58 protein-coding genes (2 of these 58 cut by a window edge) are annotated in these 57,671 nt (G+C 27.7%); 23 read left to right on the top strand and 35 right to left on the bottom strand.

The window, feature by feature from the left end; all coding sequences use genetic code 11:
* The 3 genes in view from CS899_RS06505 to CS899_RS06515 are tightly spaced (at most 13 nt apart) and all read left to right on the top strand, a layout consistent with a single transcriptional unit that may run on beyond the window.
* On the top strand, positions 1–927 hold the 3' portion of the coding sequence (locus CS899_RS06505) for an ABC transporter ATP-binding protein (protein WP_100065375.1). It extends 18 nt beyond the left edge of the window; 927 of the gene's 945 nt are visible here — the last part of the coding sequence; the start codon falls outside the window, past its left edge; it ends in the stop codon at positions 925–927.
* Between the two features lie 12 nt (positions 928–939).
* The gene (locus tag CS899_RS06510; RefSeq protein ID WP_100065376.1) at positions 940–2,166 is read left to right on the top strand and encodes a glycosyltransferase family 4 protein; all 1,227 of its coding nucleotides are present in this window, start codon (positions 940–942) and stop codon (positions 2,164–2,166) included.
* A gap of 13 nt (positions 2,167–2,179) precedes the next feature.
* Positions 2,180–2,530 (top strand): VOC family protein, encoded by a 351-nt coding sequence (locus CS899_RS06515; protein WP_100065377.1) that lies wholly within the window; start codon positions 2,180–2,182, stop codon positions 2,528–2,530.
* Between the two features lie 44 nt (positions 2,531–2,574).
* On the opposite strand, the gene CS899_RS06520 is transcribed toward CS899_RS06515, so the two are convergent.
* Genes CS899_RS06520 through CS899_RS06530 form a run of 3 tightly spaced genes read right to left on the bottom strand, consistent with a single transcriptional unit; the run spans position 2,575 to position 5,369 of the window.
* Positions 2,575–3,327, bottom strand: coding sequence for an ABC transporter ATP-binding protein (locus CS899_RS06520; protein WP_100065378.1), 753 nt, complete (start codon positions 3,325–3,327; stop codon positions 2,575–2,577).
* Complete coding sequence (locus CS899_RS06525; protein WP_100065379.1) at positions 3,324–4,280, bottom strand: ABC transporter permease; 957 nt, start codon at positions 4,278–4,280, stop codon at positions 3,324–3,326. The genes CS899_RS06520 and CS899_RS06525 overlap by 4 nt, the downstream gene beginning before the upstream one ends.
* A gap of 9 nt (positions 4,281–4,289) precedes the next feature.
* Positions 4,290–5,369, bottom strand: coding sequence for an ABC transporter substrate-binding protein (locus CS899_RS06530; protein WP_164995877.1), 1,080 nt, complete (start codon positions 5,367–5,369; stop codon positions 4,290–4,292).
* 160 nt (positions 5,370–5,529) lie between these two features.
* On the opposite strand from CS899_RS06530, the gene CS899_RS06535 reads away from it, so the two are divergent.
* Entirely contained in the window at positions 5,530–7,653 is a 2,124-nt protein-coding gene (locus tag CS899_RS06535) for a molybdopterin-containing oxidoreductase family protein (RefSeq protein ID WP_100065381.1), read from the top strand.
* A gap of 10 nt (positions 7,654–7,663) precedes the next feature.
* Here CS899_RS06535 and CS899_RS06540 read toward each other — a convergent pair whose 3' ends face one another.
* From CS899_RS06540 to ybaK, 5 genes are all read right to left on the bottom strand, one after another.
* Complete coding sequence (locus tag CS899_RS06540; protein WP_100065382.1) at positions 7,664–8,224, bottom strand: GNAT family N-acetyltransferase; 561 nt, start codon at positions 8,222–8,224, stop codon at positions 7,664–7,666.
* A 142-nt stretch (positions 8,225–8,366) separates the two neighbouring features.
* The gene (locus CS899_RS06545; protein WP_100065383.1) at positions 8,367–9,290 is read right to left on the bottom strand and encodes an AEC family transporter; all 924 of its coding nucleotides are present in this window, start codon (positions 9,288–9,290) and stop codon (positions 8,367–8,369) included.
* Positions 9,291–9,302: 12 nt separating this feature from the next.
* The gene (locus tag CS899_RS06550; protein ID WP_100065384.1) at positions 9,303–10,631 is read right to left on the bottom strand and encodes a glutathionylspermidine synthase family protein; all 1,329 of its coding nucleotides are present in this window, start codon (positions 10,629–10,631) and stop codon (positions 9,303–9,305) included.
* Positions 10,624–11,928, bottom strand: a complete 1,305-nt coding sequence (locus CS899_RS06555; RefSeq protein WP_100065385.1) for a glutamate-cysteine ligase family protein — start codon at positions 11,926–11,928, stop codon at positions 10,624–10,626. Before CS899_RS06555 ends, CS899_RS06550 begins: the two co-directional genes overlap by 8 nt.
* Before the next feature lie 10 nt (positions 11,929–11,938).
* Positions 11,939–12,412: a Cys-tRNA(Pro) deacylase gene (gene ybaK / locus CS899_RS06560; protein WP_100065386.1), complete on the bottom strand. Its 474-nt coding sequence runs from the start codon at positions 12,410–12,412 to the stop codon at positions 11,939–11,941.
* A 97-nt stretch (positions 12,413–12,509) separates the two neighbouring features.
* On the opposite strand from ybaK, the gene CS899_RS06565 reads away from it, so the two are divergent.
* From CS899_RS06565 to CS899_RS06580, 4 genes are all read left to right on the top strand, one after another.
* Positions 12,510–13,292, top strand: a complete 783-nt coding sequence (locus tag CS899_RS06565; protein WP_100065387.1) for an MBL fold metallo-hydrolase — start codon at positions 12,510–12,512, stop codon at positions 13,290–13,292.
* Positions 13,293–13,349: 57 nt separating this feature from the next.
* Entirely contained in the window at positions 13,350–13,973 is a 624-nt protein-coding gene (locus CS899_RS06570; RefSeq protein ID WP_100065388.1) for a lactate utilization protein, read from the top strand.
* Positions 13,974–14,630: 657 nt separating this feature from the next.
* Complete coding sequence (locus tag CS899_RS06575; RefSeq protein ID WP_100065389.1) at positions 14,631–17,396, top strand: cation-translocating P-type ATPase; 2,766 nt, start codon at positions 14,631–14,633, stop codon at positions 17,394–17,396.
* A gap of 126 nt (positions 17,397–17,522) precedes the next feature.
* Entirely contained in the window at positions 17,523–18,905 is a 1,383-nt protein-coding gene (locus tag CS899_RS06580; RefSeq protein WP_100065390.1) for an aminopeptidase, read from the top strand.
* Positions 18,906–18,926: 21 nt separating this feature from the next.
* On the opposite strand, the gene CS899_RS06585 is transcribed toward CS899_RS06580, so the two are convergent.
* The 6 genes from CS899_RS06585 to CS899_RS06610 all read right to left on the bottom strand — a co-directional run bounded on the left by CS899_RS06585 (position 18,927) and on the right by CS899_RS06610 (position 24,051).
* Positions 18,927–19,157 carry a putative Se/S carrier protein gene (locus CS899_RS06585; RefSeq protein ID WP_164995878.1) on the bottom strand — a complete coding sequence of 77 codons (231 nt, stop codon included), beginning with the start codon at positions 19,155–19,157 and terminating at the stop codon, positions 18,927–18,929.
* Positions 19,157–19,369, bottom strand: coding sequence for a sulfurtransferase TusA family protein (locus CS899_RS06590; protein WP_100065392.1), 213 nt, complete (start codon positions 19,367–19,369; stop codon positions 19,157–19,159). The genes CS899_RS06585 and CS899_RS06590 overlap by 1 nt, the downstream gene beginning before the upstream one ends.
* Before the next feature lies 1 nt (position 19,370).
* A complete protein-coding gene (gene yedE, locus CS899_RS06595; RefSeq protein WP_100065393.1) occupies positions 19,371–20,444 on the bottom strand; it encodes a YedE family putative selenium transporter in 1,074 nt (357 codons plus the stop codon).
* Positions 20,445–20,665: 221 nt separating this feature from the next.
* Positions 20,666–21,757 carry an alanine racemase gene (locus CS899_RS06600; RefSeq protein ID WP_100065394.1) on the bottom strand — a complete coding sequence of 364 codons (1,092 nt, stop codon included), beginning with the start codon at positions 21,755–21,757 and terminating at the stop codon, positions 20,666–20,668.
* Positions 21,758–21,781: 24 nt separating this feature from the next.
* Positions 21,782–22,453, bottom strand: a complete 672-nt coding sequence (locus CS899_RS06605) for a helix-turn-helix transcriptional regulator (protein WP_100065395.1) — start codon at positions 22,451–22,453, stop codon at positions 21,782–21,784.
* An 86-nt stretch (positions 22,454–22,539) separates the two neighbouring features.
* The gene (locus CS899_RS06610) at positions 22,540–24,051 is read right to left on the bottom strand and encodes a sodium:solute symporter family protein (RefSeq protein WP_100065396.1); all 1,512 of its coding nucleotides are present in this window, start codon (positions 24,049–24,051) and stop codon (positions 22,540–22,542) included.
* A gap of 274 nt (positions 24,052–24,325) precedes the next feature.
* On the opposite strand from CS899_RS06610, the gene CS899_RS06615 reads away from it, so the two are divergent.
* The 3 genes from CS899_RS06615 (at position 24,326) to epsC (ending at position 27,347) form a co-directional block, all read left to right on the top strand.
* A complete protein-coding gene (locus CS899_RS06615) occupies positions 24,326–25,924 on the top strand; it encodes an N-acyl-D-amino-acid deacylase family protein (protein ID WP_100065397.1) in 1,599 nt (532 codons plus the stop codon).
* Positions 25,925–26,060: 136 nt separating this feature from the next.
* On the top strand, positions 26,061–26,525 hold the full coding sequence (locus CS899_RS06620) for a RidA family protein (protein ID WP_100065398.1): 465 nt from the start codon (positions 26,061–26,063) through the stop codon (positions 26,523–26,525).
* A gap of 273 nt (positions 26,526–26,798) precedes the next feature.
* On the top strand, positions 26,799–27,347 hold the full coding sequence (gene epsC / locus CS899_RS06625) for a serine O-acetyltransferase EpsC (protein WP_100065399.1): 549 nt from the start codon (positions 26,799–26,801) through the stop codon (positions 27,345–27,347).
* Between the two features lie 58 nt (positions 27,348–27,405).
* Here the strand turns inward: epsC and CS899_RS06630 are convergent, their stop codons facing one another.
* From CS899_RS06630 to dnaA, 9 genes are all read right to left on the bottom strand, one after another.
* A complete protein-coding gene (locus tag CS899_RS06630; RefSeq protein ID WP_100065400.1) occupies positions 27,406–28,176 on the bottom strand; it encodes a SigB/SigF/SigG family RNA polymerase sigma factor in 771 nt (256 codons plus the stop codon).
* Position 28,177: 1 nt separating this feature from the next.
* Positions 28,178–28,537, bottom strand: coding sequence for an ATP-binding protein (locus CS899_RS06635; RefSeq protein WP_100065401.1), 360 nt, complete (start codon positions 28,535–28,537; stop codon positions 28,178–28,180).
* Between the two features lie 3 nt (positions 28,538–28,540).
* A complete protein-coding gene (locus CS899_RS06640; protein ID WP_100065402.1) occupies positions 28,541–28,849 on the bottom strand; it encodes an STAS domain-containing protein in 309 nt (102 codons plus the stop codon).
* 9 nt (positions 28,850–28,858) lie between these two features.
* Positions 28,859–31,309, bottom strand: a complete 2,451-nt coding sequence (gyrA, locus tag CS899_RS06645) for a DNA gyrase subunit A (protein WP_100065403.1) — start codon at positions 31,307–31,309, stop codon at positions 28,859–28,861.
* A gap of 9 nt (positions 31,310–31,318) precedes the next feature.
* Positions 31,319–33,232 carry a DNA topoisomerase (ATP-hydrolyzing) subunit B gene (gene gyrB / locus CS899_RS06650; RefSeq protein ID WP_100065404.1) on the bottom strand — a complete coding sequence of 638 codons (1,914 nt, stop codon included), beginning with the start codon at positions 33,230–33,232 and terminating at the stop codon, positions 31,319–31,321.
* A 21-nt stretch (positions 33,233–33,253) separates the two neighbouring features.
* Positions 33,254–34,360 carry a DNA replication/repair protein RecF gene (gene recF / locus CS899_RS06655; protein ID WP_100065405.1) on the bottom strand — a complete coding sequence of 369 codons (1,107 nt, stop codon included), beginning with the start codon at positions 34,358–34,360 and terminating at the stop codon, positions 33,254–33,256.
* A 9-nt stretch (positions 34,361–34,369) separates the two neighbouring features.
* Complete coding sequence (locus CS899_RS06660; RefSeq protein ID WP_100065406.1) at positions 34,370–34,576, bottom strand: RNA-binding S4 domain-containing protein; 207 nt, start codon at positions 34,574–34,576, stop codon at positions 34,370–34,372.
* A complete protein-coding gene (gene dnaN, locus CS899_RS06665; protein ID WP_100065407.1) occupies positions 34,576–35,676 on the bottom strand; it encodes a DNA polymerase III subunit beta in 1,101 nt (366 codons plus the stop codon). The genes CS899_RS06660 and dnaN overlap by 1 nt, the downstream gene beginning before the upstream one ends.
* Positions 35,677–35,914: 238 nt before the next feature.
* A complete protein-coding gene (dnaA, locus tag CS899_RS06670; protein ID WP_100065408.1) occupies positions 35,915–37,306 on the bottom strand; it encodes a chromosomal replication initiator protein DnaA in 1,392 nt (463 codons plus the stop codon).
* Positions 37,307–37,800: 494 nt separating this feature from the next.
* On the opposite strand from dnaA, the gene rpmH reads away from it, so the two are divergent.
* From rpmH to CS899_RS06730, 12 genes are all read left to right on the top strand, one after another.
* Positions 37,801–37,935, top strand: a complete 135-nt coding sequence (gene rpmH, locus CS899_RS06675; protein ID WP_100065409.1) for a 50S ribosomal protein L34 — start codon at positions 37,801–37,803, stop codon at positions 37,933–37,935.
* Positions 37,936–37,962: 27 nt separating this feature from the next.
* Positions 37,963–38,295: a ribonuclease P protein component gene (gene rnpA / locus CS899_RS06680; protein WP_100065410.1), complete on the top strand. Its 333-nt coding sequence runs from the start codon at positions 37,963–37,965 to the stop codon at positions 38,293–38,295.
* A gap of 4 nt (positions 38,296–38,299) precedes the next feature.
* A complete protein-coding gene (gene yidD, locus CS899_RS06685; protein WP_100065411.1) occupies positions 38,300–38,512 on the top strand; it encodes a membrane protein insertion efficiency factor YidD in 213 nt (70 codons plus the stop codon).
* A gap of 16 nt (positions 38,513–38,528) precedes the next feature.
* Complete coding sequence (locus tag CS899_RS06690) at positions 38,529–39,314, top strand: YidC/Oxa1 family membrane protein insertase (protein ID WP_100065412.1); 786 nt, start codon at positions 38,529–38,531, stop codon at positions 39,312–39,314.
* The gene (gene jag / locus CS899_RS06695) at positions 39,315–40,118 is read left to right on the top strand and encodes an RNA-binding cell elongation regulator Jag/EloR (RefSeq protein WP_100065413.1); all 804 of its coding nucleotides are present in this window, start codon (positions 39,315–39,317) and stop codon (positions 40,116–40,118) included.
* Positions 40,119–40,187: 69 nt separating this feature from the next.
* Complete coding sequence (gene mnmE, locus CS899_RS06700; protein WP_100065414.1) at positions 40,188–41,558, top strand: tRNA uridine-5-carboxymethylaminomethyl(34) synthesis GTPase MnmE; 1,371 nt, start codon at positions 40,188–40,190, stop codon at positions 41,556–41,558.
* A gap of 8 nt (positions 41,559–41,566) precedes the next feature.
* Positions 41,567–43,468 (top strand): tRNA uridine-5-carboxymethylaminomethyl(34) synthesis enzyme MnmG, encoded by a 1,902-nt coding sequence (gene mnmG / locus CS899_RS06705; RefSeq protein WP_100065415.1) that lies wholly within the window; start codon positions 41,567–41,569, stop codon positions 43,466–43,468.
* Positions 43,461–44,168: a 16S rRNA (guanine(527)-N(7))-methyltransferase RsmG gene (gene rsmG, locus CS899_RS06710; protein ID WP_100065416.1), complete on the top strand. Its 708-nt coding sequence runs from the start codon at positions 43,461–43,463 to the stop codon at positions 44,166–44,168. The genes mnmG and rsmG overlap by 8 nt, the downstream gene beginning before the upstream one ends.
* 19 nt (positions 44,169–44,187) lie before the next feature.
* Entirely contained in the window at positions 44,188–44,964 is a 777-nt protein-coding gene (locus tag CS899_RS06715) for a sulfite exporter TauE/SafE family protein (protein WP_100065417.1), read from the top strand.
* A 9-nt stretch (positions 44,965–44,973) separates the two neighbouring features.
* Positions 44,974–45,681: a Crp/Fnr family transcriptional regulator gene (locus tag CS899_RS06720; protein ID WP_100065418.1), complete on the top strand. Its 708-nt coding sequence runs from the start codon at positions 44,974–44,976 to the stop codon at positions 45,679–45,681.
* A gap of 65 nt (positions 45,682–45,746) precedes the next feature.
* Positions 45,747–47,153 carry a Na+/H+ antiporter NhaC gene (gene nhaC, locus CS899_RS06725; RefSeq protein ID WP_100065419.1) on the top strand — a complete coding sequence of 469 codons (1,407 nt, stop codon included), beginning with the start codon at positions 45,747–45,749 and terminating at the stop codon, positions 47,151–47,153.
* A complete protein-coding gene (locus CS899_RS06730; protein WP_100065420.1) occupies positions 47,140–48,012 on the top strand; it encodes an MBL fold metallo-hydrolase in 873 nt (290 codons plus the stop codon). The genes nhaC and CS899_RS06730 overlap by 14 nt, the downstream gene beginning before the upstream one ends.
* Positions 48,013–48,053: 41 nt before the next feature.
* Here CS899_RS06730 and CS899_RS06735 read toward each other — a convergent pair whose 3' ends face one another.
* From CS899_RS06735 to rlmH, 12 genes are all read right to left on the bottom strand, one after another.
* Complete coding sequence (locus tag CS899_RS06735) at positions 48,054–48,446, bottom strand: VOC family protein (protein ID WP_100065421.1); 393 nt, start codon at positions 48,444–48,446, stop codon at positions 48,054–48,056.
* A gap of 60 nt (positions 48,447–48,506) precedes the next feature.
* A complete protein-coding gene (locus CS899_RS06740; protein WP_164995879.1) occupies positions 48,507–49,286 on the bottom strand; it encodes a helix-turn-helix domain-containing protein in 780 nt (259 codons plus the stop codon).
* 141 nt (positions 49,287–49,427) lie between these two features.
* Positions 49,428–50,198, bottom strand: coding sequence for an ABC transporter permease subunit (locus CS899_RS06745; RefSeq protein ID WP_100065423.1), 771 nt, complete (start codon positions 50,196–50,198; stop codon positions 49,428–49,430).
* Positions 50,195–51,097: an ABC transporter ATP-binding protein gene (locus CS899_RS06750; RefSeq protein ID WP_100065424.1), complete on the bottom strand. Its 903-nt coding sequence runs from the start codon at positions 51,095–51,097 to the stop codon at positions 50,195–50,197. The genes CS899_RS06745 and CS899_RS06750 overlap by 4 nt, the downstream gene beginning before the upstream one ends.
* Entirely contained in the window at positions 51,097–51,297 is a 201-nt protein-coding gene (locus CS899_RS06755; protein WP_100065425.1) for a PLDc N-terminal domain-containing protein, read from the bottom strand. The genes CS899_RS06750 and CS899_RS06755 overlap by 1 nt, the downstream gene beginning before the upstream one ends.
* Positions 51,297–52,409, bottom strand: a complete 1,113-nt coding sequence (locus CS899_RS06760) for a helix-turn-helix domain-containing protein (protein ID WP_100065426.1) — start codon at positions 52,407–52,409, stop codon at positions 51,297–51,299. The genes CS899_RS06755 and CS899_RS06760 overlap by 1 nt, the downstream gene beginning before the upstream one ends.
* A 142-nt stretch (positions 52,410–52,551) precedes the next feature.
* On the bottom strand, positions 52,552–53,286 hold the full coding sequence (locus CS899_RS06765; protein WP_100065427.1) for a TIGR03915 family putative DNA repair protein: 735 nt from the start codon (positions 53,284–53,286) through the stop codon (positions 52,552–52,554).
* Complete coding sequence (locus CS899_RS06770) at positions 53,286–54,524, bottom strand: putative DNA modification/repair radical SAM protein (RefSeq protein WP_207204758.1); 1,239 nt, start codon at positions 54,522–54,524, stop codon at positions 53,286–53,288. Before CS899_RS06770 ends, CS899_RS06765 begins: the two co-directional genes overlap by 1 nt.
* Positions 54,525–54,652: 128 nt before the next feature.
* Entirely contained in the window at positions 54,653–55,858 is a 1,206-nt protein-coding gene (locus CS899_RS06775) for an FprA family A-type flavoprotein (RefSeq protein ID WP_100065428.1), read from the bottom strand.
* 23 nt (positions 55,859–55,881) lie between these two features.
* Positions 55,882–56,745 carry a tRNA 2-thiocytidine biosynthesis TtcA family protein gene (locus CS899_RS06780; protein ID WP_100065429.1) on the bottom strand — a complete coding sequence of 288 codons (864 nt, stop codon included), beginning with the start codon at positions 56,743–56,745 and terminating at the stop codon, positions 55,882–55,884.
* Positions 56,746–56,902: 157 nt separating this feature from the next.
* Positions 56,903–57,292 carry a hypothetical protein gene (locus tag CS899_RS06785; RefSeq protein WP_100065430.1) on the bottom strand — a complete coding sequence of 130 codons (390 nt, stop codon included), beginning with the start codon at positions 57,290–57,292 and terminating at the stop codon, positions 56,903–56,905.
* Between the two features lie 361 nt (positions 57,293–57,653).
* Positions 57,654–57,671, bottom strand: the 3' end of a protein-coding gene (gene rlmH, locus CS899_RS06790) for a 23S rRNA (pseudouridine(1915)-N(3))-methyltransferase RlmH (protein ID WP_100065431.1). Its footprint extends 459 nt past the window's final position; only the last 18 of its 477 coding nucleotides appear in the window; the start codon falls outside the window, past its right edge — the gene reads right to left on this strand; the stop codon is at positions 57,654–57,656.

Below are 57,671 nucleotides of genomic sequence, written 5' to 3' on the forward strand. Positions count from 1 at the left end.
AATATAAGTAAAAGTTATGGAAGTAATAAAGTACTAAGCGACTTTAATTTAGAAATAGATAAAAATGAATTAATATGTTTACTTGGTCCTAGTGGTTGTGGGAAAACTACGGTTTTAAATTGTATAGGTGGCTTTATTAAAGTAAATTCCGGAAAAATAATACTTGATAGCCAAGATATTACAAATTATTACCCTGAAGATAGAGAAGTTTCAACGGTTTTTCAATCTTATGGATTATTTCCTCATATGACTGTACTTGAAAATGTAAGGTACGGACTTAAATTTAAAAATATTAAGAAAAAAGAAGCCAATAATATTGCACAAGATATGCTTAATATAGTTAAACTTAAAAATTATGGTAACAAAAAAATAAACGAACTAAGCGGTGGAGAAAAACAAAGAGTTGCTCTTGCAAGAAGTTTAGTAGTTAAACCTAAAATTTTATTATTAGATGAGCCTCTTTCCAATTTAGACGCTCTACTTAGAATTGAACTTAGAGCTGAAATAAAAAGAATTCACAAAGAATTAAATTTAACTACAATTCTAGTAACACATGATCAAGAAGAAGCTTTCTCTATAGCAGATAGAATAGTTTTAATGGACAAAGGAAAAATATCTTCCATGGGAACAGTAAAAGATATATATTATTCTCCAAATAATTTGTTTTCTTTAAAATTTATAGGTTCTTCTAATATTTTAGAAAAAGATAACAGCGTTTATTATATTAGACCAGAAAAAATACAATTGGCTTTTTCTAAAGATAAGTCAAATGCCATTATAATAGACAAATCTTTTCTAGGGGCTCTGGTGTCATATAAAGTTAAAGAAAACAATGGTAATATATTAAAAGTAACAACTTTAAATAACCAAGATTTTAATGTAGGAGACAATGTTTTTGTTTCTTATAACCTTGAAATTTTACGATAATAAGGAGTTTAAATGAAAATTCTTCATATTATAGCTCAGTTACCATCTAAAACTGGTAGTGGAGTTTACTTTTCAAATTTAATAACAGAATTTAATAAAGAACATGAAAACTATGCTATTTATGGTAATCAAGATAGTTGCGAATACCATTTTGACCTTATTTCGAAACAAAATAGCTATCCTGTTGAATTTTTCACAGATGAAATGGATTTTCATATAGTTGGTATGAGTGATGTTATGCCCTACAATAGCACTAAATACTGTGATATGACCGAAGAAATGATATACATTTGGAGAAGTTCTTTTGAAAAACAAATATTAAAAGCTTATGATGAAGTAAAACCTGACATCATTATTTGCCATCACCTTTGGATGTTAACTTCTTTAACAATAAATTTACTAGGAGATAAATGTGATAAAATAATAGGAATTTGTCATGGTACTGACATAAGACAAGCCTTACAAAATCCTATATTAAAAAATAATTATGTCACTAATTTAGACAAGCTATATAAAATATTTGCACTAAGTAAAGATCAAGTATATGAAATATCTGAAGTTTATAATATAGATAGAGATAAAATCCTTGTAACTGGTGGAGGATATAATCAAAATCTTTTTTACATTGACGATGAAATAAAAAATGATGATAACGGATTTTTAAATATTGTTTTTGCAGGCAAAATATCAGATTCTAAAGGTGTTTTTGAACTTATAGAGGCTTTTAAACTCCTAAATTATCCTAATGATATTATTTTAAACATAATAGGCACACCTCAAGGTGAAAATATTGAAAGAATTCATAATGCTATAGGTAATTCAACAAATATTAAATTATTTAACGCGAAAAACCAAGAATCTCTTGCTGCTCTTTTTAGATATTCTAGTATTTTTGTACTTCCTTCATACTATGAAGGTTTAGGACTTGTAGCTATAGAAGCATTAGCAAGTGGAATGTTAGTTGTTTCTTCTAAATTAACAGCATTAATGGAAGTTCTTGGAGAAGAAGTAAACAAATCAAATATAATTGAATATGTTGAACTTCCTAGACTAAAAAATGTAGATACTCCTTATGAAGAAGATGTTCCAAATTATGTAAAACAGCTTTCTGAAGCTATTGATTTACAAGTCCAAAGGGTAAAAAACAACGAAGAAATTCCTACAAAGATTTACGATATAATTAAACAAAACTCTTGGGAAAATATATCTAAAGAAATTTTTAAAGAAATAACAAGTTAGGAAAATATATTCTATGAATTTTTATATAAAATCATTATATCTATGTGTAAAAGATATGAATCGTGCTATTAAATTTTATGAAGATTTTTTTGAACAGCCTGTTACTGAAAAAGATGATATTTATAGTGTATTTGATATTAAGGGATTTAGACTTGGACTTTTTGATTTTAAAAAAGTAAATGAAACACATATATTCGGTAACAATTGTTTGCCAAGCATAGAAGTAGAAAACTTAGATATGTTAAAAAATAAATTATTTGATAAAAAAATAGTTTTTAAAATTACTAAAATAGGAAATAATTGGGTTAGTGAATTTGAAGATAGTGAAGGAAATCACATTGAGCTTACTGCTCCTATAATATAATTATTTTAAATAAAAAAGCCCCTTTTAATTAGGGCTTTTTGTTTTTAGTAATTTAAATGTTTCATAACTTCTTCTTTATACTTAAAAAACTCTAAACTATTTCTATCTCTTGGATATGGTAGTTTTACTACTACCTCACTTCTTATTTGTCCTGGTCTTGGAGACATTACAATAATTCTATTTGAAAAATAAACAGCCTCTTCAATATCGTGAGTAACCATTACAGTTGTAAATTTTCTTTCAAGCCAAATATTTACTATTTCTTCTTGTATCTTAGACCTAGTAAAAGCATCCAACGCTCCTAATGGTTCATCTAATAGCAATATCTCTGGCTCTGTAGAAAGTGCTCTTACTAAAGAAACTCTTTGAGCCATTCCTCCAGATAATTCATGAGGGTAAGAATTTTCAAAAGTTTCCAGGCCAACTTTCTCTATTAAATATTCTATTAACTGTTCTTTTTCTTTAGTTTTTTCATTTTTAAGTTCTACTCCAAAAGATATATTTTTAATTACTGATTTCCAAGGAAGAAGAGTTGGCTCTTGAAACATCATACCTACTTTTGAATTTGAACCATTTACCTTATCTTTTCCTATACTTATGCTTCCTGATGTAGGTGTATCAAGTCCCGCTACTAATCTTAGCAATGTTGATTTTCCTGAACCACTAGAACCTACTATGGAAACAAATTCTCCAGCTTTTATTTCTAAATTAATATCTTTTAATGCACTTAATTCGTTTGAATTTATATCACTAAAAATTTTATTTACATCATTTATATGAATACTTTCTCTTATCATCTTATAAATCCTTCTTGCCAAATTAATACTTTTGACTTTATTATATTTAATAATTTAGTAATACTAAGAAATATTACACAAATAATAAATGTCGCACCAAATACTCCCGAAAAATTACTCCAACCTTTTTGCCATGTTATATACCAACCTAACCCTGATTCAACACCTAACATCTCAGCTATCATTAGAGATGTACAAGCTACGCTCATTCCTTGAGTTAATCCTTGAAATATATTTGGTGAAGCTGCTGGAATAGCTATTTTAAACATCTTTTGCACTTTATTTGCACCCATAATATCTGCAAGTTCAAAATATGTTTTCTTTACATTTCTAATTCCTGTCAATGTTGAAAAAGTAACAGGATACCAAGTTCCTAAAGCTATTAAAAATACACTGCCTTCAAACATCCTCGATCCGAACAATATAAATATTATAGATAACCATACAATAGATGGAATTGGTCCTAATATTCTTAATATAGGTGCCATCCAGTAGTTAACTTTTTCACTATATCCTGCAAAAAGTCCACTTATAAAGCCTACTAACACTCCAAAGAAATATCCTGTTAGTAGTAATAATAATGAGTTGCAAGTAGAAGAAAAAAGTATTTTTCTATCAGTGATTATTGCATTTATAATATTATCTGGCCATGGGAAAAATGGCATTTCTAAAAAACCTGTCTTTAATGTCATTATATCTAATATCATCAAAAGGATTATTACTGCTGTATTAAATGGTCCTTTATAGCTTAATTTTTCTAAAACTGGCTTTTTAAAAAATCCTACTATAAATTTTATTATTGTAATAATAATAAATATACCTATTAAAGCAGGATAAATATTGGTTTTTGTATTACTTCCAAAATCTGGAACTAAGTAATAATTTAATATACTAATTATTCCTGCAATTATTGGCAGAAAACATTTACCGTAAAATTTAAAATTGTTTTTCATAAACTTACCTTAATCTATCTTATTATATGGTTTCCAATAAGTTTGCATAAACTCTTCTGTATCTATGTTTTTTTCTATTATTCCCAAATCTTTATATGAATTTACAGCCTTTATCAACGTTTTTTCTGTTTGCTCTGTTGTAATATTATATTGGTAGTTTTTGTTTAAATTATATAGATACTCTTTATCTCCTGTAATCCAACTTTCATCTAAAGCTATTTGTAAAGCTTCGTCTAAATGTTCTTCCATATAAGCATTAGCTTTTTTTATTGCTTTATTTATCTTATAGCAAGTTACTGGATTTTCTTTTAAATATGTAGCATTTACTCCCCAGATACAACAAACATCATTTTTAAAATCATCATCAAATGTTATTGATCTAATACGCTTAATTTTACCTTCGTTTAACCATTTTTCACCTATTTGTTCAGGTATTAAAGCTCCTTCTATATTACCTGCCTCTAAAGCTTGTAAAAGTTGTGGCGCTTCAAAATCTGCAAATTTATAATCATCTTGATTTAACTTATCAGCTGCTAGCATTGTTAAAACTATATTATGTCCTGGTCCACCTATTCCACCAGATACTCCTATTTTTTTTGATTCTAACTCAGCCAATGAATTATATTTTGAATCCTTTAATACATAAAAGGACTGACAGCCTGTATTACATCCACCCATAAAACTTATATCTAAACCATTTGTAGTAGGTTTAAGTATATGTGCAATATGAGTTCCACCTACTTTTATTTGTCCTGCTGCTAAAGCATCTTGTAAGTAACCGTTAATTCTAACAAGATCTACATTTAGTCCTTCTTCTTCATAATATCCCAGTTTTTCTGCTAAACACATATTTGATAAACAAAATGCTCCTGCTACTTGTACTGGAATTTCTTCCTTTGAGCCATCTTCTTTTTTAAAGGCTTCTTCTCTTTCTTCTTCTGACATTTTTTCTACTTTTGCCATTACTTCTGAAATTTCTGCCTCTTTAGATTTTACATCTCCGCTCTTTTTTGAATCATCTTTGTTACATGAAACAGCAAAAATAGCTATCAACATAATTGATATAGTAATTTTAAAAAATTTTTTCATAACCTTCTCCTTCTCTATGTATTGTATTAAAACTACAGTCATACTATAGAACATAAAAAAGGTATTTTCAAAATTAAAAATATTGTTATGTTTTTAACTATATTTTCTCTTTTATGTTTTTATTTTTCTTTATTATATAGTTATTTTTAAGGAGGTTAATATGTATAAAAAAAATATTACATGTGGACTATGTCCTAGTGGATGCCATGTTGATGGCATTTTTGAAGATCAAAAATTAATTTCTATTGAAAAATCGAAAACACAAAATAACAATATTTGTCTAAGAGGAATTCATTCTCCTGATGTAATTTACTCAAAAGATAGACTAACTAAACCTTTAATTAGAAACGGGAAAAAGGGATCTTTTTCTTTTAGAGAAGCCTCTTGGGAAGAAGCATTAGATTATGCGGCTGAAAGTTTTTTAAAGATAAAGGACAAATATGGAGCTAAGTCCTTAATTAGTCATATTGGAAGAGGAGGATTTGACAATGTTACAGACTTTTTTGCCACAAATACCCTTCCTTTCAAAAAATCTGTTCCCAGTTTTTTTGAACCACTAGGTTCTCCAAATCATGCAACAGTTTCTTCTCTTTGCTATGTTTCTTTTGGAGTTTTTGCTCCCTTTACAACATTTGGAATCTATGGTGCAAATATTTCTCCAGACATAGAAAACTCAAATTTAGTCTTGGTCTGGGGTACTAATCCTTATAATAGTTCTCCTCCTATCAATGTTAAAAGATTGAGAAAAGCCAAAGAAAACGGAGCAAAAATAATAGCTATTGACCATTATTCTACAGAAGTTTTTAATTTAGCAGACAATGGGATTATCATAAGATCTGGTACAGATGGATTATTTATTTTAGGTCTAATAAAATATATTGTTGAAAGAGAGCTTTATAACAAAAATTTTGTAGAAAACTTTACCCATGGATTTGAAGATTTAATTGATTACATAAAAAATATAGACTACTCATACATAGAAAAAACTACAGGTGTTTCTTATGAAACTTTAAAAGGATTAGCTAAACAATTAGCAAATACTACTCCTGCTTCTGTTTTAACTTACACAGGATTAGAATATTCTAATTCTGGAGTTCAAAGCATTAGAGCACTTTATTCACTATTTGCTATTACAGGAAATATAGACATTAAAGGTGGACTTTTAGTAGAAAAAAATAAAAGTGATGTTAATTTATATTATAAAGTTCCGAAATTTGAAGATAAGAGAATAGGGGCTGAAAAATATCCTTTATTTAACGACTTACTTTCACAAAGTCAATTTATGGAATTTCCAAATGCAGTATTAAACTCAAAACCTTATAAAATTGCTGGATTGTTTAACATAGGCTCTGTAATTTCTGTAAATTATCCTAACTCAAAATTATATCAAAAAGCTCTATCAGAGTTAGAGTTTTTTGTAACGGTTGATAGGTTTAAAACTAAAGATTCAGACTATGCAGATGTTATTTTCCCTGCTACAACATATTTTGAAAACTACGGTTTTCAATTGTATAATAATAGGATTGAAGTGAAAAATAGAACTATTGAACCTATTGGAGAGGCTAAATCAAATATATATGTACTACATGAAATTGCCAAAAGATTAGGTTATGGAGAAATGTATCCTAAAAATGATAAAGATATTTTAGTTAAAGCATTCAAAGATAAACCAGAAATTTACAAAGCTTTAACTGAAAAAGGAGTCTATTTTTATCCTAAAGCAGAAAAAATATATAAGAAATTTGAAAAAGGACTTCTTCGTGATGACAATAAGCCTGGTTTTCCTACAAGAACAGGAAAATTTGAATTTAGGTCTTCTTTATTAGAAGAATATGGTTATGAGCCTCTTCCTAAGTATAAAGAAGCTATGGAAGGAAGTATTTATAATACAGCAGACATTGAAAGTTATCCTTTAATTTTAAATACTGGTGCAAGAATAAAAAATACCTTTAGAACTCAACATTTAAATATAGATTCTCTTGTAAAATATCAACCTTATCCTTATGCAATAATAAATCCTAAAGACGCTGAAAAGAGAAATATTTCTACAAATGACAAAGTTTCAATATCTACAAAACGAGGAGTTGTTGAATTCTTTGCCAAAATCTCTGACGATATTTTAGAAGGAGAAGTGGAATTAAATGTAGGTGGCGGTTCTAAATACCAACATAAAAACTGGGCTAATGCTAACGCAAATATACTTACAGACAGTAATAATGTCGACGAAATATCAGGTTTCCCTTGTTTTAAAACATTATTGTGTGAAATAACAAAAATAGATTAAAATAAAAGTACTATTTCTCAATAGTACTTTTATTTTCCATATTATCATTTCTACACCATTCATTTTCTAATATGCTCATATTCCATGAACTCCAATATTCTTCCCCCATTTTATTGCAATCCCTAAAAAATCCTTCCTTCACAAATCCAACTTTTTCATAACATGATATTGCAGCTTTATTAAAATCGTACACTCCTAAGTCTACTCTATGAAATTTGTACTTTTCAAAAGCTAACTTTAAAATTTCTTTTAATATTTCTTTTCCTATACCAGTATTTCTACTGTTTTTATCACCAACTAAAACAGCTCCTATCCTAGCTGAATTATTTTTTCTATCTATGGCAATAAAAGATATATGTCCTACAACTTTTCCTGTTTCTGTATCCACAGCTCTATAAACCATTCTACTTGCATTTTCATAATTCGCTTTTTCTATGTATTTTTCAAGCTGACTTTCTGTAAGAGGATATTCAAATGTATGTGCTGACCATTGCCATAAAAATTCTTCTGATTCAATCCAGTTTATAAGTTGTTTAAAGTCTTCTCTTGTGAAATATTCTAATTTAATCATTAATATAATCACCTCCAAATATATTGGATTTTATTTTATCATTTTGTACATACTCGTCATTTTTTCATTAAATCCTTTTTTTATCCCTACAAATATAAAGTATTAATTTCATAAAAATAGAAATTAATACTTTATATTCAAGTTATATTAACGGAAATAAAATCTTCTCCAATAATGGTATTGTAAAAACTGACAGTAAAGTGCTCATAAATACTACTATAGATGCTGACCTAATACTTTTATTATATTGGGTTGCAAACATTACTACCATTGATGCTGCTGGAAAACCAACATTTAATGTTATCATTTTTATTAGATATGGATCTAACTTTAAACCTTTAGTTATAAAAAACACAACCATTGGTAATACTAATAACTTAATTATTGAAAATACAAGGACTTTGTAATCTTTAAATAAATATTTTAAATCTATTTCTGCTAGAGAAGAACCTATCAATAACATAGATAATGGTATTGTAATTCCTCCAACAGAAGAAAATATTTCACTTAAAATAGTAGGTATTTTTATACCTGTTAAATATATTATTAGGGCTAGTATCGATGATATAAACGCAGGGTTTATAAGTGATTTCAAATTAGCTTTTCCGTCTTCTATTCCTTTTGTAAATAAATACAGACCATAAGAAAATATAAGAATATTAAATGGTAAATTCAATATTGTAGATACAAAAATTGCCGATTGTCCTAATAATGCTGCAAAAACTGGATATCCTAAAAATGCTGCATTACCAAAGACCATACTTACTTCATGTACTGGCTTTTCAAATTCATTTAATGGCATTATTTTAGCATATACTTTTCCTATTATTATTAAAAATATGTACATGATAATACCAATTATCATAACTTGAAATATATTAACTGGTATATCACTTGGTTCGGAACTAGATATAGAGGAAAGTATTAATGCTGGTGCCGTTACATTTAACATTAAATTTGAAAATACACTATTAGCAACTCCATAGATTATTCTTTTTTTAGCCGCTACATATCCTATTATAATTATTGTAAATAGCACTATCATCGTGCTAAGTAAAGCTGACATTAAAACACTTCCTTACTCTTTATTTTGAACAAATATATTTGGTGCTGTATAGTAATCTCTGGCTCCAGATATTAAATTATCCTTACCTATTCTAGTATAAGGTGCTACAAATTTTTCATCATAAATAAACATTCCTAAAACAGCTCCAAATTCATTTACTTCCATTTCACCATTTTTATTAAATTCTATAAAATGAATAGGATCCATATCGTAATATTCTTGGTAAATATAACCTGTACCAAGTATTTTTTTAAGAATTTTATTAAATTCTTCTTGTGTATGATCCCTACCAGTATAAATTCCATGAGATGCATAGTCATCTATTGGCTTTAAAATATAATTATCTTTATTGCTACTTACTACTTCAAAATCTTTTTGTGTTTCAAAATCTTCTGTGTAAGGAATAGATTTTTCCAAAAAGTTATTTTCTTCTTCAGATAACAACCTTTTCGTTTCTTTTAATCTAAATATTTTATATGTTGGTTTATAATGCATTATTTGACTTCTAAAAGATCCCAACATCATAAAAGCATTGTTTTTATATGCTTCTATAAAAGGCATTACTTCGTCAATAATTTTCATTAATTCTACAGTAACTATTCTCCTATAAACCAAATCTATTTCATAAGCACCATAAACGAGTTTTTCGTTTTTGTATTCTAAATCCTTAATATCTACTATTTCACAATTTAGACCTAGTTTTTCATATGCTTTTTTAAATTCTCTAAACTCGTAAGGAGTACCTATTTCTAAAGAGTCTACTATTGCAACATTTGGCTTTTTATTTTCTCCCTTGTATCTTTTATAAATATTATAAGATTTTTCTGCCCAATTATTTATTAACTCAACATTTGTTAATTTATATTTTTCTGACAATTTTTTCATTGCTTTTGTCTCTAAAAGAATCTCCCCCAGTGTGTTGTCTTCATTCATTGCAGAAGAACCATCTGTATTAAATTCAACAAATTTAAACTTTTCTCTTCCATTATAAAAAACATCATATCTACAAATAGGTACTGAAATATCATAACCTGGATCATGAACTATTAATTCTTCCAATTCTTTTGAAAATTTAAATAATTTTCTATAATCTTCATTTTCCACATACTCTTTTGTGATTTTTCTTGTAATAGACATAAGCATATCGGACATGTACTGAAAGTCTTTTTTGCTTTCTTCATCATAAAACAATCCCTGATATGTTACAGGAATTGGTTCACCTTTATAAATTGCATTAGAATGGTTTACTTTGTCTAACATTTCTAAATAATCTTTATAGTACTCTTTTTCATCTTTTTTTATAATGTCTATATATTCATCTACGTATTTATCATTATACATCTGATTTCTCCACCTTTAAAGTTACAGATTCCACTGCTTTTTCTAAACCTTCTTTTTCGTATATTTCCTTGAATTTTTCTCTAGGTGTCTTCCCTTCTTTTAGTAATTCTTTTAATGGTTCTAAATATTTTCTTTCATTTTCATCTAATCCCTTAGAGGCTAATTCTACTAAAAACTTACCATGTTCCAATATAGTGTTTCCAAGATATGTTGCATTTATTCCATCTTTTTGAATATATTCTTTTCCTTTTAAAGCCTCTTCGTAAGTTGTACCCTCACCTATTTTACACATTTCTTTCAGATTATTTTCATTGTAAAACAATCCCTTTATTAAGGCAACTGCTGAAAAGTTTAAAGGGTAAGGTATTTCATCAAACATTCTAAATTCCATGTATGTTTTTACTCTAACGTCTGGAAATACTATAGATAATGCATGAAAAATTAAACCTTCATCTATTCCATATTCATCTATAATCTCTTCAAAGGTTTTATCTTTTGTATAGATATATTCTCCATTTTTTTCTATAAAAATCGTAGGAGTTTCAATAATTTTTTCAGCGTATTTCTTATAACTTAAATCTTTGTCAAATGCTATGTCAAATAGACCAGATCTATCTTTATCTGTATTTTCCCAAATTTTTTGTCGTATTGTATATGTTTCTAAAGGTTCTTTTTCAAAAATATAAGTGTTGTCAAATATTCCGTATAATATAGGGGTTAACATATTTGCTATAAAATATTTCCTTCTAAAATCTTCTTCATTCAAATAGTCAATAGTAACCTGTAAAGAAGCTGTTCCCTTCATCATATTATGTGCCATGGTACCCTTAGTTTTAAAATAATCATACATATAATCATATCTTTTTTTAGGCAATATCTTTACATCTTCTATCTTTTTATTAGGATGGTATCCTAAAGTCACTAAATTTTGACTCTTTTTATCTAAATATTCTATTAATTCATTGAAAAAACTTATATATTTCCTCTCTAACCTTTCTATGTCAGTATTGGATTTAATTGCTACTTCAAATTGACTACCTGGTTCTGTACTAACTGAAATATCACCTTTTTGTAGACCTAATACATAGTTTCCCTCTTTGTATGGTTCATATCCTTTATTCATAAAATATTCTAAAGTTTCCCCTACACCATCTTTACCATAATATGATACAGTTTCTAATGTATTTTTATCTATAACAAAATTTTCAATTTCCATTCCAATGGTTATATCTTCTATGTTTTTTTCTCCAGATCTAATATAATCTGCAATTTTTTGAATTTTTTCTTCCCTTTTCATTTGTCCTGCGCTACTTCGTCAAACTATAAATATCTGCTTTTACTACTTCTTTTAAATCTTTAGGAGATATTTTTATCTGCGTTCCTAGCTTTCCTCCACTAACATATATTTTTTCATATAATTTAGAACTTTCGTCTATAACTGTTTTAAAAAGTTTTTTCATTCCTATAGGAGAACATCCTCCTCTTATATATCCTGTAATATTTTTCAGGTCTTTAACATGTATCATTTCAAGTTTTTTAACACCTACAGCTTTTGCTGCATTCTTTAAGTCTAGTTCTTTAGTTACAGGTATCACAAAAATATAGTAATTTTTATCTTGTCCTATAGTAACTAAAGTTTTAAAAACCTTATCTTCAATTTCATTTAGTTTTTTTGCAACAGATTTTCCATCTATATTTTCATCTACATCATAAGTATTTAATTCATACTCTATATTGTTAGAATCTAGTATTCTCATTGCATTAGTCTTAACTTTTTTCATTTAAATCACCATATCTAATTATACCCATTTGTAATAATATAATACTTATAGTTTATTTACTCTATATTATTGGGTATATTATTAGAGGAGGTGTTTTATGGAAAAGTTTGATATAAACGTTACTTATATTCATCATAGCTGTTTTACTATTGAAACAAAAGATTATCTATTTATAATAGATTATTATAAAGGAGACTTACCTAAACCTATTTTAGGGAAAAAAACTATTTTCATTGCAACACATTCGCATAAAGATCATTTTTCAAAAAAAATATTTGATTATGGAAATTTCAAAGAAAATATATACATATTATCAAAGGATATTGTAGAACTTTATAAAGATGAAAATATAATCTATTTAAATAATCCAAATTCTGATAATAATGTTGATATAGATACAATGAAAAAATTATGGGGACAAGATAATGTTTTTATACTAGATAAAGATGAAAAGTTTACTTATCATGATATAGATTTTTATGCTTATGGTTCAACCGATAGAGGTATTTCTATTTTAATTGAGCTACCTTACTTAACATTCTACCATGCTGGTGATCTTAATGAATGGACTTGGCCAGAAGATTCTGTAGATGAAAAAGAAAAGATGCGAAAGGATTTTAGAAAAGAAGTAGATAAAATCAATTCTGAACAAGTTGATGTAGCATTTTTCCCAGTAGATCCTAGGCTAAAAGAAAATTATGATAAAGGAGTTTCTTATTTTTTAGAAACAGTTTCTCCTGAAATGCTATTTCCTATGCATCTATGGGGTAAATTTGAATTTTCTAAAAAATTAAAGGAAGAATATAGCGATATTTACACCGAAATAAAAGAAATACATCACGATAACGAAGAATTTAATATTACTATGGAAGTTGATTAACAAATCAAGGTTGTAATTAATAATTATAACCTTCTTCTTAATTTATAGGAGTTAATTATGAATGATTCAATTATAAATTATAAAAAATTACAATCTAATTTCAATGCTAAAAAAATAAAAGTTTTGTTTTTTAATACTTTCGAACAAGCAAAGCAAAATATAATAGATTCCATTCCTTTAAATTCCTCTATTGGAATAGGACATTCTCAAACATTAATTCATATGAACTTAACTAATATTTTTCTTAGTCGTGGAAATACTGTATATGACAAAACTTCAGGCAAGACAAAAGAAGAAGTTATCGATTTAAAAAAGAAAGCTTTACTTTCAGATTTTTACATATCAAGTGCAAATGCTATCTCTGAAGATGGACATATTGTAAATATCGACCATAGCGGAAATAGAGTTGCCGCAATTACATTTGGCCCCGAAAAAGTTTTTATAGTTGTTGGAAGAAATAAACTTAGGAAAAATTTAAATGATGCTATACTAAGAGCTAAGAATATAGCTAGTCCTAAAAACGCAAAAAGATCTGGTTACAATCCTCCTTGTGTTAAATTAAACAAATGTATAAATTGTCTTTCTAAAGAACGTGTTTGTAATTCTTTATCCATAATAGAAGGTCAGCATAATAAAGACAGGATGACTTTAATAATAGTTGATAAAGATTCTGGTTTTTAATAAAAATATTCTTTAATATATAGTGCTATTTTTATTAATTTTATGACACCATAATTTATTAACTCTACAACTTTTGATGGTTTTTCCGTAAATTTAGTATTTACTACTAATTCATTTATTCTGATTTTACAATATATTATATGCCCTCTCCTATATAAAATAGTGAGTTATAAGATATATAATATTTTTTACTTCCTAATCTTTAGAGTACTTTCTTTAGTAAATATTTAAACTATTTTACATTACTATTATTTTTTCACTCTACTACATTAAAATTTTATTTATAGTCTATTTCTTTTATTAGTTTTATTTTCATAATCTATGGCAAATATCCCATTTTTCTATATTATTACTACAATATTCTTATACACCAAATTTCGTATTATTCAACCATTCTTTATAATTTATAAAAAATACTTATCTTTTTAGGAAAATGTTTCTTAGCATATATTCTTTTTCTTGATTTCTTATATATTTTAATATATAATCTATTAATAGATAAGGGGAGTAGCTATAAAAGTTTAGTCGTCAATACGGATATTATCCCGGCTGAACACCCAAAGTGGTAGCAAGACCTTTGCTTTCAATTATAGTGAAAGCAAAGGTCTTTTTTTGTTAGTTAACTCACTTACATAAAATAAGGAGGTATTTAATTTAATGGAGTGGTATAATAAAAAATCTGAAGAGATTGAAAAAGAGCTACAAACCAATCTTTCAGAAGGTTTAAGTACTAGTGAAGCAAAAACTAGACTTGAAAAATATGGTCCCAACGCTCTTGAAGAAGGTAAGAAAAAAACTATTTGGGCTAAACTTGCTGAACAATTTTTAGATCCAATGATATTAATTCTTATAGTTGCAGCAGTATTATCTATTCTTCTTAAAGAAGTTTCTGATGCTATTATAATTATGGCCATAGTTGTTGCTAACGCTGCACTTAGTATTTACCAAGAAGGTAAAGCAGAACAAGCTATTGAAGCTCTTCAAAAAATGGCTGCACCAAATGCTAAAGTCTATAGAGATGGAGAAATCGTTAGTATCCCATCTGCAGACCTAGTTCCTGGAGATATTGTTGACTTAGAAACTGGAGATATTGTTCCGGCGGACTTAAGATTAGTTGAAAGCAGTAACTTGAAAATTGAAGAAGCTTCTTTAACAGGAGAGTCTGTTCCTGTTGAAAAAGATGCCAAAGTTACTTTCGATGATGTTGTTGAAATCGGAGACAGAGATAATATGTCATTTAGTTCAACAATAGTATCTTATGGTAGAGGTAAAGGAGTCGTTATTGGAACTGGTAAAGATACTGAAATAGGTAGAATTGCAACTAAAATACAATCTTTCGAAGATGAACAAACTCCTCTACAAAAGAAACTTGCTCAACTTAGTAAAGTTTTAGGAATTATAGTAATCGTTGTTTGTGCTATTGTACTAGCTACAGGTTTGCTTTATGGCCATGAATGGTTACAAATGTTACTAACATCCGTTTCATTAGCAGTAGCTGCTATTCCTGAGGGTTTACCAGCAATTGTAACTATAGTTCTTTCTTTAGGAATGACTAGAATGGCTGAACATAATGCAATTGTAAAAAAATTACTTGCAGTTGAAACATTAGGAACAACAACTTATATTTGTTCAGATAAAACAGGTACTTTAACTCAAAATGAAATGACTGTTGTTAAAGCATTCGTTGATAATAAAGAAATTGATGTTACTGGAACAGGATATGATCCTACTGGAGATTTATTAATTGATGGTGATAAAGTAACTCAAGATAATTCAGGAAGTCTATTTACTTTCTTAAATATAGGTACTTTGACAAATGATGCTAGACTTACTGTTGAAGAAGGTGTTTATTCATTAGCAGGAGACCCTACTGAAGGTTCTCTTTTAACTTTGGCTGGAAAACTTGGAATAACTAAAGAAGATGCTAATAAGATTTATCCTAGAATAGAAGAAATACCTTTTGATTCAACTAGAAAAATGATGACCACTTTCCATGACAAATTTATAGATGATAAAGTTGTTTCATTTACAAAAGGTGCTCCAGATATTATTATAGACAAATGTACTAAAATTTTAATAGATGGTAAAGTTGTAGATTTAGATGATACAACTAGAAAAAATCTTTTAGAACAAAATATAAAATTTGCTAGACAAGCTCTTAGAGTTTTGGCTTTAGCCTTTAAAACATATGATGGTTTACCAGCAAATATTAATTCTGACACTATCGAAAATGAAATGATTTTTGTAGGACTTGCTGGTATGATAGACCCTGCAAGACCAGAAGTTAAAGATGCTATAAAAGAATGTAAAACTGCTGGTATAGTTCCTGTTATGATTACTGGTGATTATTTAGAAACAGCTCTTGCTATAGCTAAAGACTTAGGTATAGCTGAAAATGACGACCAAGCTATAATGGGTAAAGAACTTAATACTATGTCTGAAGCAGAAATTAGAGAAATAGTTAAAACTAAAAGAGTATTTGCTCGTGTTTCTCCAGAAAATAAAGTACAAATTGTTACTGCTTTAAAAGAAAATGGAGAAATAACTGCCATGACAGGAGATGGAGTTAACGATGCTCCCGCTATAAAAAAAGCAGACATTGGTATAGCAATGGGTATAACTGGTACTGACGTTGCTAAAAATACAGCTGATGTTATATTGACAGATGACAACTTTGCTACAATAGTACACGCTGTTGAAGAAGGTAGAATTATTTATTCAAATATAAAAAAATTCGTTTCATTCTTGTTAAGCTGTAATGTTGGTGAGATACTTGTAATATTTTTAGCTATAATATTTAACTGGCCTACTCCATTACTACCAGTTCAATTACTATGGTTAAACTTAGTAACTGACTTGTTCCCTGCATTAGCTCTTGGAGTTGAACAAGGTGAAAAAGATATTATGGAACAAAATCCTAGAGATCCTAATGAACCAATTATTGATAAAGGACTAGTTATTTCAATAGCATTACAATCTATTGCTATTACTGTAGCAGTACTTGCTGCTTATTATATATCTTTAGAATTATATGCTAAAAATTGGAGTGAACTATATCAATCTATAGCTGATTCTAATAATGAATCTGTAATAGCTGCTTTAACAGATAAATTGAATCTTGAATTAAGAGAACCTAGATCAATAGCTTTTGTTACTTTAATAATGGCTGAACTTTTAAGATCTTTCTCTGTAAGAAGTACAAAGTACACTGTATTTGAATTAGGAATAACAACTAACAAGAGACTTATTCAAGGTGTTATATTCTCATTCTTAATTACTTTAGTTGTAATTTATGTACCACAATTACATGACTTATTTAATACTCATTCTTTAACTCTTAGAGATTGGGCATTAATAGTTCCATTATCTTTCTTACCATTTATAATGGGAGAAGTTTCAAAGGTAATAAGGAGAAAAAAATAATATAATTAATAATATAAAAAGAGAGTGCTAAATCACTCTCTTTTTTATTTAACTATTTTTATAAAATAAGTTTAATTATCTGTTATTTATTTATTAAAGATGTATAATAATATGTGAGGTGATAATATGACTTTAAATTATGAAAAAACAAATATTTGGAAAAATGCTACACAAGAACAACTTGATAAAATATACGATTATGGAGAAAGATATAAATCTTTTTTAGACAGCTCAAAAACTGAAAGAGAAGCTTGTTCTGAAATTATAAAACAGGCTGAGGAAAATGGTTATATTAGTTTAGAAGATGCCTTAAAAAGTAAAATACAAAAGGGTGACAAAATATATCTAAATAATAAAAATAAGTCAGTTGTATTAATGATTGTTGGTGATGACTTATCAGAAGGAATGAATATAGTAGGTGCTCATATAGATGCTCCTAGATTAGACTTAAAACAAAATCCTCTTTATGAAGAAGGAGATTTAGCACTTTTAAAAACCCACTATTATGGTGGAGTTAAAAAATATCAATGGACTACTATTCCTTTAGCATTACATGGACTTATTATCACAAAAGATGGTACTAAATTAAATATTAGTATAGGTGATGAAGAAAATGACCCTGTTTTCTATATAAATGATTTGCTAATTCATTTATCTTCTGACCAATTAAAGAAAACTTTAGCTGAAGGAATTACTGGTGAACAATTAAATGTGGTAGTTGCCCATAATTCTAAATTTCCAGAAGAAGATTCAAAGAATCCTATAAAAGATAATTTACTAAAATATTTAAACAAAAAATATGGAATAGTAGAAGAAGATTTTCTAGTAGCTGAATTACAAATAGTTCCAGCTTCAAAAGCAAGGGATGTTGGTTTTGACAGAGCTATGATTGCTGCTCATGGACATGATGATAGAGTTTGTTCCTATGCTGCACTTGAAGCTATTTTAAAAACAAATTCACCAAGTAGAACTGCTGTTGCTTTATTTGTTGATAAAGAAGAAATTGGCTCTGTTGGAAATACTTCAATGGGAGCAATATTCTTAGAAAATATGGTTGCTGAAATATTAAGTCAAAGAGAAGATTATTCTGATATTCTTGTAAGAAGATCAATGGCTAATTCTAAAGTTCTTTCAGCAGATGTTACAGTTGCTTATGACCCAACTTTTCCAGAAGTACTAGAAAAAAATAATGCTTCTTTATTAGGTCATGGTGTAACTATGGCTAAATATACTGGTTCTCGTGGTAAAGGTGGTTGCAATGATGCAAATTCAGAATTCATTGCTGAACTTAGAGATTTATTCAACAAAGAAAATATTATTTGGCAAACAGGAGAACTTGGAAAAGTTGACCAAGGTGGTGGTGGAACCATTGCCTATATTCTTGCTGGATATGGTGCTGAAGTTGTAGATATGGGAACTGGAATGCTTTCTATGCACGCTCCTTTAGAGCTTTTAAGTAAAGCTGATGCTTATATGACTTGTAAAGCTTATAATGTATTTTTTAAATAACTAATAAAAAAGACCTTTTATTTAAAGGTCTTTTTCTTCATATTTTCCATCATATTCTATTTTATTTTCTTTAAGTAGTTCTTCTATTTTTTCTAAATCTTCTGTATTTACGTATGCACAATTTCCACAAGATGAACTTAATTTTCTAGGAACTGGTCTAAGTTTTACTTCTAATTTATTTTTACTTAATATCTTTTCAAATTTTAATGCTTGGCTAATTGTATGAAAAGTAAAAATTGTTGATTCTTTCACTATTTTTTACCTTTTATTATAAAATCTGAATTTTCTTCTTCTACTAATACTTTAAAATTTTTTCCTTCTAAAAATCTAGATACATTTTCTTTTGCTATGTTAGTATCAACTTTTACTATTACTTCATCTATGTCTTTTTTTATACTATTCATTGTCAAAATTACTGGTTCTGGGCAAGATAATCCTCTTGCATCTATTTCTTTTTTTGCCATTTTATTCCTCCCCTGAATGTTTAGTAATTACAAATGCTATTATTAATGTTATACACAATATAATTATTGTAGCTATTTTTCCATTAGGTGTTGCTCCTTCTGCACTTGAAGCCAAGCCAAAATTATGAGCTATAGCTGCTCCTATTATAATTCCAAAAACTGTAACAGCTGCATCTCCATCTCCTTCTGCAGATAAAACAGTTTGTCTAATAGGACACCCTCCTAACATTACTGCAATAAGACCTACTATTGTCATTCCCAAGAAATTCCATAATCCCATAGTATGAGCTACAGGTTGATTTTCAAATCCTATATGTGCATGTCCTTCTCCTAAAGCATTTAAAATTAAATTTCCAATTATAGCTGCAACAAATATTCCTATTACACCCCAAAGGTAGTGCATATCTTTTATTAAAAATAAATCTCTAAATGCTCCACCAGTGCATATTCTAGTTCTCTGTAATATTATTCCTACTACTAATCCACCAACTAAAGATATTATTATAGGTGCATGCATTGACCCTGGACCTTCTTTAGAGAAGAATATAAAAGCTGGTTTTACTAATAAAAATATTAATAACATTACTGCTAAAGCTGGCATTATTAAACCAACTATCTTTGATTCCTTTACAGACTTTCCTAATGAGTAACCCTTTTTTAAGAATAAAATTCCTATTAAAATACCAAAAACAAAACCTAATAATCCAACTACTGCATTTAAATCTCCTGCTGCTATTCTAAATATCATTCTTAAAGGACAACCTAAAAATACTAGTGCTCCTATTGACATGAATATACCTAAAACAAATCTTATAAGAGGATTCGACCCTCCTCTACCTTTAAAATCTTTAAATAATATTGAAGATAAAAATGCTCCAAATATAATTCCTATTATTTCAGGTCTTATATATTGAACAACTCCTGCCCTATGTAAACCTAATGCACCTGCTATATCTCTCCAAAAACAAGCTATACATATTCCCATATTTCCTGGATTTCCAAAGTAAAGTAATAGTATTCCAACAATTCCAATTATAAATCCGCCTACAAAAATCTTAATATTTTCTTTTTTCATAATTCCTCCTCCTTATATATTTATATTTCATCGGAATTGTATTATAAATTTTTTTTATTATCAAATTATTAAATATTGTTTATATTTTAACATTTTTCGTTTTAATTATTGAATTTTTTATAAAGAATCTACCATTATTTCTTTCTATTTTAGTCTTTACTATTTCCCATTAAAAAAATAGTAAAGAACAATATTAAATTCTTTACTATTTCAAAATATTTTTATTGTATTTTACTTTGTCCTTCAATTTTTAAAACTCTATCTAAGATTCCATCTTTAATGCAATAAACCTTACCAGCTAAATTTGGTATTACACATGCATGGTTAGGAATAATATTTATTTTATCACCTATTTTAAATGATATTGGTTTATTAGATTTTAAAAATCCATGTTCTTCATTTAACTTATGGATTATTATTGAAGGATCTTCCTTTATATATCCATATCCTTCTCTAAATCCTACTAAATCGCTACTCAAAGTTTTTGTTCCAGCATCTATAATAGCAGTATTTTCATCTGGTCTTGATACTACTGTAGCAAGTATTGTAAGAGCACATTTTTTTTCATCAATTAAATTTGTTGTTAATTGAGCGCAATCATTAAATATATAATTTCCAGCTCTAGCCTCTGTTATACCTTTTAATTCTTCTGGAAATCTTATTGAGAAAGAACTTCCTCCACTAAGTATATCCATTTTAAGTCCAATTTCTTCTAAAGATTTTACAGAACTTATTATATCTTCTGATTCCCTTTTACTTCGTTTTCTCATTTCCTCTATATCTTTTAGACCGTAAATATCACCGCCATAATATAAAATTCCTTGAATATCTATTCCTTTTAATCCCTTTACTTTTTTTCCAAACTCAGTTAACTTACTTCCTAAAGGCAATCCTCCTCTTGAAATTCCTCCATCTACTTCTATTAATACTGGAATCTTCATATTTATTTTCAAACCAAGATTTGAAAGTCCATTTGCTCCTTCTATGGAATTTATAATAGTTCTTAAGGTAATTCCTTCCCTCTTAAGCAATTTTCCATATATTTGTAATTTTTCTTCTCCTATTAATGGAAAAGCCAATAATATATCTTTTATTCCACCATCTGCCATAACTTCAGCCTCTCCTAAGGTAGCTACGGTAATTCCTTTTGCACCTAATTTTTGTTGAAGTTGAGCTAAATAAACAGATTTGTGAACTTTAATATGAGGTCTATGAGCAATTCCTTGTACTTTTAAATTATTAGCTACCTCTTCTATGTTTTTTTCAACTTGATTCATATTTATATGAACTGCTGGTGTATTCATTTCTGACATATTATTACTCCTTAATTAATTAATTTATCTACTATAACTTTTATCTTCATCTGTTTCTCTGATTTCATTCAAATATTTATACAATGTATATTTAGACATTTTTAAATAGTCACAAGCTATATCTCCCGATTTAGAAATTAGAAAAAAACCTTTTTTATCTAAAAATGTTAAAATTTTAATTTTATCTTCTTTTGACATATCATCTACTGGTTTGTTTAATAATAATTTTGCTTCATTTATAAAATGATCTATTAAATCTCCTACACTATTTGCAAATATCTCTTCTATTTCTTTCTCTGGAGTATACATGGTAATATTCTCTATAGATTTGCCTAAATTCATATAATCAGATATATCTGTATTCAAGCAAAGAGATCCTATTACTTCGTTATTTTCATTCCTAAAAAAATATGTTGAAGAACGCAATACTTTTCCGTCTTTTGTCTTTGTAAAATAACAGTAACTATCTCCTGTATTTTCATTAGTATTTTTTCTAATAGCTTCTAATCCTAAATTTGTTCCACCATCTCCTACTTTTCTACCTGTAATATATCCATTTTCTATTGCTACAACTGAGTTATCATAATCATGATAAACATGATCATGTAATATTACCTCTGTATTAGATCCAAATTGAGAAGCTATCATTTTAACTAATCTCTTTAAATTTTCTATATCGTCCATTACACTTTTCATTTATTTCCCCTTTATACTATTAAAATTACTACTACTAGTATATTATTATTAACAGAAATTTAAAAGCGTATAATATATACGCTTTTTTATAATACTTCTGGATTTCTAGTATCCATTACTATTTTCATTTTTTCTTCATGAGTTAATACTTTATTTTTAGTGCCTAATGATACTATCACAATTAAAATTAACGAAATTATTGTCGCTGGAATTGAAGGTCCTTTAAAAGTATTTAATATGAAATTATTAACAGCTGGTATCAATAGAAAAGATATTCCAAAACCAGTTCCTCCAATAACAGCAGCTAATCCTCCTTGCCATGTGGCTTTTTTCCATAAAGCTCCAACAAACATAGCAACTGAAACTCCAGGTATAATTGATCCTATTACATTTGTTATATAACTCATAACATCTTTCGCAAATAATGTTGCAATAAATGCAAGTGCTAAGGTTCCTATTGTTGCAATTCTACTCCACAATGTCATTTTCTTTTCCGATATATGTTTTCCTCCTGTTGCTATTGGATAAACATCTGTTAAAAGTATATTTACAGCCGCTATAGCATCTGAATCTCCTGAAGATAACGTAGCTGATAAACCTGAAATCATAAATATTAATCCTAACATAGGTCCCAATACAGAAGTTGCAATATAAGTAAATGAGAAATCTGGATTATTCAATACCTCTGCTGCATTGTTTTTTGTAGCTATTACAAAGGCTGCCATACCTATTAAAGCTGGTAAAAATGAAAATATAAACAATGCAATTCCTGACATTTTTAATGCTTTTCCTGCAGACTTATCATCTTTAGATGTGTAAATTCTCAAACGATATGTAGGTGTTCCACCCATAGGTATCGCTATTGAAAATATTAAATTTATCAGACCCATTAATCCTAGTGTTTTAATCCCATAAAAGCTTAAATTTCCAACATTTCCCGTAGATGTAATAACTTCTTGAATATTACTCCACCCTCCAGCTTTTGATAGCGCTGTAAATGTAATTGCAACAAATCCAAAACATATTATTATGAACTGTATAAAGTCTGTCCAAACTACTGCTAAATAACCTCCTATTAATATATATATACTAAAACCTAAAACCATTATTAATTTGGCATAAACCATATCTATTCCTGTAATAAATGATAAATATGTAGCCCCACCATTCATATGATTGCCTAGCCATATTATTTCTATAACAAACATCATGATAGCCATTACTACTCTCATTTGTTGACTTCCGTTGTAATGATACATAGCTTCTTCAGTCATTGTATTGAAACCTTTAGAACGTAATTTAACTTTTTTAGTAAACCATACCAATACAAATATACCAATAGCTGCTCCTAAACCATAAGCTGCTCCTGCCCAACCACTCTTAAAACCATTTGCTGTTGCCCCTATTGACGACCCTGTTCCTATTAATGTAGCTCCCATAGTTCCAAATATTAGGAATATTGGTAAATTACCACCACCATTTAAATAGTTAGACCCTGAGGCTTTTCCTCTAGATGTATACCAGCCAATAAAAATCATTAACGCTGTGTATATTACAAATCCTATCAAAAAAAATGTAGCATATTTTGTCCCTTCCATTTTAAACCTCCTAAATTTAATAAATAAGCTTACAAAATATTTTTTTGTTTATATTCTAAATTACCAAAAAATATTTTTGTGTAATTTAATTGACTTAATTCTATAACGTTATCATTAATTTTGTCAAGTCCGTTGTTTTTTTGTATAATCTAGTTATTTTAATACTTTATTGTATTTTTATTGTTTTTTTGTTATTATTAATTTATGCAAAATATTTTTTTGGTAGTTTACTAATTTTTTTTTAGTATATTTTTTTTGGTAAGGAGTGAAAATTATGATCCAACTTTTAATAAAAAATGGTTTTATAATAGATGGTACTAATTCTAAAGGATATATCGCTGATATTGCTGTAAACGATGGCAAAATAGTACAAATAGATAAATCTATTAATATAGAGGCTGTAACAACTATTGATGCAAATAATAAGATTGTTTCTCCAGGTTTCATAGATGCTCATAGGCATAGTGATGCATTTGCATTTAAAGATAATTATGGTGAAATACAAATCAGACAAGGAATTACTACTACAATAAATGGTAATTGTGGATTAAGTGTTGTTCCATGTCCAAATAAGTGGAAAGATGAAATTTACAGTTATCTAAGTCCTATAATAGGCTCTGTTCCTAAAGATATAAATTTTGAAACATTTTCAGAATACTTGGATGAATTGGAAAAACTAAATTTGCCTATAAACTTTGGAATGCATGTAGGAAACGGGACTCTAAGAATGGCAGTTAATGGTTTTAATAAAGGGGAATTAACTGATGAACAGTATGGTAATTTACATATTTTTCTAAATGATGCCATTAATTCTGGAGCTTTTGGAGTGTCTATGGGAATAGTATATATGCCTGAAAACATGTATGATTTTAATGGAATTATAAAGGCACTAGAGCCTATAAGAAATAAAAATATTCCATTAGTTACTCACATTAGAGGCGAAGGAGATTTACTAGTTACTTCTTTAAAAGAAGTAATTTCTATAGCTAAAGAATTAAATGTTCCTTTGCATATAAGCCACTACAAATGTGTTGGTCCTCATAACTGGGGACATCTTTTAAATAAAGCTACTGAAGTTATTAACGAAGCTCAAAATGAAGGTATGAAAATTACTGCTGATATTTATCCTTGGACTGCAGGTTCTACTCAATTGGTACAATTACTACCTCCTGAATTTTTAGAAGGAGGACATGAAAAAACTATAGAAAGGCTCAAGAATCCTATAAAAAGAGCTACGTGTAAAAATATTTTAGAAAATAAACAAGAATATTTTGAAAATTTACTTTATTCTGTTGGTTGGCACTCAATTATGATTACAACTGTCCAGACAGAAAAAAATCAACAATTTATTGGAAAGAAAGTTAGTGAAATAGCTGAAGAACTCGGAAAAGATCCTTATGATGTGGCATTTGATTTACTAATAGAAGAAGATTTAAATATATCAATGGTTAATTTTATAGTATGTGAAGAAGATATTGAAACTATTTTAAAATATCCTTTTACTTCTATAATATCTGATTCTATATATCCTGATGGAGGTCTTCCTCATCCACGTCAAATTGGAACTCACGCAAAAGTCTTACAAGAATATGTAAAAGAAAAAAATATTTTAAATTTAGAAGAGGCTATTTATAAAATGACTTATTTCCCAGCTAAAATTTTCGGTATTGAAAATAAGGGAAGAATAAAAGAAGGCTATGATGCTGATTTGTTAATATTTGATTTAGATAACATTGAAAATCATGCAAATTATATTAATCCTACTATCTCCCCAACAGGTTTTGACTATGTTTTTCTATCTGGAGAATTGACAAATAAATCTGATACATTTATCAACACTGGACTTGGCAAAGTTTTAAGACATAAATTGTAAAATTTGAATCATATCTTCTAAAGATATTTTTAACTCAAAAATAATTACTATTCTTATATTAGTAAGTTTAGAAAATATAATTTGCCAACATTTAATATACTTTTTAATAAAAAATAATATGATAGGAGAAAAAAATATGAATGTTTATGAAAATTTAAAAAAATTAGGTTATTCGTTGCCTAAGGCGCCTGCTAAAGGAGGACTTTATGCCCCTATTAAAGAGTTTGGAAATAATTTAGCTTATGTTTCTGGCTGTGGTCCACAATGTGTAAATAAAGATGTTTTAACTGGTAAAATTGGAGGAGAATTAACTGAAATACAAGGCAAAGAAGCTGCTGAAAGATGTATATTAAATGTATTATCTGTTATTGATGATAAAATAGGAGATTTGAATAAAATTAAATCATTTGTTAAGTTACTTGTTTTTGTTTCAAGTGAAGATAATTTTTTCAATCAACCTCAAGTAGCAGATACAGCTTCTAAGTTATTAAAAGATATTTTTGGAGAAGAAATAGGAATTTCTTCAAGATCTGCTATAGGAGTTAATGTTCTTCCTGGAAATATTCCTGTAGAAATTGAAGCTTTAATAGAATTAATTTAGAAAATATATTAGTTTATAATATAAATTTAATTATATTCTTACTTTGCCTTTTATTTTGTATTTGAATTAAATAATTTAGGTGTTTTATCCTTTATATTTATATTTATATTTATAAGTTTTTCTTGTAGTATAAATTATTATAAACTTTATATTTTTCGCAAAAAGATAATCACATAAATTTATATATTATGATATAATTATATACTAATATAAGCCCACGCTGCTTAGCTTGGGCTTTTATTGTACAAAAATTTAATTTAAAGGATTGTTTATATGAGTTTTTTTAAAAAAAGAATTTTAGAAGCAAAATATATATTAAAAAATGACCCTGCTTGTAAAAATTTATTTGAAGCTATGTTTTTATATCCTTCTATAAAAGCAATAATGTCTCACCATAGAGCTAAATATTTTTATAAAAAAGGTTATACTACTTTAGCTAGGTGGATATCTCAAAGAGCTAGGCATAAAACAGGTATAGAAATTCATCCTGGTGCTACTATTGGAGAAAATGTTTTTATAGACCACGGTGCTGGCGTTGTTATTGGAGAAACAGCTATTGTCGGTGATAGAGTCACTATTTACCACGGTGTTACCCTTGGTGGAACTGGCAAAGTTAAAAATAGAAAAAGACACCCTACTATAGAACATGATGTAATTATAGGAACTGGAGCTACTATCCTTGGTGATGTTATTATTGGAAGCCATTGTAAAATAGGTGCTGGAGCTTTAGTTCTACATGATATTCCTGCAGATACAACTGCTGTTGGAATGCCTGTAAGAATTATTGAGCATGGTCCAGATTATGTATTTGAAGAAGATTAACCATAAGTTATCCACAAATAATTGTGTATAACTTTACTTAATTATAAAAAAGAAGAAACTAAGCATTAGTTTCTTCCATTTCATTTCTAAATTTTTCTATTATCTTTTTTTCCATTCTTGATACTGTCATTTGGCTAATATTTAATTCCTTAGCTATTGAAACTTGAGTTTTCTTTTCAAAATATCTATCTATTAAAATTTTCTTTTCTAGCTCATTTAAATTTTTCATTACACCATCAATAAAATCTCTCATTTCAATTTTAGCAAAATCTTCATCTTCTTGACCAATTAAATCTTGAAGATTTACTTCTCTATCTTCATTTTGTGAATCCAACGAAACATCTAAAGATTGTGGAGCATATACTCTACTTCCCTCCAATGCTTCTATTACTTCTTCTTCTGTAATATTTAAATATTCTGCAATATCTTGAATTGTTGGAGATTTTTGCAAAAGTTGACTAAGGTGAGTCTTTGCATTATTAACTTTTTTAGATAGTTCTTGTATTCTTCTAGGAACTCTTATTACCCAACCTTTATCTCTAAAGTATTTTTTTATTTCACCCACTATTGTCGGAGTAGCATAACTAGAAAATTCAAAACCTTTTGATATATCATACCTTTCTATTGCTAATATCAATCCAATACTGGCTACTTGAAATAGATCATCGTATTCTATCCCTTTGTTTACATATTTTTTTGCCAAGATTTCCGCAATATACAAGTTCTTTTCTATTAATATGTCTCTTGTTTTTTTATCTCTATTTTTAGAATATTCCTCAAACAACTTTTTTATTTCTTTTTGTTCTGCTTGTTTGCTATCATTATTCATTTTAATTTACCTTTAAACTCTTTGAAAGATATATTTTATTTTCTTCAAATAAAACTTCATCCATTAAAGATTCTAGTATCATTTTTGCAAATTCGTCGGAACTATTATCTACTATTTCTTTATCTCTTATATTTTCATTTATAACATTAATTTCTATTTTATTATCACTTAAAATAAATTCAACCTCTGTTGTCTTAGATAGATTTAATTGATAGTTCATAGCTTCACTAACAGAAACTTTTATATCTTCAATTTCCTCTACGTTAAAATTTATTCTGCTAGCTATAAAAGATGAATTTAATCTTACTAATGAAATATTTTCTGAAATATTTTCTATTGTTAATTTATATATTTTGGACATTCTCTACTCCATTATATTAAATACTTTATCTAACTCTGTTATTTCAAATATTTTTTTAACATTAGATTTCATATTTATTATAGTAATTTTATTATTTTCTTCTTTTACTTTATTGTATATACTAATTAAGCTTCCTAACCCTGTTGAATCTATAAATTCTAATTTATTAGCATCTATTACTATATTCTTAGGAGTAGTTAAACTCTTAAGAACCTCAGTTTTAAAATCTTCACTTGAATATGCATCTAAATCTCCTGTTAGATTTACAATTAAATCTTCTTGATCTTCAGAAATTTTATAGTTTAACTTCATTAGCTCCTCCTATTTTTTATCTTCTATGTTTTCCACATCTTCCACATATTTTGTAACCGCTACTATTTGGTCATCATCATTTTTAACATCTTTGATCTTAACGCCCATAGTATCTCTTCCTTTAGTTGATATATCTCTAACATTAAGTCTTATTATATCACTCTTAGCTGACATTAATATTATTTCATCTTCCATAGATACTAATTTTGCAGATATTAAATTTCCTGTTCTCTTAGAGATTTTATAAGTTTTTACACCTTTACCACCTCTATTTTGAACTTTGTAATTTTTTATAGTAGTTTTCTTTCCATATCCATTTTCTGAAACAACTAGTAAATAATCATTATCTTCGATAATATCCATAGCTACAACACTATCATTAGGTGCTAAGCTTATACCTTTAACACCTTGTGCAGATCTTCCTATTGGTCTTATTGCATTTATTTTAAATCTAATAGACAACCCATTTTGTGTAACTATCATTGCTTGATCATCTTTTATAATTGAACGAACAGATATTAATTCGTCATCTTCTTTTAGTGTCAAAGCTATTAATCCAGATTTTCTTAAATTTTTAAATAAATCTAATCTAACTTTTTTAACAAGACCTTCTTTTGTAGCCATAAACAAGTAAGTATTCTCATCAAATGATTTAAATGGTATTGCAGCCTGTACTTTCTCATTTTTAGATATTTGTAGTAAGTTTATAATTGCATGACCTCTAGCTTGTCTTTTTCCTTCTGGTATTTCATATGCTTTTAGACTGTAAACTCTACCTTTATTTGTAAAGAATAATATTGTGCTGTGTGTTGATGTTATAAATAGTGTTTCAACAAAATCATCTTCTTTTGTTGTTAATCCCATTACTCCTTTTCCACCTCTATTTTGTACTTTGTAGGAGTCTGCTGGAATTCTTTTTACATAACCTTGTTTAGTTAGAGTTATCAATACATCTTCTTCTTCTATTAATTCTTCTATATCAATATCATTAAATGAAGGCTTTATTTCACTTCTTCTCTTATCACCAAATTTTTCTTTTATTTCTATTAATTCTGTTTTTATAATATTTAATAATAGCTCTTCATTTGATAAAATTTCTTTTAATCTAGCAATTTCTTTAATTAATTCTTCATATTCTTCTTGTAGTTTTTCTCTTTCAAGACCTTGAAGTCTTCTAAGTCTCATATCTAAAATTGCTTGTGCTTGAATTTCTGAAAAAGCAAATTTTTCCATTAGTTTTTCTAATGCATCTGAATATGAAGTTCTTATAATGTGAATAATTTCGTCTATATTGTCTATTGCCTTTAATAATCCTTCAACTATATGAGCTCTAGCTTCTGCTTTATCTAACTCAAATTTAGTTCTTCTAGTTACAACTTCTTCTTGATGCTCTACATAAAATGATATTAATTCTTTTAAATTAAGTACTTTTGGAACACCTTTTACAAGAGCTAAATTTATGATACCAAAAGTCACTTGCATTTGTGTATGTTTATATAAGTTATTTAAAACTATTTGAGCATTAGCATCTCTTTTTAGTTCTATTACAATTTTTAAACCTTTTCTTCCAGATTCATCTCTTAAATCTGATATTCCTTCAATTCTTTTTTCTTTTACAAGTTCAGCTATTTTTATGATTAAATTAGATTTATTTACTTGATATGGTATTTCTGTTACAACTATTCTCTCTCTATTTTTATGTTCTTCTATTTCTGCAACAGCTCTTATTATAACTTTACCTCGACCAGTATTATAGGCATTTCTTATTCCTTCTTTTCCCATAATATGAGCACCTGTAGGAAAATCTGGCCCTTTTATAATTCCATTTAATTCTTCAATCGTTATATCTCTATTGTCTATATATTCAACTATTCCATCTATTACTTCACTTAAGTTGTGAGGTGCCATATTTGTTGCCATACCTACAGCAATCCCCGCAGAACCATTTACTAGTAAATTTGGAAATCTGGCTGGGAGTACAACTGGTTCTTTTTCTCTACCATCATAGTTATCTTGAAAATCAACTGTATTTTTATTAATATCTCTTAGCATTTCTAAACATAGTTTAGCCATTCTAAGCTCTGTGTATCTTGGTGCAGCTGCTCCATCTCCATCAATAGAACCAAAGTTACCTTGACCTTGTACAAGAGGGTATCTCATATTGAAATCTTGTGCAAGTCTTACAGTTGCATCATAAATGGCTGAATCTCCATGAGGATGGTACTTACCCATTACCTCCCCTACAAGTCTTGCTGATTTACTAAAGGATTTATCTGGAAATAAGCCTTGTTCTTGCATACCAAATATTATTCTTCTATGGACAGGCTTCAATCCGTCTCTTACATCTGGTAAAGCACGAGAAACTATAACGCTCATGGAGTAATCCAGATATGATTTTCTCATTTCATTATTTATATCAACATCTATTATATTGTCATGTTTTTGTATTATATCTGACATTCTTTCCTCCTAAGCATCTATATTTTCTGCATATATTGCATTTTCTTCTATGAATTCACGTCTTGGTTCTACTTTATCACCCATTAATGTCGTAAATGTTTCATCTAAAGTTAACATTTCTTCTTGATCTAAAGTTACTTTTAAGAAAACTCTATTTTCAGGATCCATAGTTGTTGTCCAAAGCTGGTCGGCATTCATCTCTCCAAGACCTTTATATCTTTGAACTTTTAAATTACTTCCTCTACCAAGTTCATCTAATGAATTATTCAATTCTTCTTCACTATAACAATATCTAATTACCTTTACTCCTCTTAATATTCCATATAGTGGAGGTTGAGCAATGTAAATATGTCCTTTTTCTATTAATTCTCTCATAAATCTAAAGAAAAACGTCAATAATAATGTTCTAATATGAGCACCGTCAACATCGGCATCTGTCATTATTACTATTTTTCCATATCTTAAATTATCTAGTGAAAATTCGCTTCCAATTCCTGTACCAAAAGCTGTTATCATATTTTTTATTTCATCTGAACTAAGAGCTCTATCAAGTCTAGCTTTTTCTACATTAAGTATTTTTCCTCTAAGTGGTAGTATAGCCTGAAATTGACTATCTCTTCCGCCTTTTGCTGATCCACCAGCAGAATCCCCTTCGACTATAAATATTTCATTATTTTCTATATTTGTATCTATACAATCAGATAATTTTCCTGGTAGTGGAGTATTATCTAAAATTGATCTTTTTCTAGTTAAATCTCTTGCTTTTCTAGCAGCTTCTCTAGCTCTCGCTGAACTCTGAGCTTTTTCTATTATTATCTTAGCTACTTTAGGATTTTCTTCTAAAAAAGTTGATAATCCTTCATATAGTTTTGACTCAACTACTCCCCTACTTTCACTATTACCTAATTTTGCTTTTGTCTGTCCCTCAAATTGTGGCTCTGAAAGTTTTATAGATACTATAGCTGTAAGTCCTTCTCTAGCATCTTCACCTTGTAAGTTGTTATCTTTTTCTTTTATCAAATTAAATTTTCTACCATAATCATTTATAGATCTTGTAAGTGCAGTTCTAAATCCTACTAAATGTGTTCCACCTTCTGGAGTATGAATATTATTTGCAAAAGTTAATACATTTTCAGAATAACTATCAGTATACTGTAATGCAATTTCTACATAACTTTTATCTTTTTCTCCTTCAATATATATAACTTCTGAATGTAGTGGATTTTTATTTCTGTTTAAATATTCAACAAAGGATTTTATTCCACCTTCATAATGAAATTCTACTTTAGTTTCATCTCTCCTGTCTTCTAAAGTTATTCTTACTCCTTTGTTTAAAAATGCCATTTCTCTAAATCTTGTTATTAAAATTTCTTTTTCAAATTCTACAGTTTCAAAAATTTCAGAATCTGGTTTAAATCTTATTTCTGTACCAGTTTCACTTACCTTTTTACCTTTTTTTATTTCTGTTACAACTTTTCCTCTTGAGAATTCTTGTGTAAATTCATAACCATCTCTATGGACTGTTGCTATTAAAGATTCTGAAAGAGCATTTACAACTGAAACCCCTACTCCGTGAAGTCCTCCTGAAACTTTATATGCATCATTGTTAAATTTACCACCTGCATGAAGAATTGTTAATACTGTCTCTAATGTAGATTTTCCAGTCTGAGGGTGTCTTTCTACAGGTATTCCCGAACCATTATCTCTTACTGAAACTGTTCCATCTTCATATATAATTATCTCTATAGTATCCGCAACTCCAGCTAATGCCTCATCTATACTATTATCTACTACTTCATATACTAAATGATGTAGCCCCTTACTGCTCGTTGATCCTATATACATACCTGGTCTAAGTCTTACTGGCTCTAAGCCTTCCAATACTCTTATATCACTAGCAGTATAATGTCTATCTTGACTCATCTATTCTTTTCCTTTCATTTATCACTTAATAATTCTTATATTTTTATCTTTTAACATAAAAATTCTAAAATCTAATTCTTTTATGTCATCTATAAAATCAAAATTTGTAGATGTAATAATCGATTGATAATCATTTATAACATTTAACAAATATTTTATTCTACTTGTATCTAATTCTGAAAAAACATCATCTAAAAGTATTATTGGCTTTGTTTCTTTTAATTTTTCGTAAATTTTTATTTGAGCCAATTTTAAACTTATGGTTAAAGTTCTCTGCTGGCCTTGCGAAGCAAAAACTCTGCTATTTCTTCCATCAATATTTATTACAATATCATCTCTATGACATCCTATTGTAGTAAATCCCATTTCTTTGTCTTTTTCTATATTTTTCATAGTTTCTAAGTAAAGATTTTTTTCTAAGTCTTCACCGTATTTTTTTAATATAGTATTATCGTATTCAATAGAAATATTTTCTTTTCTTTCAGTTATTTCAGAATGTATAATTTTGCTTAACTTGTTCAATGATGTAGCATATTTATTTCTCATTTTTATTACAATGATGCCTTCAGTCACCAACTGTTTTGTTACAGCTTTTAATTGTTCATTGAAATATTTTTTATTTTTTCCATATTTTAATAAATAATTTCTTTGATCTAATATATTATTATATTTTACAAGGACTTTATTATATGAAGGTATAAGTCCTGTAATTACTTCATCTATAAAATTTCTTCTATAAGACTTACTATCTTTTATTATTTTTATATCTTCAGGAGTAAATGTAACAATATCAAAAAAGGTTCTTAACTCTTTCATCGTGTCTATTAAATCTTCGTTAATTCTAATTTGCTTTTTCTTATCTCTAGATAATTTAACTTCTATTATTTCAGAAACTTCATCTGATTCAATATCAACTCTAATATAAGAATTTTCTTTATCAAATTTTATTAAATCAACTTCTTTAGATGGTCTAAAACTTTTTCCCTTGGCACTAAAATACACAGCCTCTAAAATATTAGTCTTACCTTGTGCATTATCTCCAACTATAATATTTGTTTTTTTATCAAATTGTATATTCAAATTATCAAAATTTCTAAAATTTAGAAGATAAGAATTCTTTATAATCAATTTGTACTCCTATTCAATAAAGAATTTTTGCCCTTCGTATTCAATAAAATCTCCAGGTCTTAATTTTTTACCTCTTTTTATTTCAACTTCTCCATTAACTTTAATTTCTCCATTTTGAATTAATTCTTTTGCTATTCCTCCTGAAGAAACTATATTTGCTAATTTTAATAATTGTTCTAATTTTATAAAATCTGTTGTTATTTTTATATTATTCATTATTCTCTTCCTAGTCTTACTGGTAACACTAAGTAAGTATAATCTATATCTTCATCTACTGGATGTATTATACAAGGATTAAGTGAACCTGTTAACAGTATTTCGCAATTTTCACTATCTATTACTTTTAAACCATCTAACAAATATTTTGCATTAAAAGCAATATCTATATCTTCTCCTTCTTTCATACAAGCTATATTTTCATTTACATTTCCATATTCAGAATTCGAAGTAATATTTAAGTTATTATTTTTTACACTTATTTTTATTAAATTAGCTTTTTCTTCCCTAGCTAAAAGAGAAGCTCTTTCTAGTGAGTCCTGAAAATCTTTTTTATTTACTTCAACTTTTGTACTATATTCATCAGAAATAATATCTTTATAATTTATAAACTTTCCATCCAAAAGTCTTGAATATACTAAAGTGTCATCTAAGTCAAATACTATATTGTTTGATATAAAGTCTATTTCAATACTTTGATCATCTTCTAATATTTTTTGTAATTCAACTAAAGCTCTTGAAGGTATTATCTCTTTAACATCTTCTTTACACTCAATATTAAATTTTCTCAAAGATATACGAAAACCATCTAGTGCAACAAAATTTAGTTCATTATTGGCTAATTCTACCAATACACCTGTAAGTGCAGGTCTAGTTTCATCTTGTGAAGATGCAAAAACTGTTTGTTTTATTGCGTTTTTAAGAATATTTGTTTCTAATTTTATATTTTTATCTCCATCCCTCTTTGGTAATGGAGGATAATCTGAATAATCTTGCCCAATTAAGTTAAATTCTGAGTTCATACATTTTATTTGTATATTATCTCCTACAACATTCACTTTTATAGGAGCATCAGGTAATTTTCTAACAATATTCCCTATCATTGAAGAATTTATTACTATTTGTCCTTCTTCTTCCACTAAACAATTTACCTTTGTTTCTATACTTAATTCTAAATCTGTAGAAGTTAGTATAAGGCAATTATCCTTAGTAGTAAATAATATTCCTTCTAGTATTTGTATAGTAGTTCTAGATGAAATAGCTTTTTGAGCAATACTTATATGTTTGAGTAATTCTTTTTGACTAATTTCAAATTTCATTATAAATCTCCTTAAATAAATTATAATAAAAAATAGTAGTAGTTATAGTAGGGGGTGTGTATAATGTGGATAACCACTATAACTTCCTAGATATTCACTTTTGAGCTATTGATAAACAAGTTGATAGAATATTAATAAAACATTGAGTTATCAACATTATCAACAAAAATATTAAAAATTTAAATTAAATAAAATAATCCACAACTTATCCACATATATATCAACATATTTTTGTGGATTATTCATTTTTAATAATCTTAACTATATTATCTATTTCTATTTTAAAATTATCATCATTCTTTAAATCATTATTTATTTTTTCAACTCCATGCATTATAGTGCTATGGTCTCGATTAAAAGATTCAGCTATTTTTAATAATGACAGATCTGTTAATTGTCTAGACAAGTACATTGCAATTTGTCTAGGATATGCAATTTGTTTAGATCTATTTTTAGAACAAAGATCTTCAACTGTAAGATCATAACTATTTGCAATTATTTCTTTAATTAAATCTAAAGTAATAGGTCTCATTTCGTTTTCAGCGATAACTTTTTTTAAAGCTATTTTGGCTTTTTCTAGAGGAATATTAGGCTCATTTAAAAGTTTTGAATATGCAATAACAGTCATTAAAGCACCTTCTAACTCTCTAATATTAGATTTTATGTTCATAGCTATATATTCTAGTATATCCATTGAAACAACAGCATTTTCAACATTTAATTTAGCTTGTAAAATAGCTACTCTAGTTTCATAATCTGGCATTTGAATATCTGCCATAAGCCCCCATTCAAATCTTGAAACCAATCTTTCCTCTAAAGTTTCAATTTCTTTAGGAGGTCTATCAGAAGATATGATAATTTGCTTATTTTGAGAGTATAAGTCGTTAAATGTATGGAAAAATTCTAACTGAGTACCAACTTTTCCAGCTATGAATTGTATGTCATCTATTAATAAAACATCTATATTTCTGTATTTATTTCTAAACTGGCTATTTTTTTTAGTACTTTTATCTCCTATTGAAGAGATTAGTTCATTAGTAAATTTTTCGCTACTTAAATAAGCTACTTTAGCATCTGGATTGTTATCTATAATTTCGTGAGCACAAGCCTGCATTAGGTGAGTTTTTCCAAGTCCAGGACCACCATATAGAAAAAGTGGATTATAAGCAGAAGCAGGATTTTTAGCTACTGCTAAAGCTGCAGATAGAGCAAATTCATTAGATTTACCCTTAACAAAAGAATCAAAAGTATATTTTGGATTTAACATTTGTTCAGCTTTTATTCTTTCCACATCTCTTTTTTCAGAATCCTTATCTTCTACTACCTCTGAAAAATATCTTTGACCACCAGGTTTAGTTTTCACCTGATATTGTTTGTACTCAATATCTGTAGGAAGAATTATTTTTAATTTGTAATCTTTTTTTAAAATAAAGCTAAGTATTTCTTCTAGGTCTGCTAGGTACTTGCTTTCTATCATCTTTTTTGTAAATCCATTAGGAGCTGAAACGATAAATTCTGAAGTAGTTAAATTTATTGGAGTTAGTGGTTGTATCCAAGTGTTAAATGTTACATCAGACATATTAACTTCTAAAACGGATAATAATTCAGACCAAGTCATATTTAAATCCATAAAAACCTCCGAGTTATAAACAAGTAATCCACAAAATAAAATTAATAATACCTGTAAATTACAATATATGGAAAAGTAATCCACAAAATGAGCAACTTATCCACAAATAATGTGGATTACTTAAATTAAGGCTAAAAAAATAGAGAATTGAAGCATTTTAGTAATGGTTATTCTCTAAAATTAAATATTATCCACAACTTATCCACAACTTGTGAATAATAAATTTATATTTTTATATTTTCAACACTAGTATTATAACAAATATCTATTCTTAATTCAAATAGATAAATTAGAAAAACATTGAAAAATCAATATTCGTTGATAAATTAAATCACAAGAAAATTAAAAAAATTTAAAATAAAAACAAATTGTGGAAAAGTTATTATAATATTTAAATTGCAATATTTCTTGACAGTTTGCTTAAGCATTTATATAATTTAACTTAGTGTTTTATGTTTTTAAATTGAGATGTCTTTAAGGAGGTGCAATTAATAATGAAAAGAACTTATCAACCAAATAGAAGAAAAAGAAGCAAAGATCATGGTTTTAAAAAAAGAATGTCTACAAAAGCGGGTAGAGCTGTACTAAAGAGAAGAAGAAGTAAAGGTAGAAAAGTAATTTCAGCATAGACCACTACTTAGTGGTCTTTTAAATTTATGGAAAAAGAAAAAAGATTAAGAAGTAATAGAGATTTTAGAAAAGTTTATAAAAAAGGTAAAGGGTATTTTAATAAACACTTTACAATTATAATTAGAAAAAACAAATTACAAGGATCTCGTGTTGGTTTCTCTATTACAAAAAAACATGGAAATGCCGTAGAAAGAAACAAATTAAAAAGAAGATTAAAAGAAATAGTAAGACATAATTTCAATTTAATTAAAGAAGGATACGATATAGTAGTTATCCCTAAACAAAACACTAAAAATTTAAGTTATCAAGAGTTGGAAAAATCTGCGACACATCTACTAAAGATTTCTTTTAAGAGGTGATAGTATGAAAAAAATAGCTATTTTTCTAATTAAATTTTATCAAAAAAATATATCTCCATATTGGGGTTCAGGATGTTGTAAATATTATCCAACTTGCTCACAGTATTCACTACAAGCATATAGTAAGTATGGATTTTTTAAAGGAACAGTCTTGACGGTATGGAGAATTTTGCGATGTAATCCTTTTAGTAAAGGCGGCTATGATCCATTAAAATAACATTTAGGAGAACAGAATGAATTTTTTAAGTCCATTTATTGGAAAAGTTTTAGAATATATTTATACTTTTATTTCTAAAATAGGTACAGAACCTAAAAATATATCTTATTTTGCCATTTCTATATTAGTTTTAACATTAATATACAAATTATTAATGTTACCTGTAACATTGTCTAATGCAAAGATGCAAAAAGTAAATGCTAAATTACAGCCAGAAATGGAAAAATTAAAGAAAAAATACAAACATGACCCACAACTTTATCAACAAAAAGTTATGGAATTACAAAGAGAAATGGGATTTAATCCACTGGCATCTTGTTTACCACTTATAATACAAATGCTTATAATTATTTCATTATTCCCAGTAATGAAAGATCCTATGAAGTATATGGATATATCTAAGGATATTGCTAGAAACTTTTTCTGGATAAAAGATATAGCAGGCAAAGATCCAACGGTATATACTTTACCTATAATATTAGCTGTTACACAATTTTTATATACAAAGGTTACAATGGCTAAGCCACAGAAAAAAGATGGAGAAAAAGACCCTATGCAGTCTATGAACTTCACTATGCAATATGCAATGCCGATAATGATGTTTTTCTTTGCAAAGACTTATCAAGCAGGATTGGCTTTATATTGGACATTTGGGAATATAGTTGAGATGAGCATTAGATTAATATTAGATAAATCTAAAAGAGAAGAAGAGATTGCGGAAAAACAAATAAAGAAGAAAAAAGAAGAGATTGAAGTTAAAAAGACTAGCAAAAATTCTGGTAATAAAAAGAAAGGAGCCTAAATGAAATCAACAGTAAAAATTGCAAAAACGGTTGAGCAAGCAGTATCTGCTGCGTTAAAAGAACTTAATTGTTCTAGAGAAGAAGCAATTGTTGAAATTTTAGAAAAACCAAAAAGTGGTTTATTTGGTTTAATAGGTTCTAAAGATGCCGTAGTAAAAGTATCTTGTGAAGAGAATATTGAAGAACTACTAAACGATGTAGTTGATACTAAAATAGAAGAAAAAGAAGAAATTCTTGATGATATAGAAGAAACTGACAAAGATAAAGTAATAGTTGAAGAAATAATAGAAAAAGAAGAAACAGAAAATTTGACTAAAAAAGAATCTGTGTCTAAAGAAGAGATAGAATTAAAAACTAAACAGTTTTTAAATAATATAGTTACTAAAATGGGAATAGAAGTAAATATTGAAACTTTTCATGAAGATAATTTCATAAAGTTCAATATAATCCCAGTGAACCAAGATGATATAGGTATTATCATTGGTAAAAGGGGAGAAACTTTAGATGCTATTCAATATATAATAAATTTAGTTGCCAATAGAAATTCTGAAGAGTATTTAAGAATTTCTGTTGATTCTAATGGATATAGAGAAAAAAGAATAAAATCATTGGAATCTTTAGCTAAAAAAATGGCTGGAAAGGCAAAAAAATATAATAGAAACATGAAACTAGAACCTATGAATCCATATGAAAGAAGAATAATACATTCTGCTTTACAAGGAATTTCAGGAATTACAACTGCTAGTGAAGGTGATGAACCTTATAGAAGAGTTATAATAAAAGTTAAAAGAAAGAATAAATAAAGTCTGCTAAAGCAGGCTTTTTTATTTTTAGGTATGTTATAATCATAGGGAAATATTGAGGAGGAAAACATGGAACATACCATAGCAGCTATTTCTACAGCTACTGGAGAAGCTGGAATAGGAATTGTAAGATTAAGTGGAAAAGATAGTATAGAAATTGGTAAGAAAATATTTAGACCAATGAATAACTTAAAAATAGATGAAATAGAAAATAAGAAAATGAAGTATGGTCATATATATGATGGGGAAACTTTAATAGATGAGGTTTTAATTGTATTTATGAAAGGACCAAATACTTACACAAGAGAAGATATAGTAGAAATTTACACACATGGTGGAGTAATTTCTGTGAAAAAAGTTTTAAATACAGCCTTAAAAAATGGAGCTACTTTAGCTGAAAATGGAGAATTCACTAAAAGGGCATTTTTAAATGGAAGATTAGATTTAAGCCAAGCAGAAGCTGTTATTGACATGATAAAAGCAAAAACAGACAAAGCTTATGAAGTTTCAATTAGTCAATTAGAAGGTTCATTAAAAAATGAAATAAAAAAATATAGGGATGGTTTGTTAAATTTACTTGCTCATGTTGAATATTCAATTAACTTTACAGAAGATGGACAAGAAGAACTAGATAATTCAGTCATTATAAAAGACGGAGAAGAAATTTTAAAAAGCTTAAAAAAATTATATAATTCATCTAACAAAGGTAAAATTATAAGAGATGGAATAAATACAACTATTATTGGTAAACCTAATGTTGGAAAGTCCTCCCTACTTAATAAACTTGCTAAGGTAAATAAAGCTATTGTTACAGATATTCCAGGAACCACAAGAGATGTTATTGAAGAATATATAGATATAGACGGAATAGCTTTGAAGATAAATGATACAGCAGGTATTAGAGACACTGAGGATGTAGTTGAAAAAATAGGTGTAGATAAGTCTTTGGACTTTGCACAAACAGCAGACTTGATAATTGCTATATTCGATTTATCTAAAGAATTAGACGAAGAAGATAAAACAGTGCTAGACTTGTTAAAAGATAGAAAATCAATAGTGCTTTTAAATAAAAGTGATTTAGAAAATAAATTAGATTTAAATAGTCTAAAAATAGATGAAAATATACCAGTAATTGAAATTTCAATTAAAAACAATATTGGAATAGAAACGTTGGAAAATACTATTTCAGAAATGTTTGTAAAAGGAGACATAGTATCTAGTAATGAAACATTGGTTACTAATATAAGACACCAAAATATTTTAGAAAGAGCAATAGAGCATTTGGAGTATTCTGTTAACGACATGAAAACGGGAATACCAATAGATTGTTTAGAAGTTGATTTAAGAGACGCTTGGGAAATTTTAGGAGAAATAACAGGCGAAACTATAGAAGATGATGTTTTAGATAAAATATTTAAAGATTTTTGCATAGGAAAATAAGGAGCAAAATGGAAGTTAGAAAATATAATGAAGAATCAGTAGATGTAATAGTTATAGGAGCAGGTCATGCAGGTTGTGAAGCGGCACTTGCTACTAGTAGAATGGGATTAAAGACAGTTATTTTAACAATGTGTTTAGATTCTGTCGCAGATCTTCCTTGTAATCCAAATATTGGCGGAACAGGAAAAGGACATTTAGTAAGAGAAATAGATGCTTTAGGCGGAGAAATGGCGTTAATTATAGATAAGTCATTTATTCAATCTAGAATGTTGAATACTTCAAAAGGCCCAGCAGTTCATTCTCTAAGAGTTCAAGCAGATAAGAAAAAATACCATACTGAAATGAAAAAGGTATTAGAAGACCAAGAAAACTTAGACTTAGTGGAAGCTGAAGTCGTAAAAATTAATGTTGAAGAAAACAAAATTAAAAGTATAGAGACAATGGCAGGAGCAGTTTATGAAACAAAAGCTGTTATTATAGCTACAGGAACATATTTAAAAGGTTTAGTTATGATGGGAGAACTGCAGTATGAGTCAGGTCCTCACGGTTTGAAAGCTGCAACTGAATTATCCAAGTCCTTAAATGACTTAGGAATTGAATTAAGAAGATTTAAAACAGGTACTCCTGCTAGAATCCACAGAGATAGCGTAGATTTTTCAAAGATGGAAATACAAAAAGGTGATGAAGAAATAGTTCCTTTTTCATTTATGAATTTTGGAAAAGATTTTGATATAGAACAAGAAAATTGCTATTTGACATATACTAATTTAGAAACAAAAAAAATAATAGAAGAAAATTTAAACAGAAGTCCAATGTATGCAGGAATAGTTAAAGGTGTTGGACCAAGGTATTGTCCATCTATTGAAGATAAGATTGTTAGGTTTAATGAAAGAGACACTCATCAAGTATTTTTGGAACCAGAAGGTTTGGATACTAAAGAAATGTATGTACAAGGAGTAAGTTCAACTCTTCCAGAAGAAATTCAAAAGAAAATGTATAAAACTATTGAAGGAATGGAAAATGTTAAATTTATGAGATCTGCATATGGTATAGAATATGATTGTATAGATTCTACTATTTTAAAGAGAACATTGGAACACAATGAAATAGAAGGTCTATATTTTGCAGGTCAAATAAATGGGTCATCTGGTTATGAGGAAGCAGCTAGTCAAGGCTTAATTGCTGGAATTAATGCAGCACTTACTATAAAGGGAGAAGAAGAACCTTTTATTTTAGACAGATCTGATGCTTATATTGGAGTATTAATAGATGATTTAGTAACTAAAGGAACGAATGAACCTTATAGAATGATGACTTCTCGTGCTGAGTACAGACTTACTCTTAGACAAGATAATGCTGATTTAAGACTTACAGAAAAGGGATATAAAGTAGGACTTGTAACTGAAGAGAGAATGAACAAAACAAAAGAAAAAAAAGAAAGCATTTACAAGGAATTAGAAAGACTTAAAAAAATACAAGTTACCCCTACTGAAGAGACTAATAATAAATTAGTAGAACTTGGTTCTGGACCTATTAAACATGCTACAAATGTATATGATTTAATTAAAAGACCAGAGCTTAGTTATGATTCAATGGTAGTTTTTGATGGCGAAAGACTAGAACTTTTAAGAGAAGTTAGAATGCAAGTAGAAACTCATATTAAATATGAAGGTTACATTGCAAAACAACAACATCAAATAGAACAATTTAAAAAATTAGAAAAAAGAAAGATAGATTTTATAGAAGATTATTCAAACATAAAAGGTCTTTCTAATGAAGCTGTTCAAAAACTAAATCAAATAAAACCTGATTCACTAGGTCAAGCTAGCAGAATAAGTGGAGTTAGTCCAGCTGATATAAATGTTATATTAATTTATTTAGAAACTAGAAAAAGGAAATTAAATGAATAAACTTGAAAAATTATTAAGAGAAAATGAATTTGAAATAGATAGTCTTAGTCTTCAAAATTTTGAAGACTATAGAGCTTTATTAGTTGAAACAAATAAGAGTTTAAATTTAACATCTATAACCGAAGAAACAGAAGTTAATTATAAGCATTTTCTAGACTCTATCTTGCCATTGAAGTTTTTTGATATTCCTAAGAATTCAACAATGATAGATATTGGAACAGGAGCAGGACTGCCAGGGCTTCCTATAAAATTTGTAAGAGATGATATAAAGGTTACGCTAATGGATTCTTTAAACAAAAGGATTAAATTTTTAGATACTGTTATTGGAGAGTTAAATTTATCTAATATAGAAGCTATTCACGGTAGAGCAGAGGAAATGGGAAGAAATTTAAATTATAGAGAACAATATGATTTTGCAATTTCAAGAGCTGTTTCAAGATTGAATACATTATTAGAGTATACTCTACCATTTGTAAAAGTGGGAGGATATTTTATTTCTATGAAAGGTCCTTCTGGTAGAGAAGAATATGAAGAGGCAAAGAGTGCCATAGAAATTTTAGGCGGAAAGTTAGAAAAAATTATAGATTATAAACTAGACTATGAAGACTCTGAGAGAAGTCTTTTAATAATAAAGAAAATAAAGAATACAAATAAAAAATATCCAAGGGCTGGAGGAAAGCCAAAAAGTAAACCATTATAGACAATAAGGAGGTGGGAGTATGAGTTATGTAATATATTTTTTTACCATATGTTTGTCTAATATTGTAGGTGCTATTTCAGGAATGGGAGGAGGTGTAATAATTAAGCCAGTTTTGGATGCATTAAAAATACATCCATTAGTTACAATATCTTTTTATTCGAGTATTGCTGTCTTTACAATGTCTATAAGCTCTACTTTAAAACAAGTAAAGTCAGGTAAAAAGATAGATGTGAGAATAGCATCTTTTTTATCAATAGGTTCAATATTAGGTGGGATATTAGGAGATAATCTTTTTTTATATTTAATAAAAATTTTTAATGAAGAGAAAGTACAGTTAATTCAAATATTTATAATGATAGTTTCGTTAATAATGATACTAGTATATATGAAGTTAGACATAAAAAGTTTAAACTTAGAGAGTAAATTTACATATTTTATATTAGGGATGTTTCTAGGTGCTTACTCTACTCTACTTGGTATAGGAGGAGGTCCAATAAATGTTGCTTGTTTAGCATTTATATTAGGATTTGATATTAAGAAAAGTGTACTATATTCTATTGTTGTAATATTTTTCTCACAGTTATCAAAAATAATAAAAATATTATTAGCAGGAAGTTTGTTAAACTATGATTTGAAATTTTTGATTGTAATTATACCAGCAGCAATAATTGGAGGATATTTAGGTGGATATTTAAACAATAAATTATCTGAAAAAAAAGTAGCTATGTTATATAATCTAGTTGTAATCTTTGTAATTTTTATTAACGTTTACAATGGTTATAAGATTTTAATGTGAGAGTAAAAAATGATAACAGTAAAAAACAATGAAATACCAGGAGATTTATCATTTCCATGGATAGACTATAGAATTTCAAAAGAATTAGAAAAAGACATAAAAGATATAGGAATAAAGAAAATATTTAAAAAAAATCAGTATTTTATCAGACAAGGAGAAAAAGCTTCAAGTATTTACTTGCTAGATAAAGGTGGAATAAAAATATCCACACTTAGTAAAGAAGGGGAAGAGAAGATTTTTTGGTTTACTTTTGATGGTAATATTATAAATGATGTACCATTTTTTCATCATCAGGTTACAAAAGCTAGCATAATAGCAATTGAAGATTGTATATGTTATGAGTTAGATAAAGAAAAAGTAGATTATTTATTGAAAAATAATATTGATTTTGTATACTATATTACCAATATGTTTTGTGAGAAAATAAGGATTTTGACAACAAGAATTATATCACTATCTTTTTTAAGCTCAGAACAGGCTGTGAGTCAACATTTATTTTTTATGGGAGTAAATTATGGAAAAGATGTCGATGGCAGAATAGTATGTTCTAAAAAGGTTAATCAAAGTGATATTGCATTAGTTACATCTCTACATAGAGTTACAGTCACTAAGATAATTAACAAGTTAATTTCTGAAAAGATAATTGAATATGATAAGGATAGGAATATTAACATATTAGAGTATATAAAACTAAAAGAAAAAGCATTTAATTTGTAAAGTGTAGCCTAGGCTACACTTTTTTTTGTTTTAAAATGATATTATCTTGAAAAGGGGGTAAGCAAATGGAAAAAGCAAGAAAACCTATTCCTATTTACCAAGCGGTAATACCATTTTTAGCAGTTATCATTTTAGGGTTACTATCTGTACTTAAATGGAAAATAGGAATGAATATACCTATAATTTTTGGTATTTTAGTTGCAGCAATAATTGGATTAATTAATGGAAAAAAATGGAATGAAATGCAAAAAGGTTTAGTAGATGGAGTCTCAAGAGCATTACCTGCTCTATTTATTATGATTATAATTGGAGCAATAATGGGGTCTTGGCTTCAAGGAGGAATTATATCAACACTTATTTACTATGGACTAAAAATAATTTCACCAGAATTTTTCATTCCCGCAGCATGTTTAGTTACAGCAATAGTAGCTGTATCAACAGGAACATCGTTTACATCTATAGCTACAGTAGGTCTGGCTCTTATGGTTACAGGCTTAGGAATGGGATTTTCAGCACCTGTATTGGCAGGAGCTATTATATCTGGAGCATATTTTGGAGATTGTTTATCACCATTATCAGATACACCAAACTTAGCTTCAGCAGTAACGGGAACTAATTTATTTGATTTAATAAGACATTTAGCAAAAACGCAGATACCAGCTTTATTAATATCTTTAATAGTATTTTTCTTTTTAGGAAGAAATGAAGCAGTAAATAATATGGCAGACTTAGAAACTATAAAAGGTATTACTAATGGTTTAAAAGATAGCTTTGTAATATCGCCATTTCTACTAATAGTACCTATGTTAACTATAGTATTTTCTATTAAGAAAGTACCAGCAATTCCTTCTTTAGTTTTTATAGCTATTTTAGGAGCATTGTGTGCACTATTTGTACAAAAGGCAGAAATAGGTTCAGTTCTTGGAACTATGACAAGTGGATTTGTTTCTGAAACAGGAAACGAAATGGTAGATAATTTACTTACAAGAGGTGGAATTAACTCCATGGGAGGAACTATTATACTTCTCACTTCTGCAGTAGGCTTAGGAGGAATACTAGAGGAAATCGGTGCTTTAGATGCAATATTAAACGTAATTTTAAAAGGTGTAAAATCAGATGGAAGTTTAGTATTAGTAACAGTTTTTAGTGGATTATTTGTTGCATTTGCAACAGGTGCACAGTTACTGGCTATAGTTATACCAGCGAGAATGTATCAATCAGCTTTTAAAGAGAGAAATTTATCAAATGTTAATCTTGGTAGAATATCACAATCTATAGGAGCAATAGCAATTAATATAGTACCTTGGTCAGTTCCTGCGTTGTTTGCAGAAAAAATATTAGGAGTACCAGCAATAGAATTTATCCCATATGTAATTTTTGCATTTGCAACAATAGTTGTTAACATAGTTTACGGATATACAGGATTTACAATGGAAAAAAAAAATAAGGAGTACATAAATGAAAGAAACTAGAGTAGTAATGTTAGGTACAGGAACTCCAAATCCAGTACCAGAGAGAATGGGACCATGTGTTGCAGTAGTTGTGGAAGACAATTCTTATTTAGTAGATTTTGGCGTAGGATTAGTAAGACAAGCAGAGATAGCTAATCAAATGGGAGTAACAGGTTTAAGAGCAGATAATTTAAAAAGAGGATTTTTAACTCATATGCACTCGGATCACACAATAGGTTTAGCAGATTTAATATATACTCCGTGGGTTTTAGAAAGAAAAGAACCGTTAAAAGTTTTTGGACCAAAAGGTTTTCCGGAAATGGTAGATAATCTTTTAGAAGCATATAAATTGGATATTGACGCTAGAATGAATGGTTGGGAGAAGGCAAATACTGAAGGAATAAAAGTAGAGGCTAAACAAGTTAAAGAAGGATTAATTTATGAAGACGAATTAGTAAAGGTAGAAGCTTTTAAAGTTATTCACCCACCTTTCGATGCATATGGATATAAGTTTACTACACCAGATAAAACAATAGTAATATCTGGAGATACAGTTCCATCCGATAATTTAATAGAATATGCAAAAGACTGTGATATTTTAGTACATGAAGTTTATTCGGCGCAAGGTGTAAAACAAAGAAACGAAAAATGGAACTATTATCATACACATGTTCATACATCAAGTATTGAACTTGGAGAATTAGCAAAAAAAGCAAAACCTAAAAAGTTAGTTTTATATCATCAATTATTCTTCAGAGTGCCAAATGAAGATGGTACTTTAATTACTGAGATGGATAGAGAAAGAGAAATGATAAAAGAGATACAACAAAATTATGATGGTGAAATAGTATCCGCAAGAGATTTAGACATTATATTCTAAATAAAAAGAAGTCTTTTAAGACTTCTTTTTATTATTAAGAGTTAATTATTAATATATTCTGTAAATGTTAATATATAGCCATTATTATCTTCTATAGCAAATTCTTTTGAACCATAAAAAGTAGTATGAACATCAACGAGAATGAGGTATTGTAATTTTAATTCTTCATAGAGAATTTTCAAATTATCTACTTGGATATATAAACTAATAGAAGGCTTGACTTTATCCATAGTTAAAGATGGATATTCTTTAATAAAATTAGATTTCTCTTGAATCATTAAAGAAAAATCATCCTTTGTCAAAATTGCAAACTGCAATCCACCACTATCATTTGGAACAGAGGTTACAACAGAAAAGCTTAAGATATTTTTATAGAAATCTATTGTTTCATTTACATTTTCGACCATTAAATTTGGTACCATACTTTTAAACATTTTACTCCCCTCCTTGTACTTAATAAGATATCAAAATAATTATAAAAGTTATTGGAAATATTAGTCATTTTGATATTTTTTAATAAGTTCAAAAGGAGTAATGCCAATATTATATTTAAAGTCATTAATAAAATGGGATTGATCATAATATTTAACTTGTTCTAAAATTTCGTTTGCGTTATATTTTTTAGCTATTAAAAGCTTAAGACATTTTTGAAATCGCAAAATAGAAAGTACAGATTTTGGAGTTAACCCATAATGTTGTATAAACTTTCGTTGACATTTACTCTGACTTATATTTAATAAATTGCAAAGTTCTTTTACAGAATCTGGAGGATTTTGACTTAAATTATTAATTAAATTGATATATTTAAAATCATCATTTTTATTAATTTTTGATTTTATAAATTTACAAAGATACTCTTTTGACTCATTAAAAGAAAGAGAAAAAAATAGTTCTATTTTAAAATCATTATATATTTCTGAAATAGATATAAATTTATCCATAACAAAACTAGGTGAAATTCCTGTTAATTTAAAAAAAACACCTGGATATAACCGAAGTCCCATAAATTTATTGGGAAGGTTTATAGTATAACTGAAATCTGTTTTACTCATTCCAGAGAAACCTACAATTTTATTCTCAAAATCTACAACTAAATCTATACATCCATCAGTTATAATAATATTTGTTATATTTGTTTTTTTATTTGAAAAAGGAAGCATTTGCCAATAGCATATGACAAAATTTGATAATTCACTAATTACTTCTTCTCTATAATTTATGTTATTTAAAAAATTGTTATCTAAAATATAAGGTATTTGAATCGGATAATACAAAAAAGTCCCTCCTATTATTAATAATAGTATATACGATAATTTAATCATAAACTCTTAATAAATTTTAAAATACAAATAGAAAAGAATCAAAAAATTTAGTCAAAAATTTTTTGATTCCAAAATAAAGATAAGTATCTTTTTCTATAAAGATTTTTTGTTAAATGTAAGAATAGATAATATTATATTAAAAATAATTAATAAAGATGTAATAATTATAGAGATAGTATAACTACTGGTTTTAACAGTACCTAGAAGTAGCTCTCCTGAATTCATAAGGTAGGTTGGAACATATTCTTTTAACATAGGTATTAAATTTAGTAAATAAGATACTATAAAGCCAAGTCCTACAAAAAGTATTACAGAAGAATTATTTTTCAAAAATGTTGACGAAAGTACAATTATTGATATAACCCATACTCCAAATAAATAAAAACAAAAATTGGCAAAGGCAAGGTTATTCATAATACTGTTATCCCAAAAATATTCTGAATAAGCAAAAGTGATTAAAAAACTTAGTAAAAAGCTTAACGTCCAGAGTGTTAATACTATAAAAAACTTAGAAATAATAACTTTCCAGCGCTTTAAACCCTTAGAGATTAATATTACAAGAGTTCCTTTTTGGTATTCTGTAGTAAAGATGCCACTAAACATAATTATAAAAATAATAAGAGCCATTTGTATGTTTTTAAAGAACTGAGTCCAAGCTGTTAAAGAGTTGACATCAATCTTTTCAATAATCATTCCACTTTCCGTAAGTTGATCTGATAGTAAATCCATCATCCAGGGAGTTAATTTTGCTATTGCAGGGCTCATAATACCAAATATAGAAAATATTATAATTAAAAGTAAAATCTTGCTATTTCGAAATTGTTCTAAAATTTCTTTTTTAGTAAAAGTGATTAATTGTATCATTTGCTAATAACCTCCAAAAACAAATCCTCTAAAGTAGGTTCTAATTTTTCTAAAGATTGAATAGAAATATTATTTTGGTATAACAGTTTCATTATTTCAAGCATTTCATTTTCATTCTTATTAGAAATTATTAGTTTAGTATTACTAATTTTATTTACATCTACATAAATTTGGGAGAATAATTTAGCCTCGTTGGAGTTCAAAAATTCTATTTCTATTTTTTCACCTTTTTTTATACTCTTTAATTCTTCTAATGTACCATTTAAAGCTATTTTTCCTTTGTTTAGGAAAACAATATGGTCTGATATACGTTCTACATCAGAAAGTACATGTGTAGAGAACAATACTGTGGTATGTTCTTTAACAGAATATAATATATCTAAAACATCTTTTCTTCCAATTGGGTCAAGAGCAGAAGTGGGTTCATCGCATACTAGTAATTTAGGAGAGTTTAAAAGAGCTTGTGCAATTCCTAGACGCTGTTTCATACCTCTAGAAAAACTTTTGATCTTCTTATTAATATTTTTAAGTCCTACAAGTTCTATTAGTTCATTAGATTTATTTATTATATCTTTATCATTCATTCCTGTGATTTTTCCACATAATTTCAAGTATTCTAATGAAGTCATAAAACCGTAAAATTCAGGAACATCTGGTAAATATCCTATATGCTTATTTGTTTTATTTTCACCGAAAACAACTTTTTCACCATCTACGAATATATCACCACTATCTATTTTCAATAGTCCTAAAATCATCTTCATAGTTGTTGTTTTCCCAGCTCCATTTTTGCCAATAAATCCAAAAATAGAATTTTCAGGAACTGAAAAACTCATATTATCTATAACTTTATTACTACCATAAGATTTAGAAATATTAGAAATTTTTAAAATATCCATTAATCATCCTCTTTTCCTAAAATCAAATACAGTATAGGTCCAATAAAATTCATTCCAACAATAACTATTATTAACCACAAAGTACGAGTTCCTATTTTATACTTTTCATGTGAAAGAATATGTTTTAATGCATATATTAATAGAACGAACTGTGCAATTACTAGTGGTATTAAAAATGGTAGTATTTCCTTTATATTCATTATTTAATCTCCTTTAATTTATTTTTTATTTTTTCAAATTCAGTATTACCTTCTAAAATTTCAAACTGAGGATTATCAAAAGATTTTTTTATATCATCTAGTACGGTGCTTTTATTTCTAGGGGCATTTTTTCCCATATCAAGCTCTTCTATCCACTCATCAATCCTAGTGAAGTAATCATCACCATGTAGTGAAAGGTTATCTATTACTATTAGATTAGATAAACAAGAAATATATTTATTAAGATGTTTGAGAGCACTATCTTCGTTTTCCAAAGATAAGTAATATAATGCTACTTGATATTCAAAAGCAGCTGTAACGTTAGGGTGAAGTTTTGTAAGATTAAAAGACTCTATTAAATTTTCTACACGATTAATGGTTTTTTCACAGATATTAACATCATTTACTTTTATAGATAGGTATCTTCCAGCATTTTCAACAATGGATAATATATTGATAAACATACTAATTTGTGTAAAACTCTCGGCCTTGTCTAAGTCATTTTCCATAATGTAAGCAAGAGTTAAAATGCTATCACTTTGTTTGGATAACCTAAGAGGTCGTAATTCATCTTCAAGTATATTGATAGTTTCTTTTATATTACCAAGTTGTAAATTAACCATTGCTTGAAGAATAATAGTATCGCTACAAAGACCAACATCGTTAGAATTTTCTTTTATATGTTCACAAAGCTCATTCACATAATTTAGTATTTCTTTTTGAGTGTTTATGTCTTTAGCGAGCAAATAGTGGTTTAACCATAAAGCACATATTTGAAAAATAAAAGGATAACAAGAATAATACTGCTTAGTATACCGTTCTATTTTTATTTGAACTTCTTCAAAAGGAAGTACAGAAAAATCTTTTGCAAACTCTTGGTATAGTTTTTGAATTTGTTTTTTTGATAATTGAGGGTTATACCCCATTAACGTATCGATAGAAATATCAAAAAACGTTGCAAGTTTTGGCAACAAAGTAATATCTGGATTACTTAATCCCGTTTCCCATTTTGAGACAGAAGCCTTTGTTACATTTAAAAAACTGGCTAATTCTTTTTGAGTAATATTTTTTTTATGTCTTAGATTGACAATATTATTTGAAATATTTAACATATTTACTCCCCCTATTAAAAGTATAAGTATAAATTTAGTATAATACAATGGAGTATATGTATATTTTAAGAAACTAAATCAACTAATAGGATACCAGAAATAGTAAAAGTCTATCTACATATTAAAAACCAGTAAATTGCAATTACAAGTTACTGGTTTTTTCAATAAGGTATTTCCAATATTTTTTAGGCATGAAGCTACTTTGTAGCTTTGGATTAGATCTTTCTTTAATAGAGATACTTTTATAAAATGTGTTCCATAAATTTTGATAATTAAGTTCTTCAGTAGAATATTCTATGGTTAGGTCTTCTACTGAAAAAAAATTCAATTTATAATTTTCATAAATGGCAGCATTATTTCTTTTTATATCATGAATAATAAAATTTTGATTTTTAAGTCTATCAACAAAGTGTTCAGATACTAGAGGAAGTATATTGTTTTCTGGTTCAAATGGAGCATATAAAAAGTTGTTTTGAACTTCAGAAAACCTTAAAAGTCCCTCAAATCTATGAACTTCAAATAAAACTCTTTTTTCTATCTTATTGAATAAGAAAATATTGTTATTGGGTAGATTTAAAACCTGATTTTTGTATTTTTTTGCAAGTATTATGACATTTAGTATTGTCATTTCTTTTCTACTATCATTAGATAAGAATACATTAAATATAGATTTCAACAATGATTTATTAAAATTGGAAGTTAAATAATTTAAAATTATATCAGATTTCTCTTCTTCATATTCAATAGACTTATATTTAGAAAATAAATTCATTTGAATATTGTCAATTTGAATATTTTCAAGGGATTTATAATTTTTATAGCCATAATAAATACAAGTTAATAAATTTTCAAAACTTCCATCGTAAAGGTATATCATCAGCTTAGATAACTTAATTGTTGAATATTACTTCTATCTGAAATAGACAACATTTCCCTTACTCTAGTATTATTCTCATTTTTTAATCCCCTATATTCTCCATTCACGGTTATAAAATATTTAGCTCTTTTTAAAACAACGCCTATTTTTTTCAAATTATCATAAGTTAAATTACTTAAATTCCTATAAGAAACTATTCTTTTTGCAGAGGTTGGACCTAGTCCAGGAATACGTAAAAGTTCATAATATGATGCTTTATTTATCTCAATGGGAAATAAATGAAAATTATTTAAGGCCCAATTTGCTTTTGGATCTAGATTCATATCAAAATTTGGGTTATTATCATTTAAAATTTCATACGACTTATAGTTATAAAATCTAAGAAGAAAATCAGCTTGGTATATTCTGTGTTCTCTTCGAAGTGGAGGTTCTTTAATAGTAGCTAAAAGTTTAGAAGAAGAGACTGGAACAAAAGCTGAATAGTAAACTCTCTTCATATTTAAAGAATTATACAAATTTTCAGATTTTTTAATTATTTCATAATCTGTCTCTTTTCCAGCTCCTATTATCATTTGTGTAGTCTGACCAGCATTTATAAAGTTGGGAGTATTTCTAAAAAATTTTTTATCGTCTGCAATTTCTATAATTTTATCTTTTATTATATTCATAGGTTTTAAGATATTTGAATATTTTTTTTGTGGAGCATATAATTTTAAACTTTTTTCTGAAGGAAGCTCTATATTTACACTTACTCTATCAATATATTTACCTAGCTCGTGAATTAACTCTTTAGAAGAGCCTGGAATTGCTTTCATATGTATGTATCCATTAAATTTTTCTATTTCTCTTAATTTTTTAGCTATTGAAATTAAAAGCTCCATAGTATAGTCTGGACTTTTATATATTCCAGAACTTAAAAACAAGCCTTCTATATAGTTTCTTTTATAAAAATTTATAGTTAGATTAACTATTTCATCAACTGAAAATATTTCTCTTTTTATATCATTAGTAAATCTATTTATACAATAATCACAGTCGTAGATGCAGTTATTTGTCATAAGTATTTTTAATAGTGATATGCACCTTCCATCATCACTCCAAGAATGACAAATTCCTGAAACGCTAGTATTTCCTAATCCATTAATATTATTTTTTCTATTGCTGCCACTTGAAGAACAAGAAACGTCATATTTTGCAGCATCTGTTAGAATTTTTAGTTTTTCAGCCAAATTTGTCATAATCATCACCTTTAAAAAATAATAACATAATTTAGCCAAAAACACAAACATATGTTCGGATAAATTATAAAAGGTAATCTTCTTGTTTTTATATAAAAAAGTCCTAGATTTAATCTAGGACTTAGGTATTAATTTTCTTTTAATTTGGTAGCTATTTCTTTTGCTAGTTTTCTTAATTGATTTTCTTCTTCTTTATGCATTGTACCACGAGATTCAACTATAGTTTCTAGTTTTTCAAATTTTCCTTCTTCCATAAAAGCTGTTAACTGTTTTACAGCTCCACCACTCCAACCATAAGAACCAAATACACCCATTATATGATTTTTCAATTTATTATATCTAAGTACATTTAAAAGATTATACATATTAGGATATACACTATTGTCATAAGTTGCAGAACCTAAAATCATACATTTATATTTCCAAATTTCATTTAAAATATAGGAAGCATGAGTTTTTGAAACATCAAAAACTTTAATGTTTTTAACTCCTTCTCTAGCTAAAAATGTAGCTAAATAATCTGCCATAGCTTCGGTATTCCCATACATTGAACCATATGTTATTACAACACCATCTTCTACTTCATGGTTAGCCCATTTCTTATAATCATCTATTATAGTTTGAGGATTTTCTCTCCAAACAAACCCATGAACAGGACAAATTATGTCAATATCTATTTTGCTTAATTTATCTAGTGCTTTAACTGCCATCATGGAGTATTTACCTACTATATTTGAGTAATATCTCCTTGTTTCAGATCTAAATATATTGTAGTCAGCTTGGTCATCGAATATAGCTCCATCTACTGTTCCGAATCCACCAAAGATGTCTTGAGAGAATAAAACTTTATCTGTTGGCTCATAACTAACCATAGACTCTGGCCAGTGTACCATTGGAGTCATTACAAAGTTTAATTTACGTTTACCTAAATCTAAAGTATCGCCATCTTTTACTTCAATAAATTTGTTGTCATCAGGTGTTATTTCCAAAAAGTCATAAAGCATAGTTTTTGTTTTTTTGTTACCAACAAATGTTAAGTCTGGGAAAAGTTCTAATATATCTCTTATACAACCAGAATGGTCAGGTTCCATGTGATGAATTACAAGGTAATCTAAGGTTCTGCCTTCTAAAACCTCGAGAACCTTTCCTATAAAACCATCAACTTTATTTATTCTTACAGTATCTAAAAGAGCGGTTTTTTCATCTCTTATTAAATAAGCGTTGTAAGAAACTCCCTCTGGAAGAGGCCACATATTTTCAAATAAAGGTGTTTGCCTGTCGTTTGCACCAATATAGTATAAATCATCTAAGATTTTTGCATATAAACAATTCATAAAATCCTCCTAAGTATTTTATTTTAATAATTTTCTAAGAAATTAATTTTCTTTCCATTTTTTGTATAACCTAAAATTCTATCAATATCTACATTTTGTGCAGACCTAAAAATATTCATATCAACATTTGTAAAACCGTCATTTTCAAGAGCTTTTATAAGGTCTTTTATTTTATGTCTCGTAGAACCTATCTTTTTAGCAGCTACCATACATGCGCAGTTTAATGGCATTAAACCAGTATAGTGCATCCATCTAATTATAAAGTCTTCTCTTATTAAATATAGTGGTCTGATTATTTCCATGTTATCAAAATTTTGAGCTTTTAATTTAGGCATCATAGTTTTGAAATTTCCAGCACATAGTATATTTAACATATTTGTTTCTATGACATCATCAAAATGGTGACCTAATGCAAGTTTGTTGCATCCAAGTTCTTGAGCTTTTGCATATAATGAGCCCCTTCTCATTCTAGCGCACATATAGCAAGGGTACTCACCAGCTATTTTATCAGCAACTTCAAAGATATCAGCATTATATATATTAACGGGAATATCTAAATAATTACAATTTTCTTCTAATAATTCCCTAACAGAGCTGTGATATCCTGGATCCATAGCAATAAATTCCAAATTGAAATTATTTTTACCATTTTTCTGTAATTCTTGAAAAAGTTTAGCTAATAACAAACTATCTTTTCCTCCAGAAATAGCTATGGCAATTTTATCACCATCTTGTATTAAATTGTATTCCTTTATAGCTTTAATAAATTTTGCCCACAAATTTTTTCTATATTTTTTTATTATAGATTTTTCTATACTTAATATATTTTTTTTTTCTTCCTCTGGAATTAATATGGGACAATTATTGCTTGCAATATTATTTGACAAAACATACCTCTAAATATTAAAAATCCTACATTTTTACTACAACATTATACCATACTAAATGACCTATTAATAGGACGGTAAACAAAAAGAAAGCCTTTATAAGGCTTTCTAAATCATATGGTTATAATTTTATTAAATATTTTATAATTACTATATATTATTCATTATCTTCTTTATCATTAGAAACTGAGATATTCTCTTCATTTTCTGTGTTATTAGAATTTATAGTATTTTCGGTAGTATTATTATCAGTTTTATCTTCTGTTGATAATTTAGTTTCAGTAGTACTATTAATTTTAGAACCTGTATTTAATAAAGGTTTTATTAAATAATTACCAACAGTAAAACCTATGCTAGAAAATAAGAATAAATACATACCTGAACCTGCAAGGTTAACTTTTGTTCCCATAAGATCTACATTTTTACTTAAAATAAATACAAAAATTCCAATAATAGCTAAAATACCTAAAACAATCCCTACAATATTATTATATTCACTATTTGTAACTATTTTATATACAGGAAAAATAAATAATACTAAAAACAAGAAGCCATTCTGTTGAAATCCTCCTACTGTACCAAAACCAAGTTCTACTCATGGGAAGAAAAGAGATAAAATTGATACAATAACAGATATTAAAACTATTTTTTCACCAAGATTAAATTTACTTATTATTTTTTTGAAATCTTTCATACTTTCAAACTCCCTCCAGCACCATATGATTTTTAATAATATATAAGTATATTTTAGCTTATTAAAGATACAAGTACAAATAATAAAAAAGTATTATAATAAAAACTATATACACGGATTAATTGATATTTATTATTAAAATGTGATTAATTTAAATAAAAAGCACTTATCTTTTTATTTATTAAAGATAGTGCTATAATTGCAATGATAATTTTTATTTATGATAAGGTTC

The organism is Miniphocaeibacter massiliensis (assembly GCF_900232905.1).
Classification (GTDB): Bacteria; Bacillota; Clostridia; order Tissierellales; family Peptoniphilaceae; genus Miniphocaeibacter; species Miniphocaeibacter massiliensis.

What these genes read in the sequence shown, in the direction of transcription:
- CS899_RS06715 (WP_100065417.1), top strand. Translation starts at nt 44,188, where the DNA reads ATGAGTTATGTAATATATTTTTTTACCATATGTTTGTCTAATATTGTA.
- ybaK (WP_100065386.1), bottom strand. Translation starts at nt 12,412, where the DNA reads ATGAAAAAAGTTAAGACTAATGCAATGAGAATACTAGATTCTAACAAT.
- yedE (WP_100065393.1), bottom strand. Translation starts at nt 20,444, where the DNA reads ATGAAAAAAGAAAATATTAAGATTTTTGTAGGCGGATTTATAATTGGA.
- CS899_RS06515 (WP_100065377.1), top strand. Translation starts at nt 2,180, where the DNA reads ATGAATTTTTATATAAAATCATTATATCTATGTGTAAAAGATATGAAT.
- CS899_RS06730 (WP_100065420.1), top strand. Translation starts at nt 47,140, where the DNA reads ATGAAAGAAACTAGAGTAGTAATGTTAGGTACAGGAACTCCAAATCCA.
- gyrB (WP_100065404.1), bottom strand. Translation starts at nt 33,232, where the DNA reads ATGAGTCAAGATAGACATTATACTGCTAGTGATATAAGAGTATTGGAA.
- CS899_RS06750 (WP_100065424.1), bottom strand. Translation starts at nt 51,097, where the DNA reads ATGGATATTTTAAAAATTTCTAATATTTCTAAATCTTATGGTAGTAAT.
- dnaA (WP_100065408.1), bottom strand. Translation starts at nt 37,306, where the DNA reads ATGGATTTAAATATGACTTGGTCTGAATTATTATCCGTTTTAGAAGTT.
- dnaN (WP_100065407.1), bottom strand. Translation starts at nt 35,676, where the DNA reads ATGAAATTTGAAATTAGTCAAAAAGAATTACTCAAACATATAAGTATT.
- rpmH (WP_100065409.1), top strand. Translation starts at nt 37,801, where the DNA reads ATGAAAAGAACTTATCAACCAAATAGAAGAAAAAGAAGCAAAGATCAT.
- CS899_RS06635 (WP_100065401.1), bottom strand. Translation starts at nt 28,537, where the DNA reads ATGTCCAAAATATATAAATTAACAATAGAAAATATTTCAGAAAATATT.
- CS899_RS06735 (WP_100065421.1), bottom strand. Translation starts at nt 48,446, where the DNA reads ATGTTTAAAAGTATGGTACCAAATTTAATGGTCGAAAATGTAAATGAA.
- CS899_RS06765 (WP_100065427.1), bottom strand. Translation starts at nt 53,286, where the DNA reads ATGATATACCTTTACGATGGAAGTTTTGAAAATTTATTAACTTGTATT.
- CS899_RS06520 (WP_100065378.1), bottom strand. Translation starts at nt 3,327, where the DNA reads ATGATAAGAGAAAGTATTCATATAAATGATGTAAATAAAATTTTTAGT.
- CS899_RS06615 (WP_100065397.1), top strand. Translation starts at nt 24,326, where the DNA reads ATGATCCAACTTTTAATAAAAAATGGTTTTATAATAGATGGTACTAAT.
- CS899_RS06510 (WP_100065376.1), top strand. Translation starts at nt 940, where the DNA reads ATGAAAATTCTTCATATTATAGCTCAGTTACCATCTAAAACTGGTAGT.
- CS899_RS06610 (WP_100065396.1), bottom strand. Translation starts at nt 24,051, where the DNA reads ATGGAAGGGACAAAATATGCTACATTTTTTTTGATAGGATTTGTAATA.
- CS899_RS06690 (WP_100065412.1), top strand. Translation starts at nt 38,529, where the DNA reads ATGAATTTTTTAAGTCCATTTATTGGAAAAGTTTTAGAATATATTTAT.
- CS899_RS06525 (WP_100065379.1), bottom strand. Translation starts at nt 4,280, where the DNA reads ATGAAAAACAATTTTAAATTTTACGGTAAATGTTTTCTGCCAATAATT.
- rsmG (WP_100065416.1), top strand. Translation starts at nt 43,461, where the DNA reads ATGAATAAACTTGAAAAATTATTAAGAGAAAATGAATTTGAAATAGAT.
- CS899_RS06745 (WP_100065423.1), bottom strand. Translation starts at nt 50,198, where the DNA reads ATGATACAATTAATCACTTTTACTAAAAAAGAAATTTTAGAACAATTT.
- CS899_RS06550 (WP_100065384.1), bottom strand. Translation starts at nt 10,631, where the DNA reads ATGTATAATGATAAATACGTAGATGAATATATAGACATTATAAAAAAA.
- CS899_RS06770 (WP_207204758.1), bottom strand. Translation starts at nt 54,524, where the DNA reads ATGACAAATTTGGCTGAAAAACTAAAAATTCTAACAGATGCTGCAAAA.
- CS899_RS06620 (WP_100065398.1), top strand. Translation starts at nt 26,061, where the DNA reads ATGAATGTTTATGAAAATTTAAAAAAATTAGGTTATTCGTTGCCTAAG.
- mnmE (WP_100065414.1), top strand. Translation starts at nt 40,188, where the DNA reads ATGGAACATACCATAGCAGCTATTTCTACAGCTACTGGAGAAGCTGGA.
- epsC (WP_100065399.1), top strand. Translation starts at nt 26,799, where the DNA reads ATGAGTTTTTTTAAAAAAAGAATTTTAGAAGCAAAATATATATTAAAA.
- CS899_RS06570 (WP_100065388.1), top strand. Translation starts at nt 13,350, where the DNA reads ATGAATGATTCAATTATAAATTATAAAAAATTACAATCTAATTTCAAT.
- CS899_RS06540 (WP_100065382.1), bottom strand. Translation starts at nt 8,224, where the DNA reads ATGATTAAATTAGAATATTTCACAAGAGAAGACTTTAAACAACTTATA.
- CS899_RS06630 (WP_100065400.1), bottom strand. Translation starts at nt 28,176, where the DNA reads ATGAATAATGATAGCAAACAAGCAGAACAAAAAGAAATAAAAAAGTTG.
- CS899_RS06555 (WP_100065385.1), bottom strand. Translation starts at nt 11,928, where the DNA reads ATGAAAAGGGAAGAAAAAATTCAAAAAATTGCAGATTATATTAGATCT.
- CS899_RS06600 (WP_100065394.1), bottom strand. Translation starts at nt 21,757, where the DNA reads ATGTCAGAAATGAATACACCAGCAGTTCATATAAATATGAATCAAGTT.
- CS899_RS06565 (WP_100065387.1), top strand. Translation starts at nt 12,510, where the DNA reads ATGGAAAAGTTTGATATAAACGTTACTTATATTCATCATAGCTGTTTT.
- CS899_RS06775 (WP_100065428.1), bottom strand. Translation starts at nt 55,858, where the DNA reads ATGAATTGTTTATATGCAAAAATCTTAGATGATTTATACTATATTGGT.
- CS899_RS06575 (WP_100065389.1), top strand. Translation starts at nt 14,631, where the DNA reads ATGGAGTGGTATAATAAAAAATCTGAAGAGATTGAAAAAGAGCTACAA.
- jag (WP_100065413.1), top strand. Translation starts at nt 39,315, where the DNA reads ATGAAATCAACAGTAAAAATTGCAAAAACGGTTGAGCAAGCAGTATCT.
- rnpA (WP_100065410.1), top strand. Translation starts at nt 37,963, where the DNA reads ATGGAAAAAGAAAAAAGATTAAGAAGTAATAGAGATTTTAGAAAAGTT.
- CS899_RS06535 (WP_100065381.1), top strand. Translation starts at nt 5,530, where the DNA reads ATGTATAAAAAAAATATTACATGTGGACTATGTCCTAGTGGATGCCAT.
- mnmG (WP_100065415.1), top strand. Translation starts at nt 41,567, where the DNA reads ATGGAAGTTAGAAAATATAATGAAGAATCAGTAGATGTAATAGTTATA.
- CS899_RS06755 (WP_100065425.1), bottom strand. Translation starts at nt 51,297, where the DNA reads ATGAATATAAAGGAAATACTACCATTTTTAATACCACTAGTAATTGCA.
- yidD (WP_100065411.1), top strand. Translation starts at nt 38,300, where the DNA reads ATGAAAAAAATAGCTATTTTTCTAATTAAATTTTATCAAAAAAATATA.
- gyrA (WP_100065403.1), bottom strand. Translation starts at nt 31,309, where the DNA reads ATGTCAGATATAATACAAAAACATGACAATATAATAGATGTTGATATA.
- CS899_RS06545 (WP_100065383.1), bottom strand. Translation starts at nt 9,290, where the DNA reads ATGTCAGCTTTACTTAGCACGATGATAGTGCTATTTACAATAATTATA.
- CS899_RS06530 (WP_164995877.1), bottom strand. Translation starts at nt 5,369, where the DNA reads ATGAAAAAATTTTTTAAAATTACTATATCAATTATGTTGATAGCTATT.
- CS899_RS06640 (WP_100065402.1), bottom strand. Translation starts at nt 28,849, where the DNA reads ATGAAGTTAAACTATAAAATTTCTGAAGATCAAGAAGATTTAATTGTA.
- nhaC (WP_100065419.1), top strand. Translation starts at nt 45,747, where the DNA reads ATGGAAAAAGCAAGAAAACCTATTCCTATTTACCAAGCGGTAATACCA.
- CS899_RS06605 (WP_100065395.1), bottom strand. Translation starts at nt 22,453, where the DNA reads ATGAAAAGTGTAATGGACGATATAGAAAATTTAAAGAGATTAGTTAAA.
- CS899_RS06660 (WP_100065406.1), bottom strand. Translation starts at nt 34,576, where the DNA reads ATGAATAATATAAAAATAACAACAGATTTTATAAAATTAGAACAATTA.
- CS899_RS06720 (WP_100065418.1), top strand. Translation starts at nt 44,974, where the DNA reads ATGATAACAGTAAAAAACAATGAAATACCAGGAGATTTATCATTTCCA.
- CS899_RS06580 (WP_100065390.1), top strand. Translation starts at nt 17,523, where the DNA reads ATGACTTTAAATTATGAAAAAACAAATATTTGGAAAAATGCTACACAA.
- CS899_RS06760 (WP_100065426.1), bottom strand. Translation starts at nt 52,409, where the DNA reads ATGTTAAATATTTCAAATAATATTGTCAATCTAAGACATAAAAAAAAT.
- CS899_RS06590 (WP_100065392.1), bottom strand. Translation starts at nt 19,369, where the DNA reads ATGGCAAAAAAAGAAATAGATGCAAGAGGATTATCTTGCCCAGAACCA.